The following is a 57,671-nucleotide window of genomic DNA, read 5'->3' on the forward strand; positions in this document are numbered from 1 at the left end:
ACCGGCTTTCGGGGGCCCGCCCCCAACGCGTCCCGGACAGCGTCCTCGTCTGCCGTTCCCGGCGTGTTCGCCTTCGCCGCGTCGACCTTTCCCTGCTTGTTCTCGCTCTCGTGCCGGATGACGGCGTCCCACCAGATGTCGTCGGACTGGTACTCCTCGTCACCTCGGTGGAATCGCTCGGCCCACTTCCTCGTCTCCTCGTGGATAGGACGCTTACCGTCACCCGGGGTGAGGTAACGCAGACCGGCGTCGTTGCGACGGTATCCCCTCACCAACTTGGCGAGCGGGCTGTCGTTCTGCGCGTAGCCCGCCTTCCTCGCCTTGTCCGGGAGCAGAGGGCCCTCGCCACGCAGCAGCTGCACCGCGCCGCGCCAACTCCTGTCGCCGTACTCGAAGGCGTCCTTCTGGTACGTGACCGGCACGTGGTCCAGGTGGATCTCGCCGATCAACCGGCCACCTTGGTGGGCGAGCTCCACCGGGTACTCGACGTCGAGGGCCGCGAGTGGGTTATCCGGGTTCTTCCACTGGAAGAGACTCTGGTCCCACTGCAGGATCTTCCGGCCGTTCCTCAGGAAGTCGATGCCGAACTCCCGCTTGTGCAGGTGCCTCTGCACACCCAGCCATCCGTGGATGCGACGCGCTCGGGCGACCAGTACGCCTCCGCCGCACTGCGTGCAGACGCCGTGGTCGGGATGCTGCCAGTTCCCACAGTCCTGGCATGCCTCTGCGTCGTCGAGCTTCTCGTCGATCCGGATGTACGCGGGGATCTTCTCCGCCTTGGCGCCGGTCCCGAACGTCACGAGCCGCTCGTCACCCCAGCGACAGTGGCGACGCGGCTTGACGCGCTTCCCCTGGACCCACAGCTCGAAGGGCCGGTTGTCGAGAAGCCACGAGTACACCCGCCCGAGGGTCTGGCTCAGGTTCGACTCGTTACGTCGCAACCAGTCCCGACGAGGAGCGTAGAGTCGGCTGATCTCGATCCGGGTGCCGTGCTCGTTCGGGTCATTCTTCGGCTCCCTGATGTCCACCGCCTCGAAATCGTCCTGGATTCGGTCCAGGTCGATCTCGACACCGATCCACTCGTCATCACCCACGCGCGTCGTCAACACCCTCGTGCGACGCCCCAGTCGGGCGGTGGAGACGTTGAACCCCATGCCGAAGAGCCCTAGCTTGTCGAAGCGGTTATTGCTCGACCAACCGGCGCTCACCGCGCGCTCGAGGGTCTCGTAGCTCATGCCCCGGCCTGTGTCCGCGATGACGACCTGCGCGTCGTCCGATCTGGCCGCGGAGCTGGGCAGCGTCACGCTGGCCCGGAACCCACCCGCCCACGGCTCGCCCGACCTCTGGATCTCCGTAAAGTCGTCGAAGGCGTTGTCGAGCAGCTCCGCTACGCACTGCCACTCGTCGAACTCGATCTCGCCCAGCATCCGCAGGATGCGTGCTGATGGGGTGATCTTCATTGCGGTCCCCTCCTCGATACCTGTGCCGCGCTCTCCGTGCTCCCGTGCCGCGCGAGACTCTGGCCGCTGACCTGCGAGGCGGACCGGACGGTCTCAAGCTGCTTCAAATGGTAGGTGGGACCACTGACATCGCCTCCTCAAATGACGGATCCCCGGGGCCGGCGGCTCGCCCCCCCAACGGATACCTCGTGGCAGACTCGGGAGTTCGAGAACCGGCGGAAGTGGTCGTCACCGAGAGGGAGGGCGCGTCGAGATCCCTATGGGCGTCCTGGTCGAGGCCGGACTGCACGTGGGGACGTCACTAGTCGTGTTCAGTGACGTCGACGGTCGGATCGTCCTCCGCCGGGCGTCCGACACCATCGACGGATTGCTCCGAGACGGCGCCCTGTGGCCCCTCCGGCTCCTCCAGCCCACGCACGGCGGCGCTCACCCGTTGCGCGGCCTCTTCGGGGGCTTCGTGCTCCCAGATACGGATCACTCGCCATCCCGCGTCCACCAGCAGCCGCGTCGTCTCCTCGTCGCGCGCCCGGTTCGCCTCGATCTTGGCGCTCCAGAACTCCGCGTTGCGTGCCGCCGGACGATGGTGTTCCGGACAGCCGTGCCAGAAGCATCCATCGACGAATACGGCGACCCGCGCCTTCGTGAAGACGAGGTCGGCCGTACGCCTCAGTTCCGCGACGGGGCGTTGGGAGACCCGGTAGCGGAGTCCCTCTCTATGCAGGATCGCTCTGATGCGCTTCTCGGGCTTGGTGTCTCGCCCCTTGTTGCCCCGCATCGACGCCCGCACCGCACGCGAGGTCGCCCAGGAGCCTTCCGGCACTGGCCGCGGACCGACGAGTCCTTTATCTCGGGCCAGTTCCCAGCCAGCCACTAGATTTGCCGCTCGGGTGTCGCGCTCGACCTGGCCGAGGTGACGGGCGGGCGAGCGCCCCTTGTCGGACCATCGCAAATACGCCTGGATCCGCCGCGTTCGCGGGAGGACCTTCAGCGCCACGGACGCGAGGGCGTACCGCTCGTCGTCCAGGCGCACGTAGCGTCCCTCGCGCCCACCTGCCGCTCGGTCCTGTTCGGCCGCCAGCGCCTCACGACTCCGCCCAGGACGGCCCTTCCAAGCCCAGTCCGCTGGAGGCTGCTCGTTCCAGCCTCGCTGCCGGGCCTTCCCGGCTCCGCTCATGTTCGCTTTTCCGCCACGTCCAACGCGTCGGCCACAGCCTTCACGAAGACCTCACCCAGCTGGACAGGCACGGCGTTCCCGAGCTGCCGCATCCGCTCGCCGCGGGGCCCCTTCAACTTCCAGTCGTCCCTGAAGGTCATGACGCGGGCGGTCTCCCGCACCGTCATGTAGCGATGGAGGTAGGTCCACACTCCCGAGCCTTCGTCCTTCTTCCGATCGTCCAGCAGCATGACCGACTCGCCGCCGGGCACGCCGTGCACGCCGGCCTTGACCGTCTTGGCCGGCCTGTCCAGTTCGTTGGGGGTGTGGCCGTCGTAGATCTTCGCGCCTGGCCAGCCAATGTGATCCGGCACGCCCCCTTGCGGAGTGTCCTTGTCCAGCTTCTTGAGGTTGATCGGGGGGAGGCCCTCGATCGCGTCTCGCAAGGTACGCCAGGGCGCGAGGCCCCCGTCGTCCCCTTCGCCGAAGGGGAGTTCATCACCGTACCGGGCCATCACGCGGTCCTGGACATGCTGCTCCACATCCGAGTGCCGGCCCTCCCCCCAGTACGAGCCATCCAGAAACGTTCGAACCAATGCCGCCTCGGAGTGCGTGGGCCGCAGCGCCTTCTCGACCGCTTCCAGATCAACGCCGAGATCCGCGCGGAAGGCAACAAGGATCACGCGGTTCCTGATCTGCGGCACCCCGTAGTTCGCGGCGTTCACACTCATCTTCAGGACTTCGTAGCGCTCGGAAGGGTCGGTGTCCTCCGATTTCAGGCGCTCCAGCAAGACCCGATCGTGCTCGAACCAGGCCGTCCCCTCCCGCCGCTCCACGAACGGAAGTTCCAACTCGCGCTGGATGTAATCGAAGTACGGCTTAAACGAGGGTCGGAGTAGACCACGGACGTTCTCGCAGAGCACCGCCTTCGGACGAATCTCCCGCACCGCGCGAAACATCTCGGGAAACATGTTGCGCTGGTCTTCGTCCCCCTTGGCCACCCCCCCCAAGCTGAAGGGCTGACACGGCGGTCCACCCGCCAGCAGATCGACCTCCTGCTCCCTGAGGTATTCCATGTCCAGCTTCCGGACATCCCCGGCGACGAGGGGCGCCTTCTCGCCAGCCTTCGGGAGCGACGGTCGAGCCCCCTCCTCGCACGCCTTGTAGCCGTTGGCCTCAAGCGTCTCGCAAGCCCGCTTAGCGAACTCGTTCAGCAGCAGGTGCCGGAATCCGGCCTTCTCCCCGGCTTGAACCAGCCCTCCGCCCCCTGCGAACAATTCCACCGACGTGCGTTGCATGACTCACACTCCTCGCAGCTCAGTACCAGGAAAACCATACCGCGGAGTTGGTGATCATGGTGTCGCTTGAGAAATGGAAGTCGCGATTGGACGACTACAGTCACCCCCGGTGGCCCACGCCACCGACACCTTCCCGGTCACAGAGACCCCGAGTGGAGGCACACCCGTGATGAGCGAGTCGCCAGAATCGAGCGGCGCCATACCCCCCGCCCCGGCGGGCCGGGACTCGATCTACGACCCGCTCCGGCGCGAGAACCTTGGACGAAGCGTGCTCTGGGCCTTGGTCTCCACACAAGCCGTCCCGCTCGGAGAGATACCCGACTTCCGCGGTTCGGGCATCTACGCCATCTACTACACGGGTGACCACGAGCTGTACCAGCCCATTTCATCCTCGATGTTCCACATCCCCATCTACGTGGGCAAAGCCGACCCAAAGGGCAGCCGTAAGGGCGAGACCGTCGGGCACGCTTGGGAAGGCCACAAACTCCGGGATCGACTGCGCGCGCATTCCAGGAAGATCGACAAGGCTCTGGACCTCGAACTAGGGCATTTCCACGCGCGTTTCCTCCCCGCCGACGACCTATTCACCCCCATGGCCGAACGCCTGATGATCAGCGAGCTCCGACCAGTCTGGAACGTCGTCTTGGAGGGGTTCGGGGTCAACCGACAGGGCTCAGGGCGCGAGAGCAACCAGCTGCGACCTAAGTGGCATGAGTTGCACCCTGGCGTCGAATGGGCTGACGGCATGCCGGGGCAGCCTGGGGGCGCCGCCCCGCTACACGCCGCGGTGGTCGCCCACTTGAAGCTCCACAGCACGCCGCCGGCGTCCGCCGAGGGCGGCCCTGGACAGCCGGGGATCACTGATCCGCACCCCGTCTGACCGGAGCCACGAATCGGTCCGTGGATGGGGGCGTGTAGGTGCAAGCCGCGCGGCACGACGACTTCGCGGTGATCGGCTGCCCTGCGCAGAAGAAGCTCGGCGGCGACGTGGCCACCGGGCCCAGTCTCGCCTTCCCCCGCAAGGCGAAGGCGTCCTTCAACTATGTGGGCGGCAGCGATTCCGAGGTGGCCGAGGAGCTGTACAGCGACAGGGGGCGAAGCTGCCCAAGGGCATCTGCGAGATCTTCGACGCGATGGTCTCGTGCCCCAGCTACCAGGTGGTGCCGGCCAGCACCGTCATCGAGACGGGCACCCAGAGACGACAGCGCCGGCCCTGGGTGATGAGCAGTGGAGCCAGCTGCTCACCTGCGCCGTCGGCGAGCAGCGCAGTTTCGTCAAGCAGACGGCGATTCGCACCGGGAAAATCCTGGTGATCGTCTCCGATTCGCCGGGCTCGTCGACGCCCACCTGGAGAAGGCACTCGATCAGGCTCATCGCGCGGGCTGAGACCAGCCAGGTCCTGGTCCCCTGTTTCCGGCGACTCCCCGTGTTCCAGGCCGTTCCCGCGGGCCTGGATGCCAGCGGTGACTCGGCCATACGAAGCGGGGGATGGTGAGTTCCGACAGCTGTCCGGCGTGGCGGAAGTCGTAGCTGCGGAGCCCATCGGCTTGCAGCGTGGTCTGCTGACGGTGGTCTGCGTTGATACGGCCGCCGTCTTGTCGGCTTCGCGTAGGAGGGTCTGCGTGTTTGCCCGACCCCGAGTCGGGAGACTGCCACGGCACCGGGAGGAGGACCGTGCTGTGGAACGAGTGGCCGCCGTTTGCGGTGCCCAAATCGCGCTGCGTTACGGCCACCGCATCGTTCGGTAGCTGGATCGCCCGAGTGAAGCGGCCGGTGGCCAGCAGGCAGGGCTTGACTGTCCAGAAGAGCAGGCCCGCCACCGTGCTCCGGCCGCGTACCGCGTGGGCAGCGCTCCCCGCGCGGCTGCGCTGCCTATCCAACACCTCTGGCATGTCGATACCTACCTGGCGAAGGCCGTCGACACGGCTCACCGCGCAATCTGAGCCCGTCGCGCTGGGACTACCGTCAGGTTAGCGACCTGCGCACCGCGTCGACCAGCGATGCCGCACGCACATCGTCCGGGCCGCTGATGATGTGGTTCATCACGTAGGCGAAGGCGATGCCGTGTGCGGGGTCGGCGAAGCCGAGTGAGCCGCCTCGGCCGGTGTGACCGAAGGAGCGCGGCCCGGTCATGGGGTTGTCCTCGGTGGGGAGCATGTAGCCGGAGCTGAACCGGCTAGGCGCTACCAGTACCTGGTCCCTCCCGTTGGCCTGCTCCTTGGTCGCCGACATGAGGGTTACCGGGGTGAAGAGGCGGGCGCCGTCTACCTCGCCGATCAGCGCCGCGTACATGCGCGCTAGGCCGCGCGCGGTGCCGATGCCGTTGGAGGCCGGCAGTTCCGCGGCCTGCACTTCAGGGGAGTTGAAGTCGATCTCGGCCGGGTCGGTAACTGCGTACGCCCTGTTGCTGAAGGAACTAGGGTCGCGCCAGGCGGCGACCTGTTCGCGGAGTTCTTCCGGGATCGACTCTGGAGGCATGGTCGTGAGGTCGGCCTCCGGCTTTCGGTGCACCATGCGGCTGACCCGGTCGCGTTCGCCCGCCGGCAGCCCGATGAAGAAGTCCAGCCCCAGTGGGGCGGCGATCTCGTCGGCGAAGAAGCGACCCGGAGTACGCCCGGACACTCGGCGGATCACCTCGCCGACCAACCAGCTCCAGGTCCGGCCGTGGTATCCGTGTGCGGTGCCTGGAGTCCACACGGGACGTTGAGCGGCAAGTGCTGCCGCCATCGGATGCCAGTTCAGCGCCTCGACCAGTGGCACCGGTTGATCCAGGGTTACCAGGCCGGCTTGGTGGGACAAGAGCCACCGCACCGGGATTTCCGCCTTGCCGTTCCCCGCGAACTCCGGCCAGTACTTGGCCACCGGAGCGTCCAGGTCCAGCTCGCCGCGTTGAGCCAGCAGATGTACTGCGCTCGCGGTCGCCCCCTTCGTCGCGGAGTAGACCAGTTGCAGGGTGTCTCGCACCCACGGACGATCGGTGCTGGGGTCGGCGACACCGCCCCAGAGGTCCACCACTGGGCGCCCGTCCTGGTACACGCACACCGCCCCGCCCAGGTCCCCGTGGTGCGCGAAGTTCGCCGCAAACGCCTCACGTACAGGTTCGAACCCGGGCGCGACATCACCGTCGATCGTCGTCATGCGGCCCATCGTGGCACTCTCGTTGACCGCTCTGCGGGGTGGGATCGCTCTCGACGCATGCGGCATTCCCGATCAGGCTGTGACGGGCAGCGCCTGCAGTCGCTCGCGGAACTCGCGGACGGCTGTCACTGACTTGTGGGGTTCGAGCCGAGCGGAGAACTCCTTCAAGCGGTCCAGGGCCCGCACAGAGCTGACCTTGTCTTCGAGGAGCTCGGCACCGTAGTTCGCGGCGTCGAGCGCTCCGTCCAGATCACCACCGGCGAGCCGGGCCTCGGCCAGACGGCTGGACCGCACGGCCTTGTCCCGGGGCGCCGCTTTCGTGACGGAGGTTTCCAGGGAACTGGTCGCGCGCTCGACTTGGCCCGAGCGCAGCAGGACCTTGCCTTCGGTCGACTTCAGTTGTGCCTCGCCGAACCAGTCGAGCCAGTCGGGGTTTTTATCCACCGTGTAGCGCTCCCATAGAGCACCGGCACGGTTCAGTGCCGTACCGGCCCTCTGGTGATCACCGTCGCGGGACAGCGCCTCCGCCTTGTGCAGGTAGAGGAAGGACTGGGTGGAGGGCGACAGCGTGCGGGGGGCGTTGTCGAGGGCGGTCGAGACAAGGTCGACTCGCTCGGCGGTCCGGCCGGCTTCGGAGACGTGGACCCCCATCTCCGCCAGGACGAAGGCGCCGAAGGCGTCGTCTCCGGCGGTGCGAGCGCTGCGCATGGCACCGATGTAGTACCGCTGTCCCGCAGATCGCAGCCCCGTGTCGTAGGCCATCCAGCCGGTCAGATGCGATACGCGGGCCGCAAGTGCGTACAGGCGGAATTGGATCTTGTCCGTGTACCGGCCGGCGCTCAGGAGGCCGCTGATCAGGGCGAGGTCGCCGCGTGCCTGTTCCAGTAGCCGGGCGCCTCCGAGTTGGTCGTCGAGGGTGCGGAGTGTGCTGATGCGCTGCTCGATCGTCGAGACCATCGTGTCGGTGACGCGGTCTCCGTTGAGGGCGGATGCGAACGCGGAGGGTGCGTCGGCCCAGCTTGCTGCCACGCCTGTCAGGGCGGCACCGGTGATGGTGAGAAACCCTCGACGGTCCATGCGGCCGCTCCCCACCAGATCAGCCAGTGCTTCGACGGTACCGGCCTCCGTCCAGGGGGCAGTGAGTCCGGTGACTTCCCACACCGGGAGCCACCGCGGCCATCCCATTGCCTGGACCTGTTCGTACGGAATACGCAGCAGGTCGGCGAGGACACGCTGCGCGTCGGCGTCAGGCTCCTGGCCCTGTTCCCACTTCCACATGGTGGTGCGATTGGTCGCCAGTGGGAGGCCCAGGTCCTTCCCCCGCGCCTGCATGAGTCGGGCGAGCTCGGCTTTCCCCCAACCCCGCGATTGGCGGACGAAGGTCAGCGGGTGCACTGCTAACGGCTCACCGGGCACGTCATCGCTCCTGTGTCATCCCGCCGTTCCGTATTTCGGCGGCTACTTGGCGTGTGCGCGTATGGAGGGGCGTCCCCAAGAGGAACACCCCAGAAACGTTCCGGATCTGCACGCTGCGGCCCTTGACTGAGTATCAGCCGCCGTTGGCCAGACGCACAGGCTCATTCAGGCGGCTTCCCAGTTCGGCGCCTCCACCCCTTTGTCCTCCATCGGGGGATGGAGCCGCTCCCCAGCTATTCGAAGGTGTCGGTCATGCGCACGCTGGTCGCTCGTTTCGTTCTCGCGGGTACGCATGGAGAGGTATCTCCCGCCCGGCACAAGGTCATCGACCAGGTGCGTGCGTGGGGCGTCCCTCTCGATGACGAGACAGCCGACGGGATCCGCTTGGTCGCCTCCGAGCTCATCACCAACGCGGTGGTCCACGGGGAGGGGCCCATAACAGTGGCACTGTTCCATCGCCCAGGCCGCTTGGTGATCGAAGTACTCGATGCCAGTCCAGTGACTCCGCAGCCAAACTGTGCGGGGGCCGACGACGAGAGCGGGCGCGGCCTGCTGCTGGTCGACGCTCTCGCGGCCCGAACTGGCTGGGCGTCTTCCGACCGTGGCAAGCGCGTTTGGGCAGATCTCGCGCTCCCGAAGCCGGCGCCCGCTGTCCGAGCCGACGTTCTCCGTAGGCTCTTCGCTGTCCAGCAAGAGACCGATGTCAGAGCCGCGCCCAAGGCTTTCGTCCTGGCGGTCGCGTAATGAGTTGGCACGCGCTACGGCCGACGTGTCTGCCTGACCCCGACGTCGTGTTCCGGCCGACCCGCCGGGACATCGACCCGGCGACGGGCGAGCCGACTGCGTACGCCCTCTGGGATCGCCACGCGTGGCAGCCACACGGCGAGTGCTGGCTCTGGTGCGGGCGCGACGACGTCGAGGTGACGTGGATCGGCCCCGTGCAGTCCAGCGGTATGCATGCAGCCGTCTTCGCCTGCCGTGCCTGCTTGTACGAACTGGACCAGCGCGTCCTGCAGGCAAACATGCGCAGGGACTCAAGCGCCCTGCCGGCGGACCTCGCGCCGAGACCTCCTGCCGCGGGCCTCCACCGCGGGGCCGAAGCACGACGAGCTGCTTACTGACCGCCGCCCTCACGTCCCCCTACATCCCCCACGGCCGTGAGGGTGGCCCCTGACTTCCCGCCGGAACTCCGGTGGGGAACCCGAAGAGGAAGGAGCACGAGGTGGCAGAGAACATGACATCGCCTCCGGCCCAGAGTGGCCTTCTGGTGGCGGTGGAAGAGCTGACCGCCGTCCACGACCGGTACGACAGCCTGCGGTCCGACAACTCCGGAAGTTCCGGAGACTCTCCGTGGCCGGGCGGTGACGGCAACCTGACCGACACCGAGTAGCACCGGGCGGCGGGGGCCGCACGGTTCGATACGGCGGCCCCCGCCGCGTCCGTCTCACGTGCCCGTACTCATGAGGAGGCAGTAGTGGAACACCAGTTGATCAACGGCATCGAGGCCGCACTGGGGTGGAAGGGAGTGGACGAGCTCGGCAAAGGCTTCGTGCGGGGAAGCATGGACCACCCTGCGCTCGTCTCCCGCATCCTGACCCCGAATCGCCTGCTCGACATCGCCATGCGCAGGAGCCTGAGCCGCCCGCAGTTCCGGTGTTTCCAGAAGGGCGACGAAGTCCATCCGGCCGTCTACTACACCGACACGGTCAGCCCCCGAGGCCAGAGCATCTCCATGGTCAACATGCGCAGTCTGGGCAGGCTGCTGGGCGAAGGCGCGACGCTCATCCTCGATCAGGCCAACGTCTTCGACCCGACGATGGAAGTCGCCTGCCGAGCACTCCAGTGGTGGTCACACGAGCGAGTGCAGGTCAACGCATACCTAACGACGAACGACGCCTCGGGCTTCCCACTGCACTGGGACGACCACGACGTGCTGATCATTCAGCTCGCCGGCGAGAAGGAGTGGGAAGTACGCGGTACCTCTCGCACCGCGCCCATGTACCGCGACTCCGACCCGAACAACACCCCGCCCGAAGAGATCGTCTGGGCGGGGGTGATGAAGACCGGCGACGTGATGCACATCCCCCGAGGTCACTGGCACCAGGCGACCCGCAACGGCCACGGATCGGGCAACAGCCTGCACGTAACGTTCGGGATCACCCAGCGCACGGGAGCGAGCTGGATGGCCTGGCTGGCTGACTGGTCCCGCGAACACGAGGTCTTCCGACACGACCTGGACCGGGTGCACGGGACCAACACCAAGGCCCTGGCCACGGCAGCCGCCCAGCTGATCGGCGAGCGATCGCCGGCCGACTTCCTGGCCGCGTACGAGCAGGCGACGACGCTTCCCAGGCACGTTCCGTTCCTCGACGTTCTCGGCCCGCTCGACACCGTGGTGTGCACCGCACACTTCCCGCCGCAGATCCAGGAAAACGGTGAGGCGGTCGAAGTCGTGGCCTCGGGAAAGAAGCTCACCTTCACGCCCAAGGCCGTGCCTGCACTGCGTCTCCTGCTGAGCGGGAAGCCGGTCCCGGTGGAGCAGGCAGCAGCCGTTTTCGGAGCGGAAGTGGCGGAGGTAGCCGAGATCCTGATGGAGGAGGAGATATGCGCGACGCTGACCCCAGAGTTGTCCTCGGGCTACACCGGTCTCGTCACGAACGCCGTCTCCTGACCGGAGCACTCGACCTCGGTGTCACCGCCATCGACACCAGCACGAACTACCTCGGCTTCCGCTCCCATGAGGTCCTGGCTCGGACGGCTGGCGATCTGCTGCCGAAGTTCCGGCTGTCCACGAAGGTGGGCTACTTCCCGGCACCGGACGGGGCGGAGCACTCCCTGGCTCCCCAGCGGCTGTACGTGGCCGTGGAGCAGGCAGCTCGGGATCTTGGGCGCGAGCCGGATGTGGTGTTCCTGCACAACCCGGAACACTCGCTTCACGAAGGCGCCGCTCATAGCCGGGATGCCCTGGCCCAGGCATGCGCCGCCCTGGAGGAGGCCACGTCGAACGGGCTGTGCGGCGCCTGGGGCGTCGCGTCCTGGAATCCGTCACCGCTGCCGAGCCTGATCGACACGACCACGCCGAGGCCGTCCGCTTTCATGGTCCGCGCCGGCCTGCTGGTCGGCATCAGGACGCTCGATGCAGCGGATGCCGCCACTGCGGCATGGGGCCTGAACGGCAGCATGGTGTGGGGCATGAGCCCCTTCGGAGGCAGCGCGAACGCCCCAGTGTGGGACCGGATCGGCTCCCGCGTCTTCCTCCGAGACAGCACCGGACTCTCTCCAGTGCAGGCGGCATTCCGGGCTGCCTACGAGCTGCCCAAGGTCGGCACGGTTGCCGTTGGAACCGACAACCCCGCCCACCTGAGTGACCTGATCGACGCTCTGGCAGGCAAGGTCAACGAGCGAACAATCGAGGAGTACCGGAACCTCCTTCGGGCCCGATTGCTCGGTCAGCCCGCCTGAAGCTCCGAGACGATCCGCTCGGCCACACGGCGAGCGGGCGTGAGACGGGGGTCTTCCGGGTGCGCGTCCGGCCCCAGGATCTTCGAGCACACGAACAGCGTCATCAGCTTGCCGTCCCGGCTCTCGAAGTCGCGCCTGCGTTCTTGCCATACGCGATCGGCCAGAGCCGGAACGGCGAGGGAACTTCCCCACAGCGAAGCCGAGTCCAACCCTCGCGGCGCGTTGCCCCAGTCCTCCCAGTCGAAGAGGCAGAACGTCGGCGCGGTCATGTTGGCCCAGTTCAGATCCGCGTGGGCGGGCACCCAGCTCTGGATGGTCGTATCGAAATCGTGGGAGTGAGAGATGCTGCGGATGGCTTCGGTGACGAGCGCCTGCGTAATGGTGACGGTGTCGGGGGTGGCGACGCGCCTCGTGTCCTGGTCGGCAAGCGCGTCCAGGGAAGCGTTGAACGCCTGCCACCACGCGTCTTGCAGCTTCGGGTCCTCGCTGAGGATCGCGTTGCCGATGGGCGCACTCGGCAAGAGATCGGTCTCATCGACCCGCCACATCACGGGTTCGTCCGCGTCCCGCCAGACCACACACCCCCGCCAGACGGGCTGCGCAACGCCTTCCAGACGCGCAGCGCACTCGGTGCCGTTCCAGCCCTGCACCCCGATCCTGTCGAGCCCGCGCCGTTCGATACGGACCCACGTACGCCGGTCCGTCCGCGCTCCGACCGAGCGGCGTTTGCGTACCACCGTGTCCCGGTCCAGGTCGACTTGAAGAGATCGCGCTACGTGATCGAGGACGTTTTCCACCGGTTCAACTCGCAAGTCCACGGAGCGCGCCGAGGGTGCCGAGAGCGTCATGCGGGCGACCGTAGCACCGGATCAATGGAGCCCAAGCCGATCTCGGTCAATGCAATCAAGACATGACACGGCAGAAGGTCGATGTGCGATAAGGGTCGCCGCCATCGTGGTGCACGAAGGGCGGCGTACTGCTGGCATGGCTCTCAACGTCCTGGAGCCGAAGCGGGCCAGCATCACGGTCGACGATAAGGCTGGGATCTGGACCGCTGGACGACTCCGGTAGCCGGGCTTCTGGCTCGGGCAACGCGCCGACCATAGATGCGCTGCCCGAGGACACCCCGGGCCTTCGGCGTATCCACTGCCGTCGGCGCAGGAACGCCCTCATAGGTTCCCGAGCAGCCCAGTCACGAAGCGAAAGGCGCCTCCGTGCGGCCTCCTGCCGGAGCGGAGGCACATCGCACCGCTTTACCTCCACCCTCGTGAGAGATGAGGCCACGGAGTCGCTAACTCCAAGGGGAAGGGCGCTTAGGGAAGAGTTCGACCATGATTTCTCGCGCACGCTCATCTGGTACGACAGGAGCCTGGTACTCGGCTTTCCGTACGTGAGCGAGAAAATCGACTGGAAGGGCAATGTGGTAACGCGAAAGGTAGTGAACGAGGTCAACAGGCCAGACCCATTCACCATCTGTCACCAGTGACCCGGCACCACCGACCCACTCGTCTCCGGAGATGACATCACGCTCAGCACCCATGGTGCTGAAGATCTCTTCCCCGCCTTTGAGGTAGGAGAGAATTCGATCTTCATCAGGTGCGGGCGGGCCGTCCATGGCTTGGGTCAGAGACTCGCTGTAGACAGCGGGGTCACCATCCTCGTTGCCTTCGACAAAGAAACCTACTCGGCGAATCATCGTTCCTCGCAGTTGTGGGCGTCAGTCGGTGATGGGAAGGAATATTCGCCAGTATCCGCCCTTGTCGATGACGGGCTCCTGGATTCCCAGCGTGCGATCCACTCCCATGCGATTGGTTGGCGCGTAGACAGGGGCTCCCATTTCATTTGCCACGGACTGCGCCAGCGGCTCCGCCCCGGCTCCCGAGTGGCAGGATACCAAGCGAATAGGCCCACCCGTGTAGTTCGGATTGTTGCGAATACTTTCCACTACCTGGTGAGGGCTTATCTCGTAAGTGGTCTTCGCTACGCCTGCTGGATTGACGTGTCCTGCGATGAAGACGTTGTCGGGCGTACCGTGCACGACAACGTCGTGGACACCATCAACACGTCTTACCCGTTCCAAATTTGAGAGAGTACGTGGATCGTAGCCGATGGTTGTCGTCTGCTTGCCGTGGTAGATCGGATGGCCGGACGGCAGTATGTCGTCACCTGCTTTGGCAGGAGGGGCCAGGGCTTTCGATTCCTTTGCGTGATAGAGCTGCCAGGTACGCCGCTTGCCCATCTGGTCGATCGCTGGGCGAAGGCGGAGACCGTCGAGCTTGGTATCCGCAAGGACCGCCTTGAAGCCGCCGGCGTCTCCAACAGCCTTGGCAGTGCGGGCCGCGCCACCAAATGCACCACCCAGCAAGACGCCGGTGACCCCAGCATCTCTGGCCTCGGCAAGGTTGATGCCGTGTTGGTCGCCGAGGAGGTTGCGTCCGCCCTGGGCGACGACCACGTCTACGGTGATGGCTTCGATGCCGCCGATGGCGGCGGTGGCCAGGACAGTTCCGGCGATCTCGGCGACGGTGGCGGAAACGGCGACGCCCGCCGTACTCGCTGCGGCGACGATCGCCTCGGTGGCGCCGAGTGCCGCGACCTCGGTGATGCCGCCGGTGAAGACGGCCAGGGCCGTACCGACGACCAGGACCGCACCGGCGATCTCCAGCTCGTGCTCGATCTTCTTCTTGGCCTCGGCGACCTGGTCGGCGTACTTGTCCAGGGCCTTGGCCATGTCGCGGGCGGCGCTGGCTACGTCGTCAAGGTAGCCCTTGCCACCGCCGTGGTATTTGCGCCAGAACTCCCCGAACGAATCGATCGACTTGCCCTTGTTGTTGTCGATTACGTCCTGGGCCCTCTTGTGGCAGGCGGCCGTGCAGTCCTCGACGTCGTCGGCGAAGGTGCGCCAAGCGCGGGCGGCCTCCCGGAGTTCGTCCTCGTCGCCCTCCGGCCACCACATGCCAGTGAGGTCCTGGACGATCTCCTTGGCCTTGTCGCCAGCGCCCATCACTTACCGCCCTCAAAGCCGGACTTGGCTGAGTGGTCAGCGTCTTCGTGGTTGGCTGCCATGTCGTTCATGGCCTTGGTGATGCTGGACAGGCCCTTGACCAGGGCCGCGGCCGCCTTCTCGATCTGCGCCCGGTGCGGGGCGTAGGCGTGCTCGAACTTCTTGCCCTGCTCGTCACCGCCCCACGGCTCCCCCAGCCCGCCGAGCGTGTGGCGAAGCTTGGTCGCCGCCCGCTCCAAGGCGACAGACTCTCGGTGGAATGTTGGAGCGGCGGACTTGAGTTGGTCGGTGTCTACGTCAAAGCCGTCGCCAGCCATGCCGTGCCTCCCCCTTGGCCGTGTACTCGTAACGCGTCGCGATCCGCCGACAATGCTTCGGCTCACAGATAGCGACCCTCGCATACAGCACTGACAATCGCCCTGGTGGGAGCGCATTTCAGCCACGGTGCAGCACCGCCCAGCAGTAGGCCCAGGGCAAGACCGCAGCCCCCTACCAGCCGGATTGTGGCAGGGGGCGATGCACCAAGCTCACGTCCAACCACTCGCTGCACGGCCGCAGCGAGCCACGGTCATGCAGCGGCGTATTGGGCAGCTAGCGACGCGGGCGGCGCTGCTGCGCGGCCGGTGCCGTAGTTGCCGCCGTTGGCTGGGCGAAGTCAGGCCCGAGGGGCGGGTGCGGGGCCGCGGTGGTGGTGCGGAGGCGGGCTGCTGCGGCGCGGCGGTTGGGGATGGGGTTGCGTCCGGTGTGCTGGATGCGGGTGATCAGGACGCGGGCGGGTTGGCGGGCGGTGGCCAGTTCGCGTTGGGCGGCTGCTTCCTTGAGGAGTTGGTGGGGTTTGTGGCCGCGGGCTTCGGCGTCGGCGAGGACGGTGGCGAGGGCCGGCCAGCCGGTGTCGGTGAGGATCTGCTCGGCGTGTTCGGGGATGGCGGCGCGTATGTCTCTGGCCAGAGAGCGACGGGTCTCCTCCTTCGGCTGCCGTTGCGCGAGGTCTGTGAGTTCCGGGGTGAGGGCGTGGTCGGCGGCGCTCTGAAGGTGCTGGAGGGCTTGGCGAGCGGCGTCGGCTTGGTGGGCGTGGCCCTTGGCCTCGTGCCAGCGTCCCGCGACGATTGCGGCCCAGACGAGCGCTGCGACCAGGGCGGCGAGGGCGCTGCCGTCGGGGCCGGTGGCGGTGTGGGCGATGTCGCGGGCCGCGTTGCGCAGAGTGTGGGCGGCTCGGTCTTCTGCCCGGATCTGGGAGCGCTGGGCGCGTGCGAACGCCTTCGAGGCGGCTTGAAGTTCAGCGCGCAGGTCGGCGGGTGCCTTCTGGGCGGTGGCTTCGATCAGTTCACCGAGCGCGGTGATGTGTGCCTGGGCTCGTGCGTCGTCGGCAAGGTCGGTGTGGAGACTGTCGAGGGCGTCAGTTGCGCGGTGCCAGGGGCTGCTGGGCTGGGTGCGGCGGGCGGTGGGGTGCTCTTCGGGCTGGCTGGATTCGAGGCGGGCCTTGATCTTGGGAAGGGAGAGATCAGGGGCGATCTTTCCGCCGGGGTGGAAAATCTGCTCGTCGTCCTTGTTGAGATCGCCGGGGCGTCCGACGGCGTAGCCGAGGAGGTCACCGGACGGGCCCCGCTTGGCCTTGACTCGGATGCCCTCGGCTTCGAGATAGGCGAGGAGTTCCTCGGCGCTCTTCGCGTGGGGGACAGCGGCGCGGATGCGGTCCTGGAGCCACTCCTTGCTGGTCTGCTCCCAGCCGAGGCGCTGGGCCTTGTGCATCTCGGCCTGGGTGGGGCGCCGGGTGCCGGTGCGATCGCCCTTCTTCAGGCGGCGCAGACCGTAGTCCTTCTCGATCTCGCGGCATGCGTCGCCGACGCGGATGCCGCTGTCATGGAGTTTGGGGCGGCGGCCGTCTTCGCGGACGGCGGTGGCGAGGATGTGGATGTGGTCGTCTGCGTGGCGTACGGCGATCCAGCGGCAGGCCAGGTCATCACCGGCAGGGGCGATGTCGGCCGCGGCGACGACGCGCTGGGCGATCTCGCCCCATTCGGCATCAGAGAGGTAGCGGTCTTCGGGTGCGGCACGGACGGGGCAGTGCCAGACGTGGTCGGTGACAGGCTTGCCGAACTCGCTGTTGCGCAGGCGGACGGGCTCGTCGAGGTGGCGGGCGAGTTCGGTGAGGGTAGCCATCTCATCGCGGCCGGGATCGGGCATGCCGAGCATCACGAAGCCCGCCACGATGTGCGGATCGAAGTGTTCGTCGTGGGTTCCCCGGCCGTAGAGGTAGGCAAGCAGGCCACGGGTGTTGGCGCCGGGCGCCTTGATGGCGGCGATCATGCGGCAAGGTCCTCCCCCAGGTCGGCAGGCTGGCGCAGGGCCTCGGCGATCAGTTCCAGCAGGTGGTGGAGTTCGTCGAGGCGGTGGCGTATGTCGGGTGGGGTGAGGTCGCTGTTGAGGGCGCGGGCGATCTGGTTGACGTTGACGCCGATGCGGTTGAGCTGGCGCAGGACCTGGGCGCGGAACATGTGCGTGCGGCGGCGATCCTCGGACAGGGGCAGGTTGGCGGTGAACCGTCCGGCGATGAAGGCCAGGACGACATCGGCGGCGAAGCCGGATTCACCTTTGTAGCCGTGCTCGGCGGCGGCCTCATGAAGGCCGGCGTGCTCGTCGTCGGTGAACCGCAGCGGGCCGACGCGGACGGTGCGCTTGTTGCCGCCGAAGCGACGGATCGTCGGCTGGGCACTCTTCACGGCGGGCTCGCCGGTGGCAGTCTCGGCGGCACCGGCGGGGCGAAGGGTCTCGCTTTGGACGGCGTGGAGCGTGTCCGGGGCGGGGCCGCCCTCGGCCCCGCCCTCCTGGCCCGGCGTCCCCTGGCGCTGGGCCGTCTCCGCCACCCCTGGGGCGGGGACCCCCGAAGTCCGGCCTTGAGTCGGACTCGGGGTACTACTGGCTCCGCCAGGGGCCGCCCTTCCGAACGCCCGCCGCAAACGCCCCATCAGACCAGGGGACTTCGTCAGCGGCAGCGGCTCATCGAGGGTGTCCTCGGCCTGGTGTGGGTCATGCGTCATGGGTGTTCTCCGGAAGGGACGAGCGGGGCAGGCGGGCTGACGGGGAAGGTTGGGCAGAGCCGGCGGTCACCGCCTCGCCCACAGGTGTGGATGACTGGGCGGTGAGCGTGACGGTGACCGGCTGGTGGGGTGACCGGAAGGGGTTCCGGCCACCCCCTAGGGCAAGCGGTCAGTCCCTATCGGGGCCGGTGCCGGAAGCGGCTTCGAGCTCGCGTCGAAGGACTTCCATCACCTCGGTCAGCCGTTCCCCGCTGACCGTCAGTCCCTTGGCCCGTATGGCCTTTTGGACAAGGGCCCGGGTGGCTTTGCCCTGCTCTGCAGCGGCGATACGACCGATCTCCACGAGTTCCTCGACCGTGGCCCCAGCTGGGCGGCCCCCACGTGGCTTGCTGTCCGATTCCCGGAGCTGAGGTTCCGGCGACCGGGCGGAACTGCCAGCCAGTGGCTCAGTGGCACGGACAGCAGCATTGGTCGCTGCCTCCGGTCCCTCATCCAACGCCGTTCCCAGTCGGCCGATCGGCTGGTCGACCAGCTGGTGGATCTGCCGCATCAGGACGCCGAAGGCCAGCAGCGCGGCGGTCGGGGGTACGGCAGCGACCACATAGTCGAGCAGGGGCTTCACTCCAGGCCCGCCGACTCCGCTGACCCCAGCCACGTTCAGCGCGATGGAACCGACCGACCCGGTGGCCGTGAGGGCGATGGCCCACCCATCGGTGAGCCGCCGCAGGCCCGCGCGGAGCATCAGCAACTCCCCCGCGACGATGAACGCGTCCAACGTCGCGGGCCAGGCCCATTGGCGTACGGGGGAACTCTTGAGCCCGTGCTGCCCGGCGACCTCGGCGAGGTGCGCGTAGGAGAGCCAGAACCCACCGGCGGTCAGGGCGACGATGACGGTTCCCGCCGCGACGAGCGCATACTGCTCGGCGGTCTGTTTGGTCATCACCTGCTTCCCTCCTGGCCTAAAAGCGCGGCTCCCACCGGTGTCCTGATCGGTGTGGTCGGCGAGTGGTGCGAGGGTGGTCAAGCGGGGTTCTCCTGTGGTGGTGGCGTGGTCCGTCTTGGCCGTCTTGGCCGTTGAAACCGCAGGTCAGGGTGAGTACGGCACAGGTGCTGGCGTTCCGTCTCGGCGGCGGTGCCGACGTATTGCGGCACCGCCGCCCTCGGGTTGGAGCGTGGGGGTGGCAGTGGACGGGGCGGATCCGTCTTCCGTCTTGGCCGAAGCTCCTGTGACCTGCGGCGATACGGCGGGGACGCCTAGGACGGCGCAAGACGGAGGTGGGAGACGTCCTGGCGGTCAGCGCGCCGTTGGTCATCGCGTTGCCGTCTTGAGCCTGGCTGCCGTATTACCGACATGCCGTTTGACCTGCGGGATCACGGCAGGGACGGCAAGGACGGCAACCGGAGGGGCGGGGCTCAGCCCGAGCTGGGCGTGGGACCGGCGTCGACCGGGTGCACGGTGGGGCAGTAGCGCCGCCACGCGTCGAGGAACTTGTTGCGCATGTAGCCCTTGAGCTGCCTTCCGTCGGCCATGCGCACGTTGCCGGGCCGAATGTCGAAGTCGCGCAGCATCCTGCTGAGCTCTCGGGCCGTTAGGCCGTCACGTCCCCGCTCCGCCCACGGGGCTTCGGCGTCTTGGCGCAGGTGGTGGAGGAGGTCCCCTGTGGACAGGCTGTCCACCTCACGCTGGGCGAAGAAGACCCGGCGGATGTCGGCGAGGATTCGTGCACCACTGGGGTGGTCCTCCTCGGCCGCCACTTCGGCATTGACCATCCGCACGCAGGCGACCCGCGCCACCCGGGGCCAGCGACCGCCTGCCAGATCGGCGACGATCACCAGGGGCTCCCACGTGTCTGCGGCGCGGTCTTCGACCGGCATGTCCGGCTCCAGGTTCGCGGCCTCCTCCAGCAGCGGCCTGGCCCACGCGTGGATGCGGTCGCGTATCTCGTGCAGGGCGGGGATGTCGCGGCGGGAGCGGAAGGGCCGGACCTTCTCGCCCTCGGCCCGGCGCCGCATGCGGATCACCACCGAACGGTCCATGACCGTGTCAGGCAGGTCACCGATTCCCGCGATGGCCGCCATGGCGAAGGTGGCGAACTTGTGCGGGGTGTGGTCGTTGCCGACGACTCGGGTGACGTACCGGCCGCGCTGATGACCGGCGTTGAGCAGGCCACGCGTCTCCTCGTTCTTCTCCGCCACCTTCGGGCCGAAGATGGTGTCGGCCTCGTCCACCAGCAGCGTCGGCGGCTCCTCCTCATTGATCGAGCGGAAGATGGCCGCCGGTGTGGTGTTGATGGTCAACATCGGCTCGTGGACCGTCTCGGTCAGCACGTCCAGAAGCCGCGACTTGCCGCAGCGCTTCGCCGGCCCCACCACCGCCAGACGCGGGGCGTGCTGCCACGCGGGCTGGAGATGCGTCGCCGCCACCCACAGAGTGATCGCGTCCAGCGCCTCCGACGAGGGCGGGATCACGAACTGGGCTACCTGGGAGCGCAGTTCGTCCAGCAGATTCGAACCAGCTGTCGGCTCCGCGTCGGGTAGATCCTCCAGCTCGCTCGCGGCATCCGCCTCGTCTACGCTGCGTTCGCCCGCACCCCCGCTCGGGTCTGCCTCGGCGCTGTCGGCCTGCACTGCGCGCATGTGGGCGCCGGGCTGGCCGGGGATGGCCGTGGCGGGCCAGCCCGCTCGGGCGGGGGCGGAATAGGACTCGGGGTTCTCGGGTTGCACTGGGCGGCTCCTCGTCTGGCGGTGTCGGGCTTGCACGCCCCTACTGCCGGGTCGGTTCTCATGGGATTGCTGGGGAGCCTTGGGGCCTCCGGCGTTGCACCGCCGGAGGCTCTCCCCCTTCTCGCGGGCGCCTCGGTACCGCGAGCGACCACGGACAGTACGTCCACGCCACGCCACAGTCCAGCGTTTCTGTGTCAGCTCAGCGCAGAAGCGTCTGCTACGCACGAGACGCTTCACGCTGCCAGCCCCAGCAGGGCCAACAGGTCCGCGGTCACCACCCGGTAGGCGTTGCCGAGTCGCAGCACCTTGCATGGGTACTGACCACGCTTGGCGAGCTCGTACCCCTTGCTCCGCCCCAGCCCCAACGCCCGGTTGCCTGTCTCCAGGTCTACGGCGGCTGGAAGCTCCAGAAGCTCCTCGCGGCTCATCCCCTTCGCTCGCCCGCCAGCTTCGTTCTCGCGCATGCGCGCTCCATCCACGACTGAGCCCTCGGCGAACGCGACCATCGCGCCCGTCTCCAGGTCACGAAATCAACGTTAGGCGAGCTAATGTGTCTGTATGACACAACGCCGTAGCGACCATGGATACGAGAAGGCCGAAGACGAGGACGACGTCCTTGAGTGGGTGGACCAGGTCATGGCCACCGTGGCCGGCGAGGTCCGCAGACGACGGAGGGAACTGGGTTGGAGCGCGCAGGACTTGGCCGACAAGTGCGAGGAGATCGGCCACCCGATCCCCCGCAACGTGATCGCCAACATGGAGTCCGGACGCCGCTCCAACCTGCCCTTGGTCGACGTCATGGTGTTGGCCGAGGCCCTGAACACGCCCCCTATCTGCCTCGTCTATCCCGTCGGCTACGTCGACCAAGTGCAGCGGCTCCCGCTCCAGCACCCCACCTCCACCCTGAATGCCCTGCACTGGTTCACCGGAGAGGACACCGAACTCGGCACAGACGACGACATGCTCCGCTACTTCCGCGCCCACCACGCTGCTGAGGAGCAACTGCAGAGCGCGCGACGCGATGAGGAGTACGCGCGCTACCACGCCGAGACCGCCCCGAACGCCGACCGAAAGGCCGAGGCCCTCCGCGCTCAGGCTCGTGCCGCCGAGGCGGCCGACGGCGCCGCGAACCGTCTGCGCAGGATCCGCGCCTTCATTCAGGAAGAGGGCGTCACGCCTCCCTTCCTATGGCCCGACCTTGCCGCCGCAATCGATTCACCCGGGAGCGATCCCGATATCACCGAGGAGAATGATCTTTGAAGGGCTCCACCTATCGCCGCTGCTCCTGCCGCGACCCGAAGACCGGCAAGGAACTCGGCACCTCCTGCCCCAAGCGCAACAGCAGGAACCACTGCACCTACTCCATACGCCAGGAGCTCTCGCCCCGTGAAGACGGCAGCCGACGCTCGTTCGCCCGTGGCGGGTACGGAAGCCTCAAGTCGGCCCAAGCCGAACTCGACCACGTCCGCGCTCTCCTCGGGCTGGCCGAGTCGGACGACCCCGAGGGCACGGAACTCATCGCAGAGATGCTGACGGAGGTCAGCCGCGAGCGGTCGCCTCTGCCTGACGTCGAGGAGACGAGGCGGCGCCTGAACGCCGGCCAGGACCTCATCGGCAGCCTGACAGTGAGTGAGTGGCTCGATCGGTGGCTGGCCGGTAAGCGCATACGCAAGTCCGGCCTCAACCGCTACGAGACCGACATTCGCGTGCACTTGAAGCCGCGCATCGGAAACCGGCGGCTGGACCGGCTGCGCGTCAGCCATCTCAGCGAGATGTTCACGGACATCCGCGACGCCAACGCCCAGATCCTGGAGGACAACGCCCAGCGGCGAGCCGCGATCGACGAGCTGGCGACCGTACCGTGGAAGGGCGTGGAGAACCGTGCTCGTCGCAAGGCGATGAAGGCCGCGATCGACGAGATGCCGCGCTTCCGTCGCATCACCGGCCCCGCCACGCGTCAGCACGTCAAGGCCACTCTCCGCGCGGCCCTGAACGACGCGATCGGGCAGCAGATCATCACGTTCAACCCGGCCGCCCACGTCGAGATCGACCCCGCACGCAAGCCCAAGGCGCTCGTGTGGACGGACGAGCGGGTTGCCAAGTGGGAGCAGACGGGCGAGAAGCCGTCGCCGGTGATGGTCTGGACGCCCCAGCAGACCGGCGCCTTCCTCGACTTCGTCGCCGAGGACCGCCTGTACGCGATGTGGCACCTGATCGCCTTCCGCGGCCTGCGCCGTGGCGAGGCGTGCGGGCAGCCGTGGTCGGAGACGAACCTCGACACCCACTCCCTCGCCGTCTCCTCCCAACTCGTACAGGACGGATGGGAGATCGAGGCGTCCGATCCCAAGACGGACAGCGGCTATCGCGTGGTCGCACTCGACGACGACACCGTCAGCGTCCTCAAGCGGCACCGCGAGCGGCAGGAAGCGGACCGCGCGGAGTGGGGCTCGGCCTGGGTCGAGACCGGCCACGTCTTCACTCAGGAAGACGGCTCCTGGCTCCACCCGGGCAAGGTGACCGACCTCTTCGAGCGCCTCGTCGCCGCCTCCGGCCTCCCGCCGATCCGTCTGCATGACCTGCGCCACGGCGCAGCAACGCTCATGCTGGCCGCCGACATCGACATCAAGATCGTGTCGGACACCCTCGGGCACAGTGACACGCGCATCACGCGGGACATCTACCAGAGCGTCCTGCCCCAGGTCGGCAAGAGCGCCGCCGAGGCGACGGCGAAGCTGGTCCCGCTTCAGCGCAAGGCCGAGGCGGAGAAGGCGGCCCGCAAGGCCGCGAAGAAGGGGAAGGCCAAGAAGGCCCCGGCGAAGAGCGTTGGCAAGGGCAAGGGCGGCAAGCCGAAGAACAAGGCGAAAGCCCAGCCCAAGGCAGACAAGAAGGCCGAGCTCCGGAAGCCCAAGAAGTAGGTCTCTGAGCGCCCCCGCTCACGCATCGCTCACGCAAGCCATCTCGCGGCACCACGGCCGTGTGACGCGTCATGCCACGAACAACGCAAAAGGCCAGGTCACGGGCTGTGTGACCTGGCCTTTTTACTGAGCCGCCTTCGGGATTCGAACCCGAGACCTACGCATTACGAGTGCGTTGCTCTGGCCAACTGAGCTAAGGCGGCGTGGTGCGCGGCCCAGTCTACACATCACAGAGGGGTGCTCTGTAACTGGCTGAGGAGCTGGTCAGGGGTGGGCGGAGTGAAGGCGGGGAGGTGTGAGGCGGGTCACTTGCAGACCTTGTGCTTCGGGGGGACGGTGCCGTCGAGGAGGTAGGCGTTGATCGTGTTGTCGATGCACGTGCTGCCGCGGCCGTAGGCGGTGTGGCCGTCGCCGTCGTAGGTGAGGAGCGTGGCGCTGGAGAGCTGGGAGGCGAGGGCCTTGGCCCAGATGTACGGGGTGGCCGGGTCGCGGGTGGTGCCGACGACGAGGATCGGGGCGGCGCCCTTGGCCTCGATGCGGTGGGCCGTGCCGGTGGGCTTGACCGGCCAGTAGGCGCAGTTCAGGGCGGCCCAGGCGAAGTTCTCGCCGAAGACCGGGGAGGCCTTGCGGAAGCTGGGCAGGGCGGCGCGGACCTGCTCGGGGCTAGTGAAGGCAGGGGGGAGGTCGAGGCAGTTGACGGCGGGGTTGGCGTACATCTGGTTGCTGTAGCTGCCGTTCGGGCTGCGCTCGTAGTAGCTGTCGGAGAAGGCGAGCAGCCCGCGGCCGTTGCCGGCCTTGGCCTGGGCGAGGTAGTCGCGCAGGAGGGGCCAGGCGCGCTGGTCGTACAGGGCGGCGATGACGCCCGTGCCGGCGAGGGATTCGGTGAGCTTGCGGTCCTCGCCCGTGGCGGCCGGGTGCGCGTCCAGCTTTTTGAAGAGGGCGGACAGCTGCTCGCCGGCGTCCTGGGTGCTCTTGGTGCCCAGGGGGCAGTTCTTGCGCTTGATGCAGTCCTTGGCGAACGCCGTGAAGGCGGTGTCGAAGCCGGCGGTCTGCTCGATGTTGGTGGTGCGGGAGTCGAGCTCCGGGTTCATCGCGCCGTCGAGGACCATGCGGCCGACGCGGGAGGGGTAGAGGCCGGCGTAGGTCGCACCCAGGAAGGTGCCGTAGGAGGCGGCGACGAAGTTGAGCTTCTTGTCGCCCAGGACGGCGCGGAGCATGTCCATGTCGCGGGCGGCCTCGACGGTGGAGACGTGCGAGAGCAGCTTGCCGGAGCGGGACGCGCAGCCCTTGGCGAAGTCGCGGAACGCGGTGGTGAGCTTGTTGACCTCGGCCGGCGAGTCCGGGGTCTGGTCGGTCTCGGTGTAGCGGTCCATCTGCTTGTTGCTGAGGCACTCGATCGGCTGGCTGTGGTCCACGCCGCGCGGGTCCATCGCCGCCATGTCGTAGCGCGCGCGGATCGAGGCGGGCTGGGGCGCGTACTGCTCCAGATAGTCGATCGCCGAGCCGCCGGGGCCGCCGGGGTTGACCAGGAGGGAGCCGAGCCGGCTGCCGGGGCCGGTGGCCTTCCTGCGGGCCACCGCGAGCTTGATGTCGCCCGCCTCGGGACGGGAGTAGTCCAGGGGCGCCTTCATCGTGGCGCACTGGAAGCCGTTGCCGCAGGCGTGCCAGGTCAGCTTCTGGTCGTAGTACGACCGGAGGCCGGCCGGGGTCGAGGCCGGGAGGGGCGCCAGGGTCGCTTCCTCGGCGGGGCGCTGGGCACCGGCCTCCGTGGTGAGGCCCGGGGACGCCTCGTCGTCGGGGGACGAACTCCCCGAGGAGCAGCCGGAGATCAGCAGAGCGGTGGCCGCGAGAAAGGCGGCGGAGGTGCGGAGCAGGCGGCTGGTGGCCATGGACGGTCCCTTGGTCTCGGTCCCTGGAAGTGGAGTGGCGTGGAGTGCGGAGTCGGTCCTCGGAGGCTGGAGTGCGGGTGGCGGTGCGGGCTGCTCTTCTGGTGCGGCGTGGTGTCGTGCGGCGCTTCGGGGCGGTGGCCGGCGGCTGCCGGGGGTGACCGGAGACCGCCTGGTGGGGCGGGCGGCCGCCGTACCGGCACGTACGGAGAGTATCCGGAGGGGAACGGTGTGTGCGCGTCTCCTTGAAGGACGGGCCGGGCGAGCGGCGGGGCGGTGGGTCGTGGGTCAGCCGGCGCGGAGGGCCGCTGTCATGGCCTCGACCGCGAGGAGGGGGGCCACGTTGCGGTCCAGGGCCTCGCGGCAGGCGATCACGGCTTCTATCCGGCGGAGGGTCCGTTCGGGGGTGGAGGCGGTGGCGATGCGGTGGATGCTGTCGCGGACCTCGTCGTTGGCGAGGGGGACCGAGGCGCCCATCTGGAGGGCGAGGACGTCGCGGTAGAAGCCGGTGAGGTCGACCAGGGCGAGGTCGAGGCTGTCGCGCTGGGTACGGGTCGAGCGGCGCTTCTGTTTGTCCTGGAGTTCCTTCATGGCGCCGGCCGTACCGCGCGGCAGGCGACCGCCGGTGCCGGCGGCGGCGCCGAGGGCGGCGCGCAGCTCCTCGGTCTCCTTGGTGTCGACCTCCTCGGCGACCTGCTTGGCGTCCTCCCCCGCGGCGTCGATCAGCTCCTGGGCGGCCTTGAGGCAGCCGCCGATGTCGTCGACTCGCAGCGGGAGCTTGAGGACGGCCGCCCGGCGGGCCCGGGCGCGCTCGTCGGTGGCGAGGCGGCGGGCCCGGCCGATGTGCCCCTGGGTGGCGCGGGCGGCCCGGTCGGCGGCCTCGGGCTCGATGCCGTCCCGCCGGACGAGGACGTCGGCGACCGCGCCGACCGGCGGGGTGCGCAGGGAGAGGTGGCGGCAGCGGGAGCGGATGGTGGGGAGGACGTCCTCGACGGAGGGCGCGCACAGCAGCCAGACCGTACGGGGCGCGGGTTCCTCGACGGCTTTGAGGAGGACGTTGCCGGCGCCTTCGGTGAGGCGGTCGGCGTCCTCCAGGACGATCACCTGCCAGCGGCCGCCCGCCGGGGAGAGCGAGGACCGGCGGACCAGGTCACGGGTCTCCTTGACGCCGATGGAGAGCAGGTCCGTACGGACGATCTCCACGTCGGCGTGGGTGCCGACCAGCGCCGTGTGGCAGCCGTCGCAGAAGCCGCAGCCGGGGGCGCCGCCGAGGGCGCGGTCCGGGCTGACGCATTGCAGGGCGGCGGCGAAGGCGCGGGCCGCGGTGGAGCGGCCGGAGCCGGGCGGGCCGGTGAACAGCCAGGCGTGCGTCATCTGGGAGCCGCCGCGGTCGGCGGACGGCTCCTGCTCCGGCCGGGCCGCGCCGTGCCCGGCCTCGGCGTGCTCCGCGGTGACGAGGGCGTCCGCGTCGCGGGCGGCAGCGGCCAGCTGCTCCGTCACCCGGTCCTGGCCGACCACGTCGTCCCATACCGCCATCGCTGTCCGCCGTCCTGTCCGTGCCGTCCTGCTCGTGCCGTGCGGGGTGCGTGCGCGCCGGGCGCACCGCACGCATTGCTCCGCGCCCGACCCATTGTGGTGCAACCCACTGACAAACGAATCCGGAAGCCGGTTCCGGGCGCCCGGACGGGGGTCGTCCGGAAGCCGGAAACGGCCGTGGCCGCAGCGATCGCGCTGCGGCCACGGCCGTTCGTCCGGACTCCCCGATGGGCTAGCCGCGCCGTCCCCGGCCGCCTCGGCGGCCGTTGTCGCCGGCGCCGTCGTCCGCGTCCTCGTCGCCGCGCGGGCCGAGCAGTTCGTCGGCGAGCGTCGGCAGATCGTCCAGCGGGGTCTCCTCCGCCCATTCGGGGCGGGGGCGGCGGGGCTGCGCCTGCTCCACCGGGTGGCCCGTCGCCGGGTCGATCTGCGGGAGTTCGCGGGTGCGCTCGACGCGCGACTCGGCGGGAGTGGAGGAGTGCCCCGAGCCGGCGCCGGGTCCGCCGTCCTGCGGCGTCTCCTTGCGGAACATCCACGGCGGCACCCGGTCGGCGGGGGCGTCGCCCCGGCCGTCCACGCCGCGTACGGGCGGCAGCACCGCGGTCTCCTCGGCGTCCGAGCCGGCGCCGCGGCCGCCCCAGGCGTCGTGCGCGTCCCGCACCGGGGGCAGCACCGCCGTCTCGTCGGCCGCGCGGTCCGCCGTCCCGGGCCGCGGCGACTCCCGCGTCCGCTCGTCGTCGCCGGCGGAGCCGGACGGCCCGGAACCGGACGCGGCGGAGTCGTCGGGCGTGTCCGCATAGCGCTTGCGCAGGTCCGCGACGTACGTCTCCGCGGTGGGCGCCTCGGCCGCCTCGGCCTCCTCGGCCGCCGCCTTGGCCTCCGCCGCGGCCGCCGCCTCGGCTGCCGCGACCCTGGCCTCCTCGGCGCGCAGCAGGGCCGCTTCGGCCTTGCGCTGCTTCTCCAGGCGGCGCTCCTCGGCCTCCTTGCGCAGCCGCGCCTCCTCCTCGTGCTGCTTGCGCAGCCGCTCCTGTTCGGCCTGGCGGGCGCGCTCCTCGGCCTCGCGGCGCTGCCGCTCCGCCTCCGCGGCCTGCCGGGCCTCCTCGGCGCGCTTGCGGGCCTCCTCGGCCTGGCGGGCCTCCTCGCGGGCCCTGGTCTCCTCGGCCTCCTGGCGCTTGCGCTCCTCCTCCTCGGCGCGCAGCTTGGCGAGCTGCTCCTGGCGCTCGCGCTCCAGGCGCTCTTCCTCCGCCTTGCGCGCGGCCTCCTCCTCGGCCTTGCGGCGGGCCTCCTCCTCGGCCGCCTTACGGGCCTCGGCCTGCGCCTGGATCTCCGCCTCGGACAGCGGGAGCACCTGGTCGAGGCGGTGGCGTACGGCGGTGGTGACGGCCTCGGGCTCCTGCCCGGCGTCGACGACCAGATAGCGCGCGGGGTCGGCGGCGGCCAGCGTCAGGAAGCCGGCCCGCACCCGCTGGTGGAACTCGGCGGGCTCGGACTCCAGCCGGTCCGGTGCCTCGGTGAAGCGCTCCCGCGCGGTCTCCGGGGAGACGTCGAGCAGCACCGTCAGGTGGGGGACGAGGCCGTCGGTGGCCCAGCGGGAGATCCGGGCGATCTCCGTGGGGGCGAGGTTGCGCCCGGCGCCCTGGTAGGCGACCGAGGAGTCGATGTACCGGTCGGTGATGACGATGGCGCCGCGCTCCAGGGCGGGCCGGATGACGCTGTCGACGTGCTCGGCGCGGTCGGCGGCGAACATCAGCGCCTCCGCACGGTCCGAGAGCCCGGAGGTCGAGACGTCCAGGATGATCGAGCGCAGTCGCTTGCCGATGGCGGTGGCGCCCGGCTCGCGGGTCACCACGACCTCGTGGCCCTTGCCGCGGATCCACTCCGCGAGCGCCTCGACCTGGGTGGACTTGCCGGCGCCGTCGCCGCCCTCCAGGGCGATGAAGAAGCCGGTGGGGGCGGGCGCCTGGGCCGGGTCGCCGCCGCGCAGCGCCTCGCGCAGATCGCGCCGCAGAGGCACGCCCTGCCGGTCGTCGACCTTGCCGAGCACCAGGGCGGCGACCGGCAGCAGCAGCGCGCCGGCCAGCATCAGGGTGTAGGCGGCGCCGCCGTAGGCGAAGTCGAAGGTGCCGCTGCCGAGGTGGTGCGGGCCGATGACGGCCGCGAGCAGCGGCGCGAGGATGGCGGCCAGCGCGACCGTCAGGCGGACGACGGCGTGCAGGTGCTCGGTCGTCCGGGCACTGCGCGACTCCTCGGACTCCTGCTCCAGCAGCACATGGCCCGTGTTGGCGGCGATTCCGGCGGTGACGCCGGACAGCAGCGCGAGCACCAGCACCGTCGTCGCATCCGGGACCAGCCCCATGGCCAGCAGCCCGAGGCCGGTGGCGGCCACCGCGAGGGCGAGCAGCCGGCGGCGGGAGAGGCCGGGCAGCACCCGGTGGGCGCCGCGGATGCCGACGGCCGTGCCGGCGGTCGGCGCGAGCACCAGCAGCGCGAAGGTGGCCGGTCCGCCGGCCAGGTCGTAGCCGTGCAGCACGGCGAGCGCGACGACCGCGGCGATCGCCCCGGCCACCGCGGCACAGGACACCACCAGCAGCGGGAGCGCGCCCGTGCGGCCCTTGTCGGCGCCCGCGCGTGCGGCGTGGTTCTCCGGCTGCTCGCCGGAGCCGGTCGCTCCGCTCTTCGCTGCCGTGGCCTTCGGGCGGCGCAGCCCCTCCAGGGGGGAGCGCGGCCGCGGCGTCGGCACACCGGGGAACTCGATGAAGTAGAGGATCGACACGGAGGCGGCGAACAGACCGGCGGCGACGTACGAGCCGAGGGCGGCCTGATGGAGGTGGAACCAGTCGATGCCGGTGCCCAGCAGCTTGCTGACGAGGGTGACGACCACCAGGGCGGCGGCCGCGATCGGCAGCGACACGAAGCCGGTGCGCAGCGAGAGGCGGCGCAGGGCGTCCATGTTGTCGGGCAGGGGGCGTACGGCGGAGCCCTCGGGGGGCGGTGCGGGCAGCAGCCCGGGGGCGGCGCTCTCGCGCGCGACGGTCCACAAGCGTTCGGCGACACCGGTGACGAAGACCGTGACCAGCAGCCAGGCCAGTGCGTCGTCCGGCGTCCAGTCGATCCACAGGGGGGCGATGACCAGCAGCGCGAGCCGCAGAAGGTCGGCGCCGATCATCGTCCAGCGCCGGTCCAGCGGCCCCGCGGGCGCCGTCAGCGCCGTCAGCGGGCCCAGCAGGACGGCCCCGAAGAGCAGCGTCGCCAGCATCCGGGCCGCGAAGACCGCGGTGACCGCGAGGGCCGCGCCCCGATAACCGCCGCCGAAGACGGGCTCGCCGCCCAGGGGGACGTACAACGCCGCCTGCAGGGCGAGGAGTACGAGGACAAGCATGGACAGGGCATCGCCGATGCCCCCGACAAATTGGGCGCTCCACAGCCGCTTCAGTGGGGGGAAGCGGAGCAGGGCTCGCACGGCGCGCTCGCGGGAATCCGCCGCTAGGGCGCCTGATGTGGGGGTCACGACCGTTGGCTGCTCGGCACGCGTCATCCCGCCAGCCTAGCCGGACGGTGCACGCCGTCGAGCGCCCACCCGAACAAACGGGCGGACACATCGGATCGCCTCCGATGTGCCCGCCCCTGTCCTGCGCTTTTGCCGGCCGCGGGGCCGGACGGCAGGGATCAGTCCTCGGCCGGCGCCGCCGTCTTCTTGGCCGCAGCCGTCTTGGCGGTGGCCTTCTTGGCGGTCGTCTTCTTCGCCGTGGTGGTCTTCTTCGCCGCGGTCTTCTTGGCAGCCGTCTTCTTCGCGGCCGTCTTCTTGGCCGGCGCCTTCTTGGCCGCCTTCTTGGCGGTCTTCTTCGCCGGCCCCTTGGCGCGCTTCTCCGCCAGCAGCTCGTAGCCCCGCTCGGCGGTGATCGTCTCGACGTCGTCGTCCCGCCGCAGCGTCGCGTTGGTCTCGCCGTCGGTGACGTACGCGCCGAACCGGCCGTCCTTGACCACCACCGGCTTGCCGCTGACCGGGTCCGTGCCGAGCTCCTTCAGCGGCGGCTTGGCGGCGGCCCGCCCGCGCTGCTTGGGCTGGGCGTAGATCGCCAGCGCCTCGTCGAGGGTGATCGTGAAGAGCTGCTCCTCGGTCTCCAGGGAGCGCGAGTCGGTGCCCTTCTTGAGGTACGGGCCGTAGCGGCCGTTCTGCGCGGTGACCTCGACGCCCTCGGGGTCCTTGCCGACGACGCGCGGCAGCGACATCAGCTTGAGCGCGTCCGCCAGCGTCACGGTGTCCAGGGACATCGACTTGAAGAGCGAGGCGGTGCGCGGCTTGACCGCGTTCTTGCCGGTCTTCGGGGTGCCCTCGGGCAGGATCTCGGTGACGTACGGGCCGTAGCGGCCGTCCTTGGCGACGATCTGGCGGCCGGACTCCGGGTCCATGCCCAGCTCGAAGTCGCCGCTCGGCTTGGCGAGCAGCTCCTCGGCGTACGCCACGGTCAGCTCGTCGGGCGCCAGGTCGTCGGGGACGTCGGCGCGCTGGTGGCCCTCGGCGTCCTTCTCCCCGCGCTCGACGTACGGGCCGTAGCGGCCGACGCGCAGCTTGATGTCGTCGCTGACCGGGAAGGACGAGATCTCCCGGGCGTCGATCGCGCCGAGGTCGGTGACCAGTTCCTTCAGGCCGCCGAGGTGGTCGCCGTCGCCGTTGCCGGCGTCCGAGGCGGCGCCCTCGGCCTCGCCCTCGCCGAAGTAGAAGCGCCGCAGCCACGGCACGGACTGCGCCTCGCCGCGGGCGATGCGGTCGAGGTCGTCCTCCATCTTGGCGGTGAAGCCGTAGTCGACCAGCCGGCCGAAGTGCTTCTCCAGGAGGTTGACCACCGCGAAGGAGAGGAACGACGGGACGAGCGCGGTGCCCTTCTTGAAGACATAGCCGCGGTCGAGGATCGTGCCGATGATCGACGCGTAGGTCGACGGGCGGCCGATCTCGCGCTCTTCCAGCTCCTTGACCAGCGTGGCCTCGGTGTAGCGGGCGGGCGGCTTGGTGGCGTGCCCGTCGGCGGTGATCTCCTGCGCGGCCAGCGCGTCGCCCTCGGCGACCTGCGGCAGCCGGCGCTCGCGGTCGTCGAGCTCGGCGTTGGGGTCGTCGGCGCCCTCCACATAGGCCTTGAGGAAGCCGTGGAAGGTGATGGTCTTGCCGGACGCGCTGAACTCGGCGTCCCGCCCGTCGGCGGCCCGGCCGCCGATCTTGACGGTGACGGAGTTGCCGGTCGCGTCCTTCATCTGCGAGGCCACGGTCCGCTTCCAGATCAGCTCGTACAGCCTGAACTGGTCGCCGGTCAGACCGGTCTCGGCCGGCGTGCGGAAGCGGTCGCCGGAGGGGCGGATCGCCTCGTGCGCCTCCTGGGCGTTCTTGACCTTGCCGGCGTAGGTGCGCGGTTTGTCCGGGAGGTAGTCGGCGCCGTACAGCTGCGTCACCTGCGACCGGGCCGCGGCGACCGCGGTGTCCGAGAGCGTGGTGGAGTCCGTACGCATATAGGTGATGAAGCCGTTCTCGTACAGCTTCTGCGCCACCTGCATCGTGGACTTCGCGCCGAAGCCGAGCTTGCGGCTGGCCTCCTGCTGGAGGGTGGTCGTCCGGAACGGCGCGTACGGCGAGCGGCGGTAGGGCTTGGACTCGACCGAGCGCACCGCGAAGTCGGTCTGCTCCAGGGCGGCGGCGAGCGCGCGGGCGTTCGCCTCGTCCAGATGGAGGACGTCGTTCTTGAGCTGCCCGTTGGGACCGAAGTCACGGCCCTGGGCGATACGGCGGCCGTCGACGCTGTTCAGGCGGGCGGTCAGCACCGACGGGTCGCTGGCGTCGCCGGCCCGGCCGGTGGCGAAGGTGCCGGTCAGGTCCCAGTACTCGGCGGAGCGGAACGCGATGCGCTCGCGCTCCCGCTCGACGACGAGCCGGGTCGCCACGGACTGCACCCGGCCGGCCGACAGCCGGGGCATGACCTTCTTCCACAGGACCGGCGAGACCTCGTAGCCGTAGAGGCGGTCGAGGATCCGGCGGGTCTCCTGGGCGTCGACCAGCTTCTGGTTCAGATCGCGCGGATTGGCCACGGCCTCGCGGATCGCGTCCTTGGTGATCTCGTGGAAGACCATCCGGTGGACGGGGACCTTGGGCTTGAGGATCTCCTGGAGGTGCCAGGCGATGGCCTCGCCCTCGCGGTCCTCATCTGTGGCGAGGTAGAGCTCGTCGGACTCGGCCAGCAGCTCCTTGAGCTTCTTGACCTGGTCCTTCTTGTCACTGTTGACGACGTAGATCGGCTGGAAGTCGGCGTCGACGTTCACGCCGAGGCGGGCCCAGGGCTCGCCCTTGTACTTCGCCGGGACCTCTGCGGCGCCGTTGGGCAGGTCGCGGATGTGTCCGACGCTCGCCTCGACCACGTAGCCAGGGCCGAGGTAGCCCTTGATCGTCTTCGCCTTGGCAGGCGACTCGACGATGACGAGTCGGCGGCCGCCGCCGTCTGTGGTCTCGCTGGTCGGGGACAACTTCGCTCTTCTCTCCGGTCGACGCTGGAAGTGCCCCCGGCCGGACGCCGAGGGTGCACTGCGGTGACGCTTGACGCTGCGGAGTGTGACGGTACCTCCCGGCCCCGTGTCAAACGGAAAAACCCCGCAACGCCACTCGAACGGTAACCCGACTACATGCCTTCATGCCGCCCGGACCGCATCAGGCGCTCGCCGCGGGCCCGGGGCCCGGCTTGTGGATCATGACGGCGCCGGACCGTTCCCCGGCGCCCACCTCGGACGTTCCCCGCGCACCGCTGCCGCGGCGCCCTCGGCGGTTTCACACAGTGACGAATCCCCGGCACCCCGCCGCCCGCCCGCGGCCGCACACCGCACCGTCCGCGGAGCGGCGTCCGTCACAAGGCGGCGCCGGATCCCGTCATTGCCTTGATACAGCACGTGAGCGGGCTGGCAGGATGGATACGGCACGGCTCGCCGTTCGAGTCGAGCGCACACGGCTCGCCGTGCGAGTCCAGCACCGCCGCCATCACGCACTCTCGGGGGGATCAGCACCCATGGCGAACCAGTACCCCGGCCCGCCTCCGGACCAGCCGCCCGGCCGGCCCGGCCAGAACCCTTACGCCAAGCCGGACGGCCCACAGCCCGCCGAGTCCGGATCCGGGCAGGGCGGCCGCCCCGGGGAGCCCGGGTACGGCTATCCGCAGCCCGCCTCGCCGCCGCCCCCGCAGCCCGGATACGGCTACCCGAACGACGTCCCGCAGCCGCCGCCCGGTTTCCCGCCGGGTGCGCCGCCGCAGCCGGGGCCCGGCGGTTTCCAGAGCGGCACCGGGGGCTTCCAGGCGGGGGCCGGGTTCCAGGCCGGGCCGCAGCCCGGCGGGATGATGCTGTCGCTGGGCGATATCGCGGTGAGCGGCGACACGATCATGACGCCGGCCGGGCCGATGCCGCTCAGGGGCGCGGTGTGGACGGCCACCGACATGTCGCGGACCGAGGAGAAGATGCCGACGCACGCGGTCGTGCTGGCCATCGTCTTCTTCCTCTTCTGTCTGCTCGGCCTGCTCTTCCTGCTGATGAAGGAGAAGGTGACCACCGGGTTCGTGCAGGTCACGGTGAACAGCGGCGGGCGGCACCACGCCACGATGATCCCGGTGCAGTCCCGCGAGCAGGTGATGTTCGTGCTCAACCAGGTCAACTACGCCAGGTCGCTGAGCGTGTGAGCACCGAGGAGTCCTGGGGCCCCGCCGAGTCCGCGGGGCCCACGAGGGCGTCGGTCCGGACGCGCACCGTCCGGAAGGCGGCGATCGGCCTCGGCACGGGAGCGGCGGCCGCCGTCTATCTCTGGCACACCGATCCGCACCAGCCGGGACAGCTGCTGATCCCGTGCCCGTTCAAATGGGCCACCGGGCTGCTGTGCCCGGTGTGCGGCGGAACGCGGATGGCGTACGACCTGATGCACGGCGATGTCGTGACCGCGTTCCACGACAACGCCGTGCTGCTCACACTGGCCGGACCGGCCGTGGCGTACGCGGTCGGACGCTGGCTGGCCGCCGGCCTCGGCGGGCGCGTGTACCGGCCACGGCTCTCGGCCCGCGGCAATGCCGTGGCGCTCGGCATCGCCGCGGTGTGGATGGTGGCCCGCAATCTCGTCGGCTAGGACCGCCCGGCCGCCGGACCGTCCGGGCGGGTTCCTGGCCGTACGGCGTCAGCGGACGGTGACCGTGACCACCGGGGAGACGGTGCTGCCGGCGCCCATGCGGAGCTGGTTGACGCCCTTGATGCCGAGCTTGACCCGCACCGAGTACGTACCGCTGGCGTTGACCGGCGTCTGAGCGGGCAGCGAGACCCACTTGGTGCCCTGCTTCTGCTGGACGGTGACCTTGGTGCCGGCCTTGATGCCCTTGGCGGTGCCGGAGATCCGGAACTCCTGCCAGGCGTTGACCGTGGTCACGCTGGCCTTGGCCGTCAGGGACGCGGCGGCCGGGGCGGTGGCCACGACCGGCGTGGGCGAGTGGAGGTGCTGGGGAGCGGCGAAGGCCGCCGCCGAGCCGCCGGCGAGCAGGGAAACGGCGACGGCGCCGACTGCGGCGTAGCGGAATGCGCGGTTCATATGGGTTCCTCACTCAGGGGTCGGTGAGCCTGCCGGTCATGGGTGACCTTCACTGAGGAACATGTCCAACCGAGCCGGAAAGTTCCCTCGTACCGTCACACACCGGCCATCTGTCACAGATCTGGCCGGAAGTGAACGGAGCGGCGCGCAACGGAAGTTGGGGCACCGGCCTGCCGTGGCACCCCACGCGACGCACACACCTCACGGCACGGCTCACACCCCACGGCACGGCTGGTGGCCCGCCCCGCACCAAGGCTCGCGCCACGGCCCCCTGTTCACGACTACACCGTCGCCAGCAACCAACCGCCCGTGACCAGGAACGCCACCCCGCACAGCAGCGCCGTCAGGGTGGCGACCGGACGGCTGACGCCCTCGGCGACGGGCGCACCGGTCCGTGCGCAGACGCCCGTCCACACCAGCAGTCCGGCGCCGAACAGCGCGAACGCCGCACCGGCAAAGACCTCGGGTCCACTCTCCATGCGCGCAGCCTGGCACCCCGGGGCGGCATTCCGGCGAACGCCGGATGAACGGCACCCGCCGTGTCCTGCCGCCCCGGCCCCCGTCAGCCGTCCGCGGCCACCGGCTCCAGGAACCCCTGCTCGACCAGCATCCGGATCGAGGCCGGCGTACGGTCCCGCAGCAGCACCGGGTCCTCGCCGACGAGTTGGGCGATGGCGTCCAGGATCCGCCCGGCCGGGAGCGAGCCGTCACACACCCCGGCGAAGCCCGCGCCGACCGTGTCGACCTTCGTCGCCCGCCGCATCCCGCGGTTCTGACGCAGCACCACATGCTCGGGGTCCTCCGCCCCCGGCAGCCCGACCTGCTCCTGCACCACCTCGTCGGCGAGCCGGAAGTGCGCGGCGAGCAGCGCCGCGTCGTCCGTGGCCCGCAGGTAGTCCTGGCGCTCGAAGTGCCGTACGACCGACTCCCCCAGCGGCTGTTCCACCGGGTGCGGCCATTCCTCGACCGTGACCGACGGGGAGTCCGAACCGGACTTGCGCAGCGTGATCCAGCCGAAGCCGACGGCCTTGGTCCGGCGCGCCTCGAACTCGTCGAGCCAGGCGCCGTACCGCGCGGCGTACGCCTCGTCACCGGCGCGGTGGTCGCCCGCGTCGCGCAGCCACAGCTCGGCGTACTGGGCGACGTCCTGCACCTCGCGCTGCACGATCCACGCGTCGCAGCCGCGCGGCACCCAGGAGCGCAGCCGGTCCTGCCAGTCCTCGCCCGCCACGTGCTGCCAGTTGGCCAGCAGCTGGCAGTACCCGCCGTCGTTGAGATGCGCGGCGGACTGCTGGACGAGCGTCCGGCACAGGTCGTCGCCGCCCATGCCGCCGTCGCGGTAGGTGAGCCGGGCGCCCGGCGAGATCACGAACGGCGGGTTGGACACGATCAGGTCGTACGTCTCGTCCCCCACGGGCTCGAACAGCGAGCCCTCCCGCAGATCCGCCGGCCCCGCCCCGGAGAGCGCCAGGGTCAGCGCGGCGATCCGCAGCGCCCGGGGGTTGAGGTCGGTGCCCGTGACGCGGGTGGCGTGCTGGGCGGCGTGCAGCGCCTGGATGCCGGAACCGGTGCCGAGGTCGAGCGCCCGGCCGGCCGGCCTGCGCACGGTGATGCCCGCGAGGGTCGTGGACGCGCCGCCGACCCCGAGCACCAGTTGTGCGCGCTCCGCCTCCCCGGCGCCCCGGATGCCGCCGGCGCCACCGACCGCGCAGCCCAGGTCGGAGACGATCCACCAGTCCTGCCCCTCGGGGCCGCCGTACGGGCGCACGTCCACACCGGCGCGCAGCTCGTCGCCGTCCCGCACCAGCCAGCCGTCGGCGAGGCAGTCCGCGACGGGAAGCGCCGCCTGCGCCTGCCGCAGTTCCACCGGGCGCTGCAGCAGGAACAGCCGCACCAGGGTCTCCAACGGGCTGCCGCCGCGCGTCGCCCGCAGGGCGGGGACGGTCTCGCTGCGCGCCAGCGCGGCGTAGGCCGGCGCGCCGAGCAGCTCCAGCAGCCCGTCGGCGGTGTAGGCGGCGGTCAGGAGTGCCTCGCGCAGCCGGGCGGTGCGGGCGTTGCTCTCGGGGTCCTGGACATCGGCGGTGGGGAGGTGCGTACTCACGCCCACCATTGTCGGCCCTGCCACCGACAATCGGCGACGGCCCGGCGCCACGCCCCGCTCGGGCGCGTCGCCGGGCCGTACGAAGCCGTTGCCGTGCCGCGGCGTCGCGGGTCTCCCCGCTCACCCGCGGCCACGGCACCGGGTCCCGCCCGGAGGGCCGTGCCCTACGACTTCTTGGACTGCGTGGGGGCCGGGGAACCGGACGCGGCCGGGTTCTGGCAGCCCTTCTGGGCGGCCATCGCCTTGCCGACGTCGCCGGACTCCAGGTTCTTGAAGGCCGCCTCGCTCTGCTTGTTGAGCTTGTTGATGCCGCTGGACAGGTCGCGCAGGCCGTCCGCGAACTTCAGCTTGTCCGAGGTGTCGAGGTTGTTGACCTGCTTCTGGAGGTCCGCGTAGCCCTTGGAGAGCGAGTTGAGCTCCTTGACGGCGTTCTGCTGTGCCTGCTTGCCCTGGTCGGTGGGCGGCGGCCCGGCCTTCTCCAGGGACTTGGCCAGCGAGGCGTAGGCCTGGGAAATCTTCTGGAAGGCCGCCGAGTCGGTCTGCTGGACCTTCTTGGAGTCCGTGCTGCCGTTGTCGGCCGTCTGCATGGCGCCGTTGGCGTCCTGGATCTGCTGGAAATGAGCCTGCGCGGGGTCGCAGAAACTCTTCGCCCAGTCATTGAGCTTCTTGTTGCTGTCGTCGCTGCAGCCGGTCAGCGCGAGCACCAGTGCCGCACCGCCGGACAGTGCAGCCACAAGCTTCTTGTTCACCGGATTGGTCCCTTCCATGGCTCTCGGCCCCGGAACATACACGTCCAAAGGGCCTCGGCCACCGGTCGGGCATCCCGCCCTGCCCTCATTGCAGCCATTTGCACCAAGGACCGCGGGGCCACCCGGGCACGCGGAAGGCGGGTGGCCGGCGCTCGCAAAACACACCGTCCACCCGCCCAGTTGAGCGGTCCGCGCGCCCTGTTGGAGGCCGCTCCCGGCTAGGACGCCACCGCCGTGGTGGCGGACTTGGCGACGTTCTCCGGGTCCTCGGAGTTGTCTTCGTCACCCACGGCGATTCCACGCCGCTTGGAGACGTAGACCGCACCGACGATGACGGCGATCGCCAGCAGGGCGACGACGATCCGTACGCCCAGGCTCTTGTCCTGGCCGTAGGAGAACTTCACCACCGCGGGCGCGATCAGCAGCGCCACCAGGTTCATGACCTTCAGCAGCGGGTTGATCGCCGGGCCCGCGGTGTCCTTGAACGGGTCGCCGACGGTGTCGCCGATGACCGTCGCGGCATGCGCCTCGCTGCCCTTGCCGCCGTGGTGGCCGTCCTCGACGAGCTTCTTGGCGTTGTCCCACGCGCCACCGGAGTTGGCGAGGAAGACCGCCATCAGCGTGCCGGTGCCGATCGCGCCCGCCAGGAACGAGCCGAGCGCGCCGACCCCGAGGGAGAAGCCGACCGCGATCGGCGTGAGCACGGCCAGCAGCCCGGGAGTGGCCAGCTCGCGCAGCGCGTCCTTGGTGCAGATGTCGACCACCCGGCCGTACTCGGGCTTCTCGGTGTAGTCCATGATCCCGGGGCGCTCGCGGAACTGCCGGCGCACCTCGAAGACCACCGATCCCGCCGACCGCGACACCGCGTTGATCGCCAGCCCGGAGAACAGGAAGACGACCGAGGCGCCGAGGATCAGCCCGACCAGGTTGTTGGGCTGCGAGATGTCCAGGCTGAGCCCCATCCCGTTCGCGGCGCTGCCGATGTCCCGTACGGCGGTCGCGATCGCGTCCCGGTACGAGCCGAAGAGCGCGGCCGCGGCCAGTACGGCGGTCGCGATGGCGATGCCCTTGGTGATGGCCTTGGTGGTGTTGCCCACCGCGTCCAGGTCGGTCAGCACCTGCGCGCCGTCACCGGTGACGTCACCGGACATCTCGGCGATGCCCTGCGCGTTGTCGGAGACCGGCCCGAAGGTGTCCATCGCCACGATCACGCCGACGGTGGTCAGCAGACCGGTGCCGGCCAGCGCCACCGCGAACAGCGCCAGCATGATGGAGGCACCGCCCAACAGGTACGCCCCGTAGACGGCGAGGCCGATCAGCACCGCCGAGTAGACCGCCGACTCCAGGCCGATGGAGATGCCGGAGAGCACGACCGTGGCCGGTCCGGTCAGCGAGGTCTTGCCGATGTCCCGGACGGGACGACGGGTCGTCTCGGTGAAGTAGCCGGTCAGCTGCTGGATCAGCGCGGCCAGCACGATGCCGATGGCGACCGCCACCAGCGCCAGCATCCGCGGGTCGCCGCTGCGGCCCAGGACCTCGGTGTCGGTGACCCCGGTCAGGTCCTGGTAGCTGGACGGCAGGTAGGTGAAGACCGCGACGGCCACCAGCACCAGCGAGATGCCCGCGGAGACGAAGAAGCCGCGGTTGATCGCCGTCATCCCGCTGCGGTCGCTGCGCCGGGGCGCGACGACGAAGATGCCGATCATCGCGGTGAGCACGCCGATGGCCGGGACCAGCAGCGGGAACGCGAGACCGGCGTCGCCGAAGGCCGCCGTGCCCAGGATGAGGGCGGCGACCAGGGTCACCGCGTACGACTCGAAGAGGTCGGCGGCCATACCGGCGCAGTCGCCGACGTTGTCGCCCACGTTGTCCGCGATGGTCGCGGCGTTGCGCGGGTCGTCCTCGGGGATGCCCTGCTCGACCTTGCCGACCAGGTCGGCGCCGACGTCCGCGGCCTTGGTGAAGATGCCGCCGCCGACCCTCATGAACATCGCGATCAGCGCGGCGCCGAGCCCGAAGCCCTCCAGCACCTTGGGCGCGTCGACGGCGTACACGAGCACCACGCAGGACGCGCCGAGCAGGCCCAGCCCCACGGTGAACATGCCGACGACGCCACCGGTACGGAATGCGATCTTCATCGCCTTGTGGGAGACGGCCGTAAGATCCTTTTTCTTGGTGTCGCCCTCGGCCGGAGTGGCTTCCCGTGCGGCCGCCGCGACGCGCACATTGCTGCGCACCGCGAGCCACATACCGATATAGCCGGTGGCCGCCGAGAAACCGGCGCCGATCAAGAAGAAGGCGCTGCGTCCGGCGCGCTGCGTCCAATTTTCCGCGGGCAGCAGCATGAGCAGGAAGAACACCACGACGGCGAATACGCCGAGAGTCCGCAACTGCCGCGCCAGGTAGGCATTTGCGCCTTCCTGCACGGCCGCCGCGATCTTCTTCATACTGTCGGTTCCCTCACCGGCCGCGAGCACTTGGCGGACCAGCACCGCCGCGACGGCCAGCGCCGCCAGGGCGACGACGGCGATCACCAGCACGATCACGCGGTTGCCCGCCGTGAGTGAGGGCCCGGCCAGAAAAGTGGGGGTGTCAAGCAACTGAGGGGTGTAAGGCCCCGCCATTCGTCCTCCTTGACGTTTGGCACATGGGCGCGCGGAAGCACGCTCAGGCGTCCTGAGCAAGATGTGGACGGATTGTAGGGAGCCACGGTTGATCAAAACAGTACGCGTCAAAGGGAATTCGCCGGTAGCAGCGAAGATCAAAAGGTCGACGCCGCACGGAATTCGCCCGGACGAAGGAAAGCACCGAATTCGCTGACCACCGCCCGATGATCTCTCTGTCGTACTGATCGTCCCGCGACCGCCATCTGATCGTCGCTGCTCAAGGACGCCACCCGGGAACCCGGGACGCCACGGCCCCACGTGACGCCGGAGAGAATTGCTCCCCCCGCCTTCGGCCGAACGGGTGCCCCACACTCCCCGGACCGCACCCCGCCCTCCGGTGAGCCCCCGTCAGATCGAGTCCGGATCGCAACGCGGGAGACGGCGGAGAAGCACCGGGGGCGGTGGGGCCCGGCGTGGCGCCGGCGGCGTGGCGGGGCCCGGCGGGGCGGTGGGGCCCGGCGGGGCGGTGGGGCCCGGCGGTGCGGCGGAGTCGACGGCGCGGCCATGCGGTGGGGCCGCGCAGCCGGGCTTACGGGAGGGCGACTGCGGGGCGCCCGTGGGGTGCCGGCGGGGGCGCCTGAGCCGCGGGCCGGGACAGCCGTCGTGGGAGCGCATGGCGGCCGCCCCGCTCGGGCACACGGCCCTCAGACACACGGGCACACGGGCACACGGGCACACGGGCACACGGGCACACGGGCACACGGGCACACGGGCACACGGGCACACGGGCACACGGCGGGAGGGTGAGGCCGGTGGGGCACAGCAGGAAGGCCGCGGGAAGGGATCAAGAGGGGCGGGAGCAGCTCGCAGGCCCCCTGGAGCATCGCGGGGCGCCCTCAGCCGCTACGGGACGGAGCAGGGCCCTCTCAGGAGCTCTCGGAGCGCTACGGCAGGATCGTGGCCGTATTGGTGGGCCAGGTCATGCGGATCAGCCCGCCGTCCTTGCCGGCGGTCACCTCGACGTCGTCGACCAGCCCGCTGATCACCGCGAGGCCCATTTCGTCCTCGCCCTCGGCGTCACTGTCCGCGGCGCCCTCGGGCTCGTCGCCGCGCGCGCCGGACGTACCGGAGTCGCCGGAGACGCCGTCGCCGACCTCGATCGAGAACTTCTTCTCGTCCTCGATCAGCAGGACGCGGACGGGCTCCGCGATGTCATGGCTCTCGTGCAGCCCGACGGCCCGGCTGCAGGCCTCACCGACGGCGAGCCGCACCTCGTCCAGCACGGCCTCGTCCACCCCGGCGCGCCGTGCCACGGCAGCCGCGACCAGACGCGCGGTGCGGACGTGCTCGGGAAGGGCGCTGAAGCGAAGTTCGACGGTGGCCATGCCATCCCCCTCGTTTTGCGGGCGTGCGACGCAGGGGGCCGGACACCGTGTCCGGAACCCCCCACTGCTTCCTCCCCCCGCGCCTGCTGGCGCGGGGGACCGGCGAAACCGTCAGTCGGTAGCTGCGACGGCTTCGTCGACCGAGGTGTGAATCGGGAACACCTTGGTCAGTCCGGTGATTCGGAAGATCTTGAGAATGCGCTCCTGGTTGCAGACCAGGCGCAGCGAGCCCTCATGGGCACGCACCCGCTTGAGTCCGCCGACCAGCACGCCGAGCCCAGTGGAGTCGAGGAAGTCGACACGTTCCATGTCCACCACGAGGTGGTAGCTTCCGTCGTTCACAAGCTCGACCAGCTGCTCCCGCAGCTTGGGCGCGGTGTATACATCAATCTCGCCACCGACCTCGACGACCGTACGGTCGCCAACGGTCCGGGTCGACAGGGACAGGTCCACGGATCCTCCAGCACCTTGCTATCGAGCGGTCGCCCCCCTGGGGCCTCCCCACCGAAGGTAGGGGCGGATCTGGCAGCCGCGATGGCATTCAATCACTTACCGGCAGGCGCGCACGACGCCCTTTGAGCATTGTCCGTCACTCCGGTGACACACTCGGTGCCGATGGCCTCCAATCCAGTCCCGCCGGATGCGGGCGCGCGCTCTTCCCCAGGCATGATTCTCGAACGTCTCGCCCGGGGCGCGACCCGCGCTGCGCGCATCACTCATACGGAGCACTTGCCCCCGCGCATTGGCCGCCATGCCGACTGGCCCGAACAGATCCGGCCGGAAGTGATCGCCGCCATCCGTTCGGCCGGAATCGATCGTCCCTGGGCTCACCAGGCACGGACATCCGAACACGCGCTGCGCGGCGAATCGGTCGTCGTGGCCACCGGCACCGCCTCGGGGAAGTCCCTGGCGTATCTCGCGCCGGTCCTCTCCACGCTCCTGGACGGCTCGGAGGCGCCGAACGGGCGGGGCGCCACCGCCCTGTATCTGGCCCCCACGAAGGCACTGGCGGCCGATCAGCGGCGCGCCGTACGCGAGCTGGCCGCCCCGCTGGGCTCCGCCGTCCGGCCCGCGGTCTACGACGGCGACACCCCCGTCGAGGAGCGCGAGTGGGTCCGCCAGTACGGCAACTACGTGCTGACCAACCCCGACATGCTGCATCGCGGCATCCTCCCGGCACACGCCCGCTGGTCCTCCTTCCTGCGCGCGCTGCGCTATGTCGTCATCGACGAGTGCCACAGCTACCGCGGTGTCTTCGGCTCCCATGTCGCACAGGTCGTCCGCCGGCTGCGCCGGGTCTGCGCCCGGTACGGCTCCGAGCCGGTCTTCCTGCTCGCCTCCGCCACGGCCGCGGATCCGGCACAGGCCGCCACCCGGCTCACCGGTCTGCCCGTGGTGGAAATCACCGAGGACGCCTCGCCGCGCGGCGAGTTGGCGTTCGCCCTGTGGGAGCCGCCGCTCACCGAACTCCACGGCGAGCAGGGCGCGCCGGTGCGCCGGACGGCCACCGCCGAGACCGCCGACCTGCTCACCGACCTCGCCGTCCAGGGCGTCCGCACCGTCGCCTTCGTCCGCTCCCGGCGCGGCGCCGAGCTGATCGCGTTGATCGCCCAGGAGCGGCTCGCGGAGGTGGACCGTTCGCTGCCCGGGCGCGTCGCCGCGTACCGGGGCGGATATCTGCCCGAGGAGCGCCGGGCCCTGGAACGCGCGCTGCACAGCGGCGATCTCCTCGGCCTGGCCGCCACCACCGCGCTCGAACTGGGCGTGGACGTCTCCGGTCTGGACGCCGTGATCATCGCCGGCTATCCGGGGACCCGGGCGTCCCTGTGGCAGCAGGCGGGCCGGGCGGGCCGCTCCGGGCAGGGCGCCCTCGCCGTGCTCGTGGCCCGCGACGACCCGCTGGACACCTACCTCGTACACCACCCCGAGGCGCTCTTCGACCAGCCCGTCGAGTCCACCGTCCTCGACCCCGACAACCCGTACGTGCTCGCCCCGCACCTGTGCGCGGCCGCCTCCGAACTTCCGCTCACCGAATCCGACTTCGCGCTCTTCGGGACCGCGGCCGCCGGACTGATGCCGCAGCTGGAGGCCGCGAACCTGCTGCGGCGGCGGGCCAGGGCCTGGCACTGGACGCGCCGTGAGCGGGCCGTCGACCTCACGGACATCCGCGGCCAGGGCGGGTCGCCGGTGCAGGTCGTGGAGGAGGGCACCGGACGGCTGCTGGGCACCGTGGACGCCGCCGCCGCGCACACCACCGTCCACGACGGCGCGGTCCACCTCCACCAGGGCCGTACCTATGTCGTGCGGCATCTCGACCTGGCGGACAACGTGGCGCTCGTCGAGGAGGCCCATCCGCCCTATTCCACGACCGCCCGCGACACCACCGCCATCGCCATCCTGGAAACCGACACCGAGGTCCCCTGGGGGGACGGCCGGCTGTGCTTCGGTTCCGTGGAGGTCACCAACCAGGTCGTCTCCTTCCTTCGCCGCAAGCTGATCACCGGCGAGGTCCTGGGCGAGACCAAGCTCGATCTGCCGCCCCGTACGCTGCGCACCCGCGCGGTGTGGTGGACGGTCACCGAGGACCAGCTCGACGCCGCGCGCGTCAATCCCGAGCAGCTCGGCGGCGCGCTGCACGCCGCGGAACACGCCTCCATCGGCATGCTGCCGCTCTTCGCGACCTGCGACCGCTGGGACATCGGCGGCGTCTCCGTGCCGCTCCACCCGGACACCCTGCTGCCGACCGTCTTCGTCTACGACGGCCATCCCGGCGGCGCCGGATTCGCCGAGCGCGCCTTCCACACGGCCGCCGACTGGCTCACCGCCACCCGTGACGCCATCGCCTCCTGCGAATGCGAGGCCGGCTGCCCCTCCTGCATCCAGTCCCCCAAGTGCGGCAACGGCAACGACCCACTCCACAAGCGGGGCGCCATCCGCTTGCTGGGCGAGCTGCTGCGCGCGGTGCCGCGGGAGGGCGCTTCCTAGCGGTCGGTCGCGCGCGGTGGACGCCGCCGGGTGCGGGCTGGCTGGGGCGGCGGACGCCACCGTGTGGGGGCGGGCGCAGGCAACGGACGCTGTCGTGTGCGGGTGGGATGGGGCTGGTGCCGGGGCGCTGGACGCCGCCGGCCTGGCCCGGTTCGCTGTGTCAGCGCGCCCCGTCGGCGCGGCCCGGCTCGGCGGCGGGGCGGCTCGTCCTGGCCGCACGGGCCGGTTCGACGCTGCGGTGGCTCGCCCCTTCGGCCCGGCCCAACTCGCGGTGACAGCACGCCCCATCGGCACATCCCGGTCCGACACCACGTCGCTCGTCACTGCGGCAGCCCGCCCCCGCAGCCCGGCCCGGGCCCGGACCTCGTCTCCGGTCCCGGCCGGCGGACCGGCGCGGGCCGGTGACCGGTCAGCAGGCCCCGGCGGCCCGGCTCGGGCCCGTACGCGGGAGGTGAACGGGCTGCGGCCCGCTTCGGCGGAGACGTCGGCGATCGGCCCCGTCAGCGCGCAGCGCACCAGGCGGGTGTGCTGCGCGGCCGCCACCCGGTGGGCCGCGGCGCAGGCCGCGGCCGGGCCCTGTAGGGCGTGGCCCGCGGCGGCCAGCGCCGCCAGGTCCGCGGCGCCACCCGCTCGGTGCCGCGCCGTGACCGCCTGGCCCACACCCATCAGGGCCACGAAGACCGCACACAGTGCCGCCGCCGCGAACACCGTCCAGACCGTCGCTGAGCCCTCATCGCCGCACCGTCTCCTCAGCAAGAGCCACCGCCTCCCCTCCGACCTGCACGGTCAGCTGCCCCACACCGGGCAGTTCCGCCTCGACCCGTACGCGCACCAGGTCGCCCTCCCGCGCCAGCGCGACCCGCGCTCCCCTCGGAGCAGCGCTGCGCGCCGCCGAGATCACCGCCGCCCGGGGTTCCGACCGCGCGGCGGCCCGCGCCCCGGCCCGCGCGGCATCCACACACTCGATACGGGCGCACACCGCCATCAGCCCCCAGATGAGCGCAGCCACCACCGCCACCAGGACGGGCAGGACCACTGCGGTCTCCGCCGTCACGAACCCGCCGTCACGGGCGCGACGCGGGGCACCCCGGGCCCGAGGGCCCGGGGGCCGGCCGTCAGAACTGGACATTGATCGCCCGCTCCAACGCCGCCTGGAGCAGCGCCTTCACGGGCCCGCTCGTCACGACCTTGTAGAGCACCGCGGCCAAGGCACACGCCGCAAGCGTCCCCACGGCGTACTCCGCCGTGGTCATCCCCCGGTCGTCACCCCCGAGCGGACGCCGCCCAGCCCTCCACCGCCTCAACCGTCGAAAAGCTCCCTCTCGAAACACTCCACCCCGAAACATTCCGTCCCCCTTTCACCACACCTGATGAATGGCTTCTGACCCATGGCTTCTGGCCTCTGGCATTTGGCATCTGTTGAGTGGCCCTTGATGCGCCGTCGTTGATGCGCCGTCGTTGATGCGCGGCCTCTGGCATTTGGCTTTCGATGCGCGTCTCCTGACCTGGCCCGTGAGCCGATCCCGGCCGCTCCGTCTCCCTTCCGCCGACCTCGTCCGCTGATCCCCCTGCCGCTCGAACCCGCCCCCGCCTCCCCTCGAACTCGCCTCTTCTTCCGCTCAGTTGCGTCCCAGCACGCCGCTGGCCAGGCCGATCAGGACCGGCGCGACCCCGAGTGCCAGAAACGCCGGCAGGAAGCACGCCGACAGCGGCAGGGTGACCAGCACCCCGGCCCGCCGGGCCCGTGCGGTCGCCGATCGAGCGTGTTCCGCACGGAGTTCGGCGGCGACCCGGGACACCGACTCGACGGCCGGCACCCCGGATATCCCGGCGCGCTCCATGCAGCGCGCCAGCCCTCGAGCGCCGGGAAGGTCCGCCAGCCGCGTCCATACGACAGCGGGTTCACCTCCCAGTCGCAGTTCCGCCGCCACCTGGCGCAGCCGCTCCGCGACCGGCCCGTCGAGCGACCGGCCCACCGCCTCGGCCGACTCCCGCGGCCCGGCCCCCGCCGCGAGGCAGGCCGCCAGCAGGTCGCCCGCCGGCGCCAACTCCGCCCGTACCTCCGCGGCCGCCGCCCGGGCCGCCTCCGCGCCCCGCTGTTGCGCCAGTCGGCGGTGCGCCCCGTATCCCACGGCGAGTCCCGTCAGAACGCCTGTGACGCCACCGATGAGAATGACCATGAATCCGGCCGCTCCGAGCGGCCCGGCCCACTCCTTCAGCAGGCCGTTCCGTGGGCCGCTGTCCTCCGAGCCCGACGTTCGGCTGCGACGCCGGAGCCGGGCGAACGTCCTGCGCTGGTCACCGGGCCCACCGCCGTGGCCGGGCACGGCGGCCCACATCTCCGATACCCGCCGCCGCAACACTCGCGCCCGCCGCGCCTCCCGCACCAGTGCCACGATGCACAGCAGTGCCACCATCGCGGCAACCGCCATCCCCACCCTGTGGACAACTTCCGCGCTCACACCGATCCCCTCCCTACGCGTCTTCCGCGGCGGCGACGATCCGGGCCGTCCAGGACACGCCGCACCACTCCAGGAGCCCGCCGACCGCCAGGCACCCCCACCCGGCCGGGGTGTGCAGCAGCACCCGCAGCGGGTCGGCGCCGAGCGCGCCGCCCATCAGGAGTCCACCGGCCGGCAGCAGGGCAAGCATCAACGCGGTGGCCCGTGGCCCCGCCAACTGCGCCCGTAGTTCGTCGCGTTGATCTCTCTGGGCCCTGAGGCCGGCCGCGATCCGTTCCAGTCCCGAGGCCAGTCCGGCGCCGCCCTCCACCGCCACCTGCCAGCACGCGGCCATACCGGTCAGTCCCGCGGCCCCCGGCAGCCGGGCCGCGGCCCGCAGCTCCCGGGGCACGTCTCCGCCGTATCGCGCGGCCGCCAGCACCGCCGAGCCGGCCGCCCCGAGCCCCGGCGCCCCCGCGGCGAGCAGCGCCTGGGCGGGCTGCCGGCCGGCCCGCAGCTCGCCCGCCACCGCGGCGCACAGCCCGATCACCGCCGCACAGCGCCTGTCGCGCGCCTGCACCGCTCCGCGGGCGGCCAGCCATCGGCGGACCAGGAAGAGGGCCACCACGGAGGCGAGTACCGGGAGCACGGACCCGCCCAGCACGGCCAGCGCCAGCCCCGCCGGCAGACACCAGATCTCGCGCCCGCAGTCCCCCAGGCGTCCGAGGCTCCAGCGCCGCCCCGCTTCGCCCTCGACCAGCCGCCCCGCGCACCACTTCCGCACTGCCCGGCCCGGCGGCCAGGCCCGCCACCCGGCTTCCGGGTCCGCCTCTCCGACGCCCCCGAACAGCGCCCGCGCCCGCCGCCGTACGACGTCCCGACGGCCACCGGCCAGCCGGCCCGCCCCCGCCGCGCAGAGCACCGCGGCCACCACCGTCATCGCGACCGCGCTCATCGGACTCCGCCCTCGCCCCGCTCGCACAGCCGCATCAACCGCCCCCAGCCGCGCGCCTCCTGGAAGCCGTCCGCGCCCCAGAGGGCCGCCGGCACGGTCACCACGAACCCGTCGCGGTCCCGCTCCAGGACATGGAGCTCGGCGATCCGGCGGCGGCCGGTCCGGTCGCGCACGAGATGCAGCACGACCGAGAGCGCGGCCGCCAACTGGCTGTGCAGCGCGGCACGGTCCAGGCCCGCCGTCGAACCGAGGGCCTCCAGGCGCGCGGGGACATCGCACGCCGCGTTGGCATGGACCGTGCCGCACCCGCCTTCATGACCCGTGTTGAGCGCCGCCAGCAGGTCCGTGACCTCGGCGCCGCGCACCTCCCCCACCACCAGCCGGTCCGGGCGCATGCGCAGCGCCTGCCGTACGAGATCCCGTAGCGTCACCCGGCCGACGCCCTCCTGGTTGGCGGGCCGGGTCTCCAGCCGCACCACATGGGGATGGTCCGGCCGCAGCTCCGCCGAGTCCTCGGCCAGGACGATCCGCTCCGCCGGGCCGACGAGTCCGAGCAGGGTGCTGAGCAAGGTGGTCTTCCCGGAGCCCGTGCCCCCGCTGATCAGAAACGACAGCCGGGCCGCCAGCACCGCGGCGAGCAGCCGGTCGCCGCCCGGCGGGACGGTGCCCGCCGACACCAGTTCCGCGAGGGAGAAGGCCCGCGGCCGCAGCACCCGTAAGGACAGGCAGGTGCCGGCGACCGCCACCGGGGGCAGCACCGCATGCAGCCGGGTGCCGTCCGGCAGCCGCGCGTCCACCCATGGCCGGGCATCGTCCAGCCGCCGCCCGGCCACCGCCGCCAGCCGCTGGGCGAGCCTGCGCACCTCGGCCGCGTCCCGGAAGTGGACACCGGTGCGTTCCAGGCCGCCGCCGCGGTCCACCCACACCTCGTCTGGCGCGGTGACCAGGACGTCCGTGACATCGGGCGCCGCCAGCAGGGGTTCCAGCGGCCCGCTGCCGACCATCTCGGACCGCAACGCGGCCACCACACCCAGCACTTCGGCATCGCCCAGCAGCCGCCCCTGCTCGCGAAGGGCCACCGCCACGCGGGCGGGCGTGGGCTCCGCACCGGCTTCGGCGAGGCGTCTGCGCACGGCCTCCAGGAGAACCTGGCTCTGGCTCATGACCAGTCACCGTCCCGGCGGGCCGTACGGGGCCCTCTGGGACCGGCCCCCGGCCACGACTCCGCACCGGCCCCCCTCGCCGCCCCCGGCCCCGGAGCAGCACTCGGCGCAGCTCCCGGCCCGCCGCCCGCCTCCGGCCCCGGACAACCACCTGCCTCGGTCCCCGGACGCTCCCCCGCCCCCGACACCGGCCGGCGCTCCGACCCGGCCTCCGGCCGCTCGACGGCGCCCGCCCGCGCAACGGCCCCCGGCCACTCGGCGCCGCCCCTCGCCCGCTCAACGCCCTCCGACCCGCCGCCCGCGCTCCCGTCCTCGGTCACACGCCCCCAGAACCCCGCACAGAACCGCGCCAGCGGCCCCCGCACCTGGGCCCCCGGTGGCACGCCACGCGAAAGATCCAGCAACAGGCCGGCCTCCCAGGACACTTCGCCGGCGAGCGGCAGCCCCATGAGGCAGGCGATCTCGTCCGGCGGCAGTCCGTGCCCGTGGCGTCCGGGCACCCCGCGCGCCACCACCCGCAGATCGCCGAGCACCTGCTGCACCCCGGCGGCCGCCCGTCCGGCCGCCGCGACCGCGCGCAGCTCCGTGGGGACGATGAGCAGGCCCATGTCCACCTGTGCGAGGGCCTCCGCCGTGGCCTCGTCGACCCTGCGCGGCAGATCGACCACCACCACGCCGCCGCGGCGCCGGGCCGCGGCCATGACCGCGCGCATGGCCGGGGGCGGGATGGTGACATCGGCGCCCCGGTCCCAGCTGAGGACGCGCAGGGAGTGCAGCCGCGGCAGCGACTCCGCCAGCGCGCCGCAGGCCACCCGGCCGCGCGATTCGGCGAACGCGGGCCAGCGGAGCCCCTTCTCCTTCTCCCCGCCCATCAGCACGTCCAGGCCGCCGCCCAGCGGATCTCCGTCGACGAGCAGGGTGCGCCGCCCCGTGCGGGCCGCGGTGACGGCCAGCGCACCGGCAAGGGTGCTGGCGCCGGCGCCCCCGCAGCCGCCGATGACCCCGACCGTCAGGGCCGGGGGCCCGACGCCCTCGACGGCGTCGGCGATCCGGTCGGTCAGCCAGCGCTCGCCGTCGGGGAGGACGAGGACACGCTCGGCCCCGAGGGCGACGGCCCGGCGCAGGAGGGCCGGATCGTCGGTGTCCCCGCCCGTGAGGATGACGCCCGGGCGGCGTGCGGCGCCGAGCAGCCGCGGCGCGCAGTCAGCGCCGACGATCACCAGGGGCGGTGCTTCCCAGTCGCCTCGGCGGGCCGGCAGACCGTGTGCCACTTCGGGCAGCGCACCGGCCGCCGCGCACAGCCGCAGAAGATCGTCGAGGAGTCGTTCGTCCTCGGTGATGATCAGTGGCCCGCCCGGCTCTCCGCCGGTCCGGACCGTTCCTTTCGATGGCGTGGTTTCGGCCACGTTCTGTCCCCCTGTCGCTACGCAACTCGCACATCCGCGAACTCGCGGCTTTTCACGGTGCAGCGATCGGGAAAATCTTGTGGATCTTGACCCGAAATTGTGGACAACTCCGAGGGTTGTGAATATCCCTGTCACCTATTCCAGCGACGAACGGCAACTTGTGGGGCTCAAGAGACTCTTCCCTGAAGGAGCCGCTCCGCTACGGTGCGTAATAGGATGATTGCGCCGGGAGTGCCGGCGCCGCGCAGGCAAGGGGCGGAGCGGGTCGGTGCCCGGCGGCAGAAAATGCGTCCGGACATGCGACGACCCCCGCCGGGGGGGAGAGCGGGGGTCGTCCCCACGGCCGACTCGGGGGGGGAGGAGCCGGACCGGGTTAGCACGGTCGCGAACGATCCGTGACTTCCATGGTGTACCCGAGAGCCTTCTCAGGCAAACCCACGCGCCACACCTTACGCCGAATGGTGGGCGCCTATGCTCGCCCCGTGGAAAACCACTCCGTGCCTCACTCGACTCCCCGTACTGCCGCGTTCTTCGACTTGGACAAGACCGTCATTGCAAAGTCGAGCACGCTGACCTTCAGCAAGTCGTTCTACCAAGGCGGCCTGATCAATCGGCGGGCCGTACTGCGCACCGCGTACGCCCAGTTCGTGTTCCTGGCGGGCGGCGCCGACCACGACCAGATGGAGCGCATGCGGGAATATCTCTCCTCGCTGTGCCGCGGCTGGGACGTCGCCCAGGTGCGGGAGATCGTCGCCGAGACGCTGCACGATCTCATCGACCCCATCATTTACGACGAGGCCGCCTCGCTCATCGAGGAGCATCACGCCGCCGGACGGGACGTCGTGATCGTCTCCACCTCGGGCGCCGAGGTCGTCGAACCGATCGGTGAACTCCTGGGCGCGGACCGGGTGGTGGCCACCCGTATGGTCGTCGGCGAGGACGGCCGCTTCACCGGCGAAGTGGAGTATTACGCCTACGGGCCGACCAAGGCGGAAGCCGTTCGGGAACTCGCGGCGTCCGAGGGATACGACCTCGAGCGCTGTTATGCGTACAGCGATTCCGCGACCGATGTGCCGATGCTCTCGGCGGTGGGTCATCCGTACGCGGTCAATCCGGACCGGGCGCTGCGCCGCGAGGCGGTCGCGCGCGGCTGGCCGGTGCTCTCCTTCAACCGTCCGGTCCCGCTCAAACAGCGGCTCCCGTCGCTGTCGATGCCCTCGCGGCCGGTGCTCGCCGCCCTGGCAGCGGTGGGCGCGGCCATGGCCACGGCGACGCTGGTCTGGTACACGAGCCGGCGGAAAACCACTGGGCCGCGCATCCGAGTTATCGGCCGTACCGGCGGCGCACTCCGCAATGCACGCGTTTGAAGCCAAACGTAAAGATCTGCAGGTGGGGGTTCCGCTTGTCGGGCCCGAGGAGTACAAAGGACTTAACGGCCCGCGAGACCAAGGACATCCGAGAGGAACACCTTTAACGCAGGAAGTGGCCCACGGACCGATGCATGAATGTCGGGCACCCACGCGACGCCGACCCGTCGATTACGGGCCAGCCGCACCAGGTAACCGGACAAAGATTCCGACCTGATGGGCACATATCCGAGCACGCTTGGTAACCCGGCGGACATGCCAGCGGCGGTACCACCCATTGGTACCGCCGCAACCCTGTTCAGGGGCAAGGAAGCAGTGCTTCCGGAATTCCCGGGCGCCGGCGCGGCTTTCGCCCCGGCTCCCCCTTATGCCGCGCCGCGCTGCAGCGCCTCACAGACGGCGGTGCTCTCCCGTACGCCCAGTTCCACCGCGCGTCCGCAGTGCGCGATCCATGCCGCGACGCCCTCCGGGGTGCCGGAGACGTAGCCCTCCAGGGCCGCGACGTAGGCCGCGCGGCCCAGTTCGGCGTGTCCGACCTCGGCCGGGCAGATCGACTTCGGGTCCAGTCCGCTGCCGATCAGCACGATCCGCTCCGCGGCCCGCGCGACCAGCCCGTTGCACGTGGCGAACGGACGCAGGGCGAGCAACTCGCCGTGCACCACCGCCGCGGTCACCAGGGCCGGCGCCTCGGTGCCGGTGAGCAGCAGCCGCGACAGCCCGTCCAGGCGCCCGGCGACCTCGTCGGCATCCGGGAGCGGCAGTTCGATGAGCGGTTCGTCCACCGGCTCGGCGGCCAGCCGGGGCCGTCCCACGGTGTCGTCCGCCGCGCCTCCCGGCCCGTGCCGGCCCCCGGCCTCGGCAGAGCCCTGTCCGCCACCCGATGCCGCCACCAGATGGAGCCGCGCCAGCACCCGCAGCGGCGACTGCCGCCAGACGCTGAGCAACTGGCCGGCCTCGGCCGTCAGCCGCAGCGCGGCGCCGACCGTCCGGGGTTCGCCCTCGACGCCGAAGTCGGTGCGGCGCCGGACCTCTTCGAGCGCCCAGTCGGCTCCCGACAGGGCCGCGGAACCGCGCGCTCCGCGCAGCGCCGCCTCGGAGGTCACCTCGTTGCTGCGGCGCCGCATGATCCGGTGCCCGTACACCCGGTCGACGCCCTTGCGGACGGAGGCCACCGAGTCGGCGACCCCCGGGAGCGAGGCCAGGGTCGCGAGCGGGTCGTCGCTCGCTTTCGGGGGTGCGGGGGACGTCCCCCTGGTGTTTCCAGCCATGGGTACGACCCTACGCACCACCGGGGCCGACCCCTCGAAGGAGTGGTCTTCCTCACGCAGCCCTCTCACCCAAAGCGATCTTCCACTTACCCTTGGTGAACATGAAGATCGCTTTCGTAGGGAAGGGCGGCAGCGGCAAGACCACCCTGTCCTCCCTGTTCATCCGCCATCTCGCCGCGACCGGGCTCCCCGTGATCGCCGTGGATGCCGACATCAACCAGCATCTGGGCGCCGCCCTCGGCCTCGACGAGGCGGAGGACGCCGCACTCCCCGCGATGGGCGCCCATCTCCCGCTGATCAAGGACTACTTGCGCGGCAGCAACCCGCGGATCCCCTCCGCCGCCTCGATGATCAAGACCACCCCGCCCGGCGAGGGCTCCCGGCTGCTGCGGATCAGCGAGAACAACCCCGTGTACGACGCCTGCGCCAGGACGGTGCGGCTCGGCGACTCCGCCGTACGGCTGATGGCGACCGGGCCGTTCACCGAGTCGGACCTGGGCGTGGCCTGCTACCACTCCAAGGTCGGCGCGGTGGAGCTGTGCCTGAACCACCTCGTGGACGGCCGCGAGGAGTACGTCGTCGTCGACATGACGGCCGGCTCCGACTCCTTCGCCTCCGGGATGTTCACCCGGTTCGACATGACCTTCCTGGTGGCCGAGCCGACCCGTAAGGGCGTCGCCGTCTACCGCCAGTACAAGGAGTACGCGCGGGACTTCGGCGTTCCCCTGAAGGTCGTGGGCAACAAGGTGCAGGGCCCCGAGGACCTGGCGTTCCTGCGCGACGAGGCAGGCGAGGACCTGCTGGTGACCGTCGGCCACTCCGACTGGGTGCGCGCCATGGAGAAGGGCCGCCCGAGTCCCTTCGCCTGCCTGGAGGAGGACAACCGCCAGGCCCTGGAAACCCTGCACCGCACGGCCGACGCCGCCTACGGGCGCCGCGACTGGGAGCGCTACACGCGCCAGATGGTGCACTTCCATTTGAAGAACGCGGAGAGCTGGGGCAATGCGAAGACCGGAGTCGATCTCGCGGCCCAGGTCGACCCGTCCTTCGTGCTCTTCGAAGGGGCGAGTGCCCCCCAGCCCGCCTGACAGGGGGACGAGCCCGGAGGGGCGCCGGAGAGGCACGCCGCCCGACCGCCCCTCCGGCGCCCGCCCTCCCCCGGAATTCCCGCACACCGGCTTCCCGCCACCGAGAAGCGGCAGGAAATCAGCAAGCCGAACATCGCCCTATTCACTACATAGGGGGAAGGATGATGGCATGTGCCGGTAAAAGCTTCTCCTTACCTTTACCTGTCATTACGGTTCATTTACCGATGCTTGAGAGTCACCGGACCGTCGCCCCACAGCGGCAACCACCGGCCGGCTCACGTCCCGCCGCAGTACACCGCCGCCCCACGCTCGCGCCCCGCGCGACCGCGTCGCCCCGGAGGAGACGGGAATGCCGCAGATCGAGAAGTCGCCGCCGCAGCCGCCGCGCACCTCGCCCCCCACCGAGAAGCCTCCCGAGCCCGGTACGCCCTCCGGGGCCGGCTCCCGCTCCAAGGCGGCCCGCCGGGCCGCCTTCCGAGGGGATCTCTCCGCTTCGGTCGTCGTCTTCCTGCTGGCCGTCCCGCTGTCGCTGGGCATCGCCCTGGCCACCGGCGCACCGCTCCAGGCCGGTCTGGTCGCCGCGGTCGCCGGCGGCATCGTCGCCGGTCTGCTCGGCGGCGCCCCGCTCCAGGTGACCGGCGCGGCCACCGGCCTCCTGGTGGTCACCGCCGACCTGGTCCAGCGCTACGGCTGGCGCGCCACCTGCGCCATCACGGTCCTGGCCGGCCTCGCCCAACTCGCCCTGGGGGCCCTGCGGGTGGCCCGTGCGGCGCTGGCCGTCAGCCCGGCGATCGTGCACGGCATGCTGGCCGGTATCGGGGCCACCATCGCCCTCGGACAGCTCCATGTGGTGCTCGGCGGCAGCCCGGACAGCTCGGCGCTCGACAACGCCGCCGCGCTGCCCGGCCAGTTGGCGCACCCGCACGCCGCCGCGCTGCTGATCGGCGGCGTGACCGTCGTCGTGCTCATCGGATGGGGGCGGCTGCCGGGCCGCATCGGGCGGTGGGCGCGGGTGCTGCCGGCCCCGCTGGCCGCCGTGCTCGCCGCGACCGCCGTCAGCGCGGGGACGACGGTGGCGCGCGTGGAGCTGCCGTCCTGGCGGCTGCCCGAGCTGCCGGTACTGCCGGACGCGTCCGTTCCGGCGCTGGCCGCCGCGGTGCTGACCGTCACCCTCGTCGCCAGCATGGAGTCGCTGCTGTCGGCGGTGGCCGTGGACCGGCTGGCGGCCGAGCGGCCGCACGCCCCCATGAGGCGGACCCGGCTCGACCGCGAGCTGCTCGGCCAGGGCGTGGCCAATGCCGTCTCCGGGCTGCTGGGCGGGCTGCCGGTGTCCGGAGGCGCGATGCGCGGCTCGGCGAACGTGCGCGCGGGCGCGGCCACCCACCGGGCCACCGTGCTGCACGGCGTATGGGTGCTGCTCTGCGCGGGCCTGCTGGCCGCGGCGCTGGAGCTGATCCCGCTGGCCGCGCTCGCCGCGCTGGTCATGGTCGTCGGCGTACGGATGGTGAGCTTCGCGCACATCCGGCACGTACAGCGGCACCGCGAATTCCCGGTGTACGCCGCCACCTTGGGCGGCGTCGTGCTCCTCGGCGTGCTCCAGGGCGTTGTGACGGGCATCGCCGTCGCGCTCCTCCTGGCGCTGCGACGGCTGACGCACACCGGGATCACGGTGACGGAGGAACCCGAGGGGCATCGGGTGCGCGTCAGCGGCCAGTTGACGTTCCTGGCGGTGCCGCGGCTGACCCGGGCGCTGGCGCAGGTCCCCGCGCACACCGATGTCGTCATCGAGCTGTGCGGCTCGTTCATGGACCATGCCGCCTACGAGGCGCTGCGGTCCTGGTCCGCCGCCCACCGGGCGCACGGCGGCGAGGTCTCCCTCGGCGGCCGCGCGGGGCGGCCGATCGCCGAGCCGGCCAGCGCGCACTCCTGCCGCCCGTGGACGCCGTGGCGCAACCACCACTGCACCCGGCCCGCCCCGGAAACGGCGGCGGCCGCCGAGAGCGGCGACAGCCAACTGCTGGGCGGGGTCAGCGCGTTCCAGCGCAACACGGCCCCGCTCGTGCGCGAGGAGCTGGCGCGGCTGGCACGCGAGGGTCAGCGGCCCAGCCAGCTGTTCCTGACCTGCGCCGACTCCCGGCTGGTCACGAGCATGATCACGTCGAGCGGTCCGGGAGACCTGTTCACCGTGCGCAATGTCGGCAACCTGATGCCGCCGCCCGGCTCGGACGCCTCCTGCGACTCCGTGGGGGCGGCGATCGAGTACGCCGTGGAGGTGCTGCGGGTCGGGTCGATCACGGTGTGCGGCCATTCGGGGTGCGGGGCCATGGGGGCGCTGCTGAACGCGCCCGCCCCGGAGGACGCCGAGCCGACCTCGCTCTCCCGGTGGCTGCGGCACGGGCGGCCGAGCCTGGCCCGTATGCAGCGCATCGGGCGGCGGGGGCGGGGCGAAGTCTCCCTGAGCGGGCGCCCGGTGGGCGACGACCAGGAGCGGCTGGCGCTCGTCAACGTCATGCAGCAGCTCGACCACCTCAGGGCGCACG

At 70.7% G+C, this 57,671-nt stretch carries 44 protein-coding genes, 1 tRNA gene and 2 pseudogenes (2 of these 47 only partly in view); 13 read left to right on the top strand and 34 right to left on the bottom strand.

All coding sequences use genetic code 11. The annotated features are described in order from the left end of the window. The 3 genes from K7396_RS16360 to K7396_RS16370 form a co-directional block, all read right to left on the bottom strand. Positions 1 to 1,460: the 5' portion of an ATP-binding protein gene (locus K7396_RS16360; RefSeq protein ID WP_086717292.1), read on the bottom strand. The gene continues 880 nt to the left of window position 1, outside the view; 1,460 of the gene's 2,340 nt are visible here — the first part of the coding sequence; its start codon is at positions 1,458 to 1,460; the stop codon falls past the left edge of the window. Positions 1,461 to 1,761: 301 nt separating this feature from the next. Further along, the gene (locus tag K7396_RS16365; RefSeq protein ID WP_223660020.1) at positions 1,762 to 2,490 is read right to left on the bottom strand and encodes a very short patch repair endonuclease; all 729 of its coding nucleotides are present in this window, start codon (positions 2,488 to 2,490) and stop codon (positions 1,762 to 1,764) included. Positions 2,491 to 2,630: 140 nt separating this feature from the next. Next, the gene (locus K7396_RS16370; RefSeq protein ID WP_086717293.1) at positions 2,631 to 3,911 is read right to left on the bottom strand and encodes a DNA cytosine methyltransferase; all 1,281 of its coding nucleotides are present in this window, start codon (positions 3,909 to 3,911) and stop codon (positions 2,631 to 2,633) included. Between the two features lie 109 nt (positions 3,912 to 4,020). Here K7396_RS16370 and K7396_RS16375 point away from each other — a divergent pair, with 109 nt between their 5' ends. Further along, entirely contained in the window at positions 4,021 to 4,791 is a 771-nt protein-coding gene (locus K7396_RS16375; protein WP_158101110.1) for an Eco29kI family restriction endonuclease, read from the top strand. A gap of 1,085 nt (positions 4,792 to 5,876) precedes the next feature. On the opposite strand, the gene K7396_RS16380 is transcribed toward K7396_RS16375, so the two are convergent. Both K7396_RS16380 and K7396_RS16385 read right to left on the bottom strand, forming a co-directional pair. Next, positions 5,877 to 7,049: a serine hydrolase domain-containing protein gene (locus K7396_RS16380; protein ID WP_086717309.1), complete on the bottom strand. Its 1,173-nt coding sequence runs from the start codon at positions 7,047 to 7,049 to the stop codon at positions 5,877 to 5,879. A gap of 72 nt (positions 7,050 to 7,121) precedes the next feature. Further along, complete coding sequence (locus K7396_RS16385) at positions 7,122 to 8,465, bottom strand: transcriptional regulator (protein WP_086717295.1); 1,344 nt, start codon at positions 8,463 to 8,465, stop codon at positions 7,122 to 7,124. Between the two features lie 252 nt (positions 8,466 to 8,717). Here K7396_RS16385 and K7396_RS16390 point away from each other — a divergent pair, with 252 nt between their 5' ends. The 4 genes from K7396_RS16390 (at position 8,718) to K7396_RS16405 (ending at position 11,927) form a co-directional block, all read left to right on the top strand. Further along, positions 8,718 to 9,209 carry an ATP-binding protein gene (locus tag K7396_RS16390; RefSeq protein WP_223660021.1) on the top strand — a complete coding sequence of 164 codons (492 nt, stop codon included), beginning with the start codon at positions 8,718 to 8,720 and terminating at the stop codon, positions 9,207 to 9,209. Between the two features lie 490 nt (positions 9,210 to 9,699). Beyond that, positions 9,700 to 9,855, top strand: a complete 156-nt coding sequence (locus K7396_RS16395; protein ID WP_167392742.1) for a hypothetical protein — start codon at positions 9,700 to 9,702, stop codon at positions 9,853 to 9,855. Positions 9,856 to 9,939: 84 nt separating this feature from the next. Then, positions 9,940 to 11,136 (top strand): JmjC domain-containing protein, encoded by a 1,197-nt coding sequence (locus K7396_RS16400; RefSeq protein ID WP_086717296.1) that lies wholly within the window; start codon positions 9,940 to 9,942, stop codon positions 11,134 to 11,136. Beyond that, positions 11,070 to 11,927 (top strand): aldo/keto reductase, encoded by an 858-nt coding sequence (locus K7396_RS16405; RefSeq protein ID WP_086717297.1) that lies wholly within the window; start codon positions 11,070 to 11,072, stop codon positions 11,925 to 11,927. Before K7396_RS16400 ends, K7396_RS16405 begins: the two co-directional genes overlap by 67 nt. Here the strand turns inward: K7396_RS16405 and K7396_RS16410 are convergent. The 9 genes from K7396_RS16410 to K7396_RS16450 form a co-directional block, all read right to left on the bottom strand. Continuing rightward, positions 11,915 to 12,775 carry a hypothetical protein gene (locus K7396_RS16410; protein ID WP_086717298.1) on the bottom strand — a complete coding sequence of 287 codons (861 nt, stop codon included), beginning with the start codon at positions 12,773 to 12,775 and terminating at the stop codon, positions 11,915 to 11,917. The genes K7396_RS16405 and K7396_RS16410 overlap by 13 nt on opposite strands. A gap of 443 nt (positions 12,776 to 13,218) precedes the next feature. After that, positions 13,219 to 13,623: a hypothetical protein gene (locus K7396_RS16415; protein WP_143589074.1), complete on the bottom strand. Its 405-nt coding sequence runs from the start codon at positions 13,621 to 13,623 to the stop codon at positions 13,219 to 13,221. 21 nt (positions 13,624 to 13,644) lie between these two features. Beyond that, positions 13,645 to 14,931 carry a WXG100 family type VII secretion target gene (locus K7396_RS16420; RefSeq protein ID WP_223660022.1) on the bottom strand — a complete coding sequence of 429 codons (1,287 nt, stop codon included), beginning with the start codon at positions 14,929 to 14,931 and terminating at the stop codon, positions 13,645 to 13,647. After that, the gene (locus K7396_RS16425) at positions 14,931 to 15,248 is read right to left on the bottom strand and encodes a WXG100 family type VII secretion target (RefSeq protein ID WP_086717299.1); all 318 of its coding nucleotides are present in this window, start codon (positions 15,246 to 15,248) and stop codon (positions 14,931 to 14,933) included. Before K7396_RS16425 ends, K7396_RS16420 begins: the two co-directional genes overlap by 1 nt. Before the next feature lie 274 nt (positions 15,249 to 15,522). After that, the gene (locus K7396_RS16430) at positions 15,523 to 17,238 is read right to left on the bottom strand and encodes a relaxase/mobilization nuclease domain-containing protein (protein WP_086717300.1); all 1,716 of its coding nucleotides are present in this window, start codon (positions 17,236 to 17,238) and stop codon (positions 15,523 to 15,525) included. Then, on the bottom strand, positions 17,235 to 17,795 hold the full coding sequence (locus tag K7396_RS16435) for a MobC family plasmid mobilization relaxosome protein (protein ID WP_086717301.1): 561 nt from the start codon (positions 17,793 to 17,795) through the stop codon (positions 17,235 to 17,237). Before K7396_RS16435 ends, K7396_RS16430 begins: the two co-directional genes overlap by 4 nt. Before the next feature lie 343 nt (positions 17,796 to 18,138). Next, entirely contained in the window at positions 18,139 to 18,909 is a 771-nt protein-coding gene (locus K7396_RS16440) for a DUF2637 domain-containing protein (protein ID WP_086717311.1), read from the bottom strand. A gap of 473 nt (positions 18,910 to 19,382) precedes the next feature. Next, entirely contained in the window at positions 19,383 to 20,693 is a 1,311-nt protein-coding gene (locus tag K7396_RS16445; RefSeq protein WP_152104638.1) for a DUF3631 domain-containing protein, read from the bottom strand. Between the two features lie 233 nt (positions 20,694 to 20,926). Beyond that, positions 20,927 to 21,157, bottom strand: coding sequence for a hypothetical protein (locus K7396_RS16450; protein ID WP_086721656.1), 231 nt, complete (start codon positions 21,155 to 21,157; stop codon positions 20,927 to 20,929). 94 nt (positions 21,158 to 21,251) lie between these two features. On the opposite strand from K7396_RS16450, the gene K7396_RS16455 reads away from it, so the two are divergent. Next, positions 21,252 to 21,953 carry a helix-turn-helix domain-containing protein gene (locus K7396_RS16455; protein ID WP_086721655.1) on the top strand — a complete coding sequence of 234 codons (702 nt, stop codon included), beginning with the start codon at positions 21,252 to 21,254 and terminating at the stop codon, positions 21,951 to 21,953. Further along, a complete protein-coding gene (locus tag K7396_RS16460; protein WP_086721654.1) occupies positions 21,950 to 23,608 on the top strand; it encodes a tyrosine-type recombinase/integrase in 1,659 nt (552 codons plus the stop codon). Before K7396_RS16455 ends, K7396_RS16460 begins: the two co-directional genes overlap by 4 nt. A gap of 129 nt (positions 23,609 to 23,737) precedes the next feature. On the opposite strand, the gene K7396_RS16465 is transcribed toward K7396_RS16460, so the two are convergent. The 5 genes from K7396_RS16465 to topA form a co-directional block, all read right to left on the bottom strand. Beyond that, a tRNA-Thr gene (locus K7396_RS16465) sits at positions 23,738 to 23,811 on the bottom strand. A gap of 102 nt (positions 23,812 to 23,913) precedes the next feature. Beyond that, positions 23,914 to 25,497, bottom strand: a complete 1,584-nt coding sequence (locus K7396_RS16470) for an alpha/beta hydrolase (protein ID WP_086721653.1) — start codon at positions 25,495 to 25,497, stop codon at positions 23,914 to 23,916. Between the two features lie 285 nt (positions 25,498 to 25,782). Next, positions 25,783 to 27,030 (bottom strand): DNA polymerase III subunit delta', encoded by a 1,248-nt coding sequence (locus tag K7396_RS16475; protein WP_086715764.1) that lies wholly within the window; start codon positions 27,028 to 27,030, stop codon positions 25,783 to 25,785. 232 nt (positions 27,031 to 27,262) lie between these two features. Continuing rightward, positions 27,263 to 30,562 (bottom strand): dTMP kinase, encoded by a 3,300-nt coding sequence (tmk, locus tag K7396_RS16480; protein ID WP_086715766.1) that lies wholly within the window; start codon positions 30,560 to 30,562, stop codon positions 27,263 to 27,265. Positions 30,563 to 30,693: 131 nt separating this feature from the next. Then, on the bottom strand, positions 30,694 to 33,531 hold the full coding sequence (topA, locus tag K7396_RS16485; protein WP_086715769.1) for a type I DNA topoisomerase: 2,838 nt from the start codon (positions 33,529 to 33,531) through the stop codon (positions 30,694 to 30,696). Between the two features lie 533 nt (positions 33,532 to 34,064). Here topA and K7396_RS16490 point away from each other — a divergent pair. Both K7396_RS16490 and K7396_RS16495 read left to right on the top strand, forming a co-directional pair. Further along, entirely contained in the window at positions 34,065 to 34,727 is a 663-nt protein-coding gene (locus K7396_RS16490) for a hypothetical protein (RefSeq protein ID WP_086715771.1), read from the top strand. Further along, positions 34,724 to 35,164 carry a DUF2752 domain-containing protein gene (locus tag K7396_RS16495; protein WP_086715774.1) on the top strand — a complete coding sequence of 147 codons (441 nt, stop codon included), beginning with the start codon at positions 34,724 to 34,726 and terminating at the stop codon, positions 35,162 to 35,164. The genes K7396_RS16490 and K7396_RS16495 overlap by 4 nt, the downstream gene beginning before the upstream one ends. 48 nt (positions 35,165 to 35,212) lie before the next feature. Here K7396_RS16495 and K7396_RS16500 read toward each other — a convergent pair whose 3' ends face one another. The 7 genes from K7396_RS16500 to bldG form a co-directional block, all read right to left on the bottom strand. Continuing rightward, positions 35,213 to 35,617, bottom strand: a complete 405-nt coding sequence (locus tag K7396_RS16500) for a hypothetical protein (protein ID WP_086715776.1) — start codon at positions 35,615 to 35,617, stop codon at positions 35,213 to 35,215. Between the two features lie 281 nt (positions 35,618 to 35,898). Beyond that, positions 35,899 to 36,096 (bottom strand): hypothetical protein, encoded by a 198-nt coding sequence (locus K7396_RS16505; protein WP_086715778.1) that lies wholly within the window; start codon positions 36,094 to 36,096, stop codon positions 35,899 to 35,901. 83 nt (positions 36,097 to 36,179) lie between these two features. Then, the gene (locus K7396_RS16510) at positions 36,180 to 37,727 is read right to left on the bottom strand and encodes a DUF7059 domain-containing protein (protein WP_373866924.1); all 1,548 of its coding nucleotides are present in this window, start codon (positions 37,725 to 37,727) and stop codon (positions 36,180 to 36,182) included. Positions 37,728 to 37,882: 155 nt separating this feature from the next. Continuing rightward, positions 37,883 to 38,467: a small secreted protein gene (locus K7396_RS16515; protein WP_086715780.1), complete on the bottom strand. Its 585-nt coding sequence runs from the start codon at positions 38,465 to 38,467 to the stop codon at positions 37,883 to 37,885. Between the two features lie 218 nt (positions 38,468 to 38,685). Further along, positions 38,686 to 41,091: a sodium-translocating pyrophosphatase gene (locus tag K7396_RS16520; protein ID WP_086715782.1), complete on the bottom strand. Its 2,406-nt coding sequence runs from the start codon at positions 41,089 to 41,091 to the stop codon at positions 38,686 to 38,688. A gap of 926 nt (positions 41,092 to 42,017) precedes the next feature. Then, complete coding sequence (locus K7396_RS16525; RefSeq protein WP_086716836.1) at positions 42,018 to 42,458, bottom strand: ATP-binding protein; 441 nt, start codon at positions 42,456 to 42,458, stop codon at positions 42,018 to 42,020. 111 nt (positions 42,459 to 42,569) lie between these two features. Then, complete coding sequence (bldG, locus tag K7396_RS16530; protein ID WP_004571875.1) at positions 42,570 to 42,911, bottom strand: anti-sigma factor antagonist BldG; 342 nt, start codon at positions 42,909 to 42,911, stop codon at positions 42,570 to 42,572. Positions 42,912 to 43,073: 162 nt separating this feature from the next. On the opposite strand from bldG, the gene K7396_RS16535 reads away from it, so the two are divergent. Then, complete coding sequence (locus tag K7396_RS16535) at positions 43,074 to 45,443, top strand: DEAD/DEAH box helicase (protein WP_223660024.1); 2,370 nt, start codon at positions 43,074 to 43,076, stop codon at positions 45,441 to 45,443. Between the two features lie 411 nt (positions 45,444 to 45,854). Here the strand turns inward: K7396_RS16535 and K7396_RS16540 are convergent. The 7 genes and pseudogenes from K7396_RS16540 to ssd all read right to left on the bottom strand — a co-directional run. Next, positions 45,855 to 46,199, bottom strand: a pseudogene (locus K7396_RS16540) (Rv3654c family TadE-like protein); the annotation flags it as partial. Beyond that, complete coding sequence (locus K7396_RS16545; protein WP_086716835.1) at positions 46,174 to 46,572, bottom strand: TadE family type IV pilus minor pilin; 399 nt, start codon at positions 46,570 to 46,572, stop codon at positions 46,174 to 46,176. The gene K7396_RS16545 and the pseudogene K7396_RS16540, both read right to left, overlap by 26 nt. Next, the gene (locus K7396_RS16550) at positions 46,559 to 46,789 is read right to left on the bottom strand and encodes a DUF4244 domain-containing protein (protein ID WP_208629103.1); all 231 of its coding nucleotides are present in this window, start codon (positions 46,787 to 46,789) and stop codon (positions 46,559 to 46,561) included. The genes K7396_RS16545 and K7396_RS16550 overlap by 14 nt, the downstream gene beginning before the upstream one ends. A 273-nt stretch (positions 46,790 to 47,062) precedes the next feature. Then, positions 47,063 to 47,905 (bottom strand): type II secretion system F family protein, encoded by an 843-nt coding sequence (locus tag K7396_RS16555; protein WP_223660026.1) that lies wholly within the window; start codon positions 47,903 to 47,905, stop codon positions 47,063 to 47,065. Positions 47,906 to 47,918: 13 nt separating this feature from the next. Further along, the gene (locus tag K7396_RS16560; RefSeq protein WP_167392731.1) at positions 47,919 to 48,839 is read right to left on the bottom strand and encodes a type II secretion system F family protein; all 921 of its coding nucleotides are present in this window, start codon (positions 48,837 to 48,839) and stop codon (positions 47,919 to 47,921) included. Then, positions 48,836 to 50,002 carry a TadA family conjugal transfer-associated ATPase gene (locus K7396_RS16565; protein ID WP_086716833.1) on the bottom strand — a complete coding sequence of 389 codons (1,167 nt, stop codon included), beginning with the start codon at positions 50,000 to 50,002 and terminating at the stop codon, positions 48,836 to 48,838. Before K7396_RS16565 ends, K7396_RS16560 begins: the two co-directional genes overlap by 4 nt. 296 nt (positions 50,003 to 50,298) lie before the next feature. Further along, positions 50,299 to 51,408: pseudogene (ssd, locus tag K7396_RS16570) on the bottom strand (septum site-determining protein Ssd); the annotation flags it as partial. Positions 51,409 to 51,866: 458 nt separating this feature from the next. Between ssd and K7396_RS16575 the strand changes: the two are divergent. After that, on the top strand, positions 51,867 to 52,775 hold the full coding sequence (locus K7396_RS16575) for an HAD family hydrolase (protein ID WP_086721766.1): 909 nt from the start codon (positions 51,867 to 51,869) through the stop codon (positions 52,773 to 52,775). A gap of 365 nt (positions 52,776 to 53,140) precedes the next feature. Here K7396_RS16575 and K7396_RS16580 read toward each other — a convergent pair whose 3' ends face one another. After that, positions 53,141 to 54,043, bottom strand: a complete 903-nt coding sequence (locus K7396_RS16580) for a Fic family protein (RefSeq protein ID WP_086721767.1) — start codon at positions 54,041 to 54,043, stop codon at positions 53,141 to 53,143. Positions 54,044 to 54,144: 101 nt separating this feature from the next. Between K7396_RS16580 and K7396_RS16585 the strand changes: the two genes are divergently transcribed. Together K7396_RS16585 and K7396_RS16590 are read left to right on the top strand one after the other, a co-directional pair. Further along, the gene (locus K7396_RS16585) at positions 54,145 to 55,131 is read left to right on the top strand and encodes an ATP-binding protein (RefSeq protein ID WP_086721768.1); all 987 of its coding nucleotides are present in this window, start codon (positions 54,145 to 54,147) and stop codon (positions 55,129 to 55,131) included. 349 nt (positions 55,132 to 55,480) lie between these two features. Next, a protein-coding gene (locus K7396_RS16590) for a SulP family inorganic anion transporter (protein WP_152104637.1) crosses the window boundary here: on the top strand, positions 55,481 to 57,671 show its 5' portion. It continues 146 nt past the right edge of the window; 2,191 of the gene's 2,337 nt are visible here — the first part of the coding sequence; the start codon lies at positions 55,481 to 55,483; its stop codon lies off the right edge, out of view.

The sequence above is a fragment of the Streptomyces angustmyceticus genome (genome assembly GCF_019933235.1).
Classification (GTDB): domain Bacteria; phylum Actinomycetota; class Actinomycetes; order Streptomycetales; family Streptomycetaceae; genus Streptomyces; species Streptomyces angustmyceticus.

What these genes read in the sequence shown, in the direction of transcription:
- K7396_RS16430 (WP_086717300.1), bottom strand. Translation starts at nt 17,238, where the DNA reads ATGATCGCCGCCATCAAGGCGCCCGGCGCCAACACCCGTGGCCTGCTT.
- K7396_RS16470 (WP_086721653.1), bottom strand. Translation starts at nt 25,497, where the DNA reads ATGGCCACCAGCCGCCTGCTCCGCACCTCCGCCGCCTTTCTCGCGGCC.
- K7396_RS16395 (WP_167392742.1), top strand. Translation starts at nt 9,700, where the DNA reads ATGACATCGCCTCCGGCCCAGAGTGGCCTTCTGGTGGCGGTGGAAGAG.
- K7396_RS16405 (WP_086717297.1), top strand. Translation starts at nt 11,070, where the DNA reads ATGCGCGACGCTGACCCCAGAGTTGTCCTCGGGCTACACCGGTCTCGT.
- K7396_RS16370 (WP_086717293.1), bottom strand. Translation starts at nt 3,911, where the DNA reads ATGCAACGCACGTCGGTGGAATTGTTCGCAGGGGGCGGAGGGCTGGTT.
- K7396_RS16560 (WP_167392731.1), bottom strand. Translation starts at nt 48,839, where the DNA reads ATGAGCGCGGTCGCGATGACGGTGGTGGCCGCGGTGCTCTGCGCGGCG.
- K7396_RS16565 (WP_086716833.1), bottom strand. Translation starts at nt 50,002, where the DNA reads ATGAGCCAGAGCCAGGTTCTCCTGGAGGCCGTGCGCAGACGCCTCGCC.
- K7396_RS16535 (WP_223660024.1), top strand. Translation starts at nt 43,074, where the DNA reads ATGGCCTCCAATCCAGTCCCGCCGGATGCGGGCGCGCGCTCTTCCCCA.
- K7396_RS16455 (WP_086721655.1), top strand. Translation starts at nt 21,252, where the DNA reads ATGACACAACGCCGTAGCGACCATGGATACGAGAAGGCCGAAGACGAG.
- K7396_RS16450 (WP_086721656.1), bottom strand. Translation starts at nt 21,157, where the DNA reads ATGCGCGAGAACGAAGCTGGCGGGCGAGCGAAGGGGATGAGCCGCGAG.
- K7396_RS16520 (WP_086715782.1), bottom strand. Translation starts at nt 41,091, where the DNA reads ATGGCGGGGCCTTACACCCCTCAGTTGCTTGACACCCCCACTTTTCTG.
- K7396_RS16580 (WP_086721767.1), bottom strand. Translation starts at nt 54,043, where the DNA reads ATGGCTGGAAACACCAGGGGGACGTCCCCCGCACCCCCGAAAGCGAGC.
- K7396_RS16545 (WP_086716835.1), bottom strand. Translation starts at nt 46,572, where the DNA reads ATGTCCAGTTCTGACGGCCGGCCCCCGGGCCCTCGGGCCCGGGGTGCC.
- K7396_RS16415 (WP_143589074.1), bottom strand. Translation starts at nt 13,623, where the DNA reads ATGATTCGCCGAGTAGGTTTCTTTGTCGAAGGCAACGAGGATGGTGAC.
- K7396_RS16550 (WP_208629103.1), bottom strand. Translation starts at nt 46,789, where the DNA reads ATGTTTCGGGGTGGAGTGTTTCGAGAGGGAGCTTTTCGACGGTTGAGG.
- K7396_RS16490 (WP_086715771.1), top strand. Translation starts at nt 34,065, where the DNA reads ATGGCGAACCAGTACCCCGGCCCGCCTCCGGACCAGCCGCCCGGCCGG.
- K7396_RS16525 (WP_086716836.1), bottom strand. Translation starts at nt 42,458, where the DNA reads ATGGCCACCGTCGAACTTCGCTTCAGCGCCCTTCCCGAGCACGTCCGC.
- tmk (WP_086715766.1), bottom strand. Translation starts at nt 30,562, where the DNA reads ATGACGCGTGCCGAGCAGCCAACGGTCGTGACCCCCACATCAGGCGCC.
- K7396_RS16500 (WP_086715776.1), bottom strand. Translation starts at nt 35,617, where the DNA reads ATGAACCGCGCATTCCGCTACGCCGCAGTCGGCGCCGTCGCCGTTTCC.
- K7396_RS16425 (WP_086717299.1), bottom strand. Translation starts at nt 15,248, where the DNA reads ATGGCTGGCGACGGCTTTGACGTAGACACCGACCAACTCAAGTCCGCC.
- K7396_RS16440 (WP_086717311.1), bottom strand. Translation starts at nt 18,909, where the DNA reads ATGACCAAACAGACCGCCGAGCAGTATGCGCTCGTCGCGGCGGGAACC.
- K7396_RS16410 (WP_086717298.1), bottom strand. Translation starts at nt 12,775, where the DNA reads ATGACGCTCTCGGCACCCTCGGCGCGCTCCGTGGACTTGCGAGTTGAA.
- K7396_RS16510 (WP_373866924.1), bottom strand. Translation starts at nt 37,727, where the DNA reads ATGGTGGGCGTGAGTACGCACCTCCCCACCGCCGATGTCCAGGACCCC.
- K7396_RS16390 (WP_223660021.1), top strand. Translation starts at nt 8,718, where the DNA reads ATGCGCACGCTGGTCGCTCGTTTCGTTCTCGCGGGTACGCATGGAGAG.
- K7396_RS16575 (WP_086721766.1), top strand. Translation starts at nt 51,867, where the DNA reads ATGGTGGGCGCCTATGCTCGCCCCGTGGAAAACCACTCCGTGCCTCAC.
- K7396_RS16420 (WP_223660022.1), bottom strand. Translation starts at nt 14,931, where the DNA reads ATGGGCGCTGGCGACAAGGCCAAGGAGATCGTCCAGGACCTCACTGGC.
- K7396_RS16585 (WP_086721768.1), top strand. Translation starts at nt 54,145, where the DNA reads ATGAAGATCGCTTTCGTAGGGAAGGGCGGCAGCGGCAAGACCACCCTG.
- K7396_RS16505 (WP_086715778.1), bottom strand. Translation starts at nt 36,096, where the DNA reads ATGGAGAGTGGACCCGAGGTCTTTGCCGGTGCGGCGTTCGCGCTGTTC.
- K7396_RS16380 (WP_086717309.1), bottom strand. Translation starts at nt 7,049, where the DNA reads ATGACGACGATCGACGGTGATGTCGCGCCCGGGTTCGAACCTGTACGT.
- K7396_RS16475 (WP_086715764.1), bottom strand. Translation starts at nt 27,030, where the DNA reads ATGGCGGTATGGGACGACGTGGTCGGCCAGGACCGGGTGACGGAGCAG.